The organism is Kamptonema sp. UHCC 0994 (genome assembly GCF_029167235.1).
GTDB lineage: Bacteria > Cyanobacteriota > Cyanobacteriia > Cyanobacteriales > Microcoleaceae > Kamptonema.
Window position 1 is genome coordinate 1 of the sequence record NZ_JARFTR010000222.1, and the last position, 43,528, is coordinate 43,528.

Annotated in this window: 31 protein-coding genes; 14 read left to right on the forward strand and 17 right to left on the reverse strand. The window is 45.0% G+C overall.

Going from position 1 to position 43,528, the window contains the following annotated elements:
• Positions 1-146 precede the first annotated feature (146 nt).
• Positions 147-1,169, reverse strand: coding sequence for a YihY/virulence factor BrkB family protein (locus PY364_RS19875; protein WP_275525126.1), 1,023 nt, complete (start codon positions 1,167-1,169; stop codon positions 147-149).
• 60 nt (positions 1,170-1,229) lie between these two features.
• Here PY364_RS19875 and PY364_RS19880 point away from each other — a divergent pair, with 60 nt between their 5' ends.
• Positions 1,230-1,805: a hypothetical protein gene (locus PY364_RS19880; protein ID WP_275525128.1), complete on the forward strand. Its 576-nt coding sequence runs from the start codon at positions 1,230-1,232 to the stop codon at positions 1,803-1,805.
• Between the two features lie 83 nt (positions 1,806-1,888).
• On the opposite strand, the gene PY364_RS19885 is transcribed toward PY364_RS19880, so the two are convergent.
• The 4 genes from PY364_RS19885 to PY364_RS19900 form a co-directional block, all read right to left on the reverse strand.
• Complete coding sequence (locus PY364_RS19885) at positions 1,889-6,064, reverse strand: choice-of-anchor Q domain-containing protein (RefSeq protein ID WP_275525130.1); 4,176 nt, start codon at positions 6,062-6,064, stop codon at positions 1,889-1,891.
• Positions 6,065-6,426: 362 nt separating this feature from the next.
• Positions 6,427-6,564, reverse strand: coding sequence for a hypothetical protein (locus PY364_RS19890; protein WP_275525132.1), 138 nt, complete (start codon positions 6,562-6,564; stop codon positions 6,427-6,429).
• 24 nt (positions 6,565-6,588) lie between these two features.
• On the reverse strand, positions 6,589-7,536 hold the full coding sequence (locus tag PY364_RS19895; RefSeq protein WP_275525134.1) for an Rpn family recombination-promoting nuclease/putative transposase: 948 nt from the start codon (positions 7,534-7,536) through the stop codon (positions 6,589-6,591).
• A gap of 25 nt (positions 7,537-7,561) precedes the next feature.
• Positions 7,562-9,889, reverse strand: a complete 2,328-nt coding sequence (locus PY364_RS19900) for a TIGR03032 family protein (protein WP_275525136.1) — start codon at positions 9,887-9,889, stop codon at positions 7,562-7,564.
• 25 nt (positions 9,890-9,914) lie between these two features.
• Here PY364_RS19900 and rdgB point away from each other — a divergent pair, with 25 nt between their 5' ends.
• Positions 9,915-10,502, forward strand: a complete 588-nt coding sequence (gene rdgB / locus PY364_RS19905) for an RdgB/HAM1 family non-canonical purine NTP pyrophosphatase (RefSeq protein ID WP_275525170.1) — start codon at positions 9,915-9,917, stop codon at positions 10,500-10,502.
• A gap of 109 nt (positions 10,503-10,611) precedes the next feature.
• On the opposite strand, the gene PY364_RS19910 is transcribed toward rdgB, so the two are convergent.
• On the reverse strand, positions 10,612-10,950 hold the full coding sequence (locus PY364_RS19910) for a P-II family nitrogen regulator (protein ID WP_007354934.1): 339 nt from the start codon (positions 10,948-10,950) through the stop codon (positions 10,612-10,614).
• A 477-nt stretch (positions 10,951-11,427) separates the two neighbouring features.
• Here PY364_RS19910 and PY364_RS19915 point away from each other — a divergent pair, with 477 nt between their 5' ends.
• On the forward strand, positions 11,428-12,723 hold the full coding sequence (locus PY364_RS19915; protein ID WP_275525138.1) for an MFS transporter: 1,296 nt from the start codon (positions 11,428-11,430) through the stop codon (positions 12,721-12,723).
• A 394-nt stretch (positions 12,724-13,117) separates the two neighbouring features.
• Positions 13,118-14,434, forward strand: coding sequence for a hemolysin family protein (locus PY364_RS19920; protein ID WP_275525140.1), 1,317 nt, complete (start codon positions 13,118-13,120; stop codon positions 14,432-14,434).
• 105 nt (positions 14,435-14,539) lie between these two features.
• Here PY364_RS19920 and PY364_RS19925 read toward each other — a convergent pair whose 3' ends face one another.
• Both PY364_RS19925 and hisD read right to left on the reverse strand, forming a co-directional pair.
• The gene (locus PY364_RS19925) at positions 14,540-14,965 is read right to left on the reverse strand and encodes a universal stress protein (RefSeq protein WP_275525142.1); all 426 of its coding nucleotides are present in this window, start codon (positions 14,963-14,965) and stop codon (positions 14,540-14,542) included.
• On the reverse strand, positions 14,965-16,278 hold the full coding sequence (gene hisD / locus PY364_RS19930) for a histidinol dehydrogenase (protein ID WP_275525144.1): 1,314 nt from the start codon (positions 16,276-16,278) through the stop codon (positions 14,965-14,967). Before hisD ends, PY364_RS19925 begins: the two co-directional genes overlap by 1 nt.
• A gap of 302 nt (positions 16,279-16,580) precedes the next feature.
• Between hisD and rpsT the strand changes: the two genes are divergently transcribed.
• From rpsT to PY364_RS19955, 5 genes are all read left to right on the forward strand, one after another.
• A complete protein-coding gene (gene rpsT, locus PY364_RS19935) occupies positions 16,581-16,880 on the forward strand; it encodes a 30S ribosomal protein S20 (protein ID WP_275525146.1) in 300 nt (99 codons plus the stop codon).
• A gap of 96 nt (positions 16,881-16,976) precedes the next feature.
• Positions 16,977-17,762 carry a TatD family hydrolase gene (locus PY364_RS19940; protein WP_275525148.1) on the forward strand — a complete coding sequence of 262 codons (786 nt, stop codon included), beginning with the start codon at positions 16,977-16,979 and terminating at the stop codon, positions 17,760-17,762.
• A gap of 551 nt (positions 17,763-18,313) precedes the next feature.
• A complete protein-coding gene (rpoB, locus tag PY364_RS19945; protein WP_275525150.1) occupies positions 18,314-21,703 on the forward strand; it encodes a DNA-directed RNA polymerase subunit beta in 3,390 nt (1,129 codons plus the stop codon).
• Between the two features lie 172 nt (positions 21,704-21,875).
• Complete coding sequence (locus PY364_RS19950; RefSeq protein WP_275525151.1) at positions 21,876-23,747, forward strand: DNA-directed RNA polymerase subunit gamma; 1,872 nt, start codon at positions 21,876-21,878, stop codon at positions 23,745-23,747.
• 185 nt (positions 23,748-23,932) lie between these two features.
• Complete coding sequence (locus PY364_RS19955; RefSeq protein ID WP_275525152.1) at positions 23,933-28,039, forward strand: DNA-directed RNA polymerase subunit beta'; 4,107 nt, start codon at positions 23,933-23,935, stop codon at positions 28,037-28,039.
• A 57-nt stretch (positions 28,040-28,096) separates the two neighbouring features.
• On the opposite strand, the gene PY364_RS19960 is transcribed toward PY364_RS19955, so the two are convergent.
• The gene (locus PY364_RS19960; RefSeq protein ID WP_275525154.1) at positions 28,097-29,326 is read right to left on the reverse strand and encodes an HhoA/HhoB/HtrA family serine endopeptidase; all 1,230 of its coding nucleotides are present in this window, start codon (positions 29,324-29,326) and stop codon (positions 28,097-28,099) included.
• Positions 29,327-29,356: 30 nt separating this feature from the next.
• Between PY364_RS19960 and PY364_RS19965 the strand changes: the two genes are divergently transcribed.
• Positions 29,357-29,710, forward strand: coding sequence for a metal-sensing transcriptional repressor (locus tag PY364_RS19965; RefSeq protein ID WP_275525156.1), 354 nt, complete (start codon positions 29,357-29,359; stop codon positions 29,708-29,710).
• 24 nt (positions 29,711-29,734) lie between these two features.
• Here the strand turns inward: PY364_RS19965 and PY364_RS19970 are convergent, their stop codons facing one another.
• On the reverse strand, positions 29,735-29,944 hold the full coding sequence (locus PY364_RS19970; protein ID WP_275525157.1) for a hypothetical protein: 210 nt from the start codon (positions 29,942-29,944) through the stop codon (positions 29,735-29,737).
• 322 nt (positions 29,945-30,266) lie between these two features.
• Between PY364_RS19970 and PY364_RS19975 the strand changes: the two genes are divergently transcribed.
• Together PY364_RS19975 and PY364_RS19980 are read left to right on the forward strand one after the other, a co-directional pair.
• The gene (locus PY364_RS19975; protein ID WP_275525158.1) at positions 30,267-30,911 is read left to right on the forward strand and encodes a pentapeptide repeat-containing protein; all 645 of its coding nucleotides are present in this window, start codon (positions 30,267-30,269) and stop codon (positions 30,909-30,911) included.
• 164 nt (positions 30,912-31,075) lie between these two features.
• Positions 31,076-31,846 carry a pentapeptide repeat-containing protein gene (locus PY364_RS19980; RefSeq protein WP_275525160.1) on the forward strand — a complete coding sequence of 257 codons (771 nt, stop codon included), beginning with the start codon at positions 31,076-31,078 and terminating at the stop codon, positions 31,844-31,846.
• A 61-nt stretch (positions 31,847-31,907) separates the two neighbouring features.
• Here PY364_RS19980 and PY364_RS19985 read toward each other — a convergent pair whose 3' ends face one another.
• The 7 genes from PY364_RS19985 to speB all read right to left on the reverse strand — a co-directional run bounded on the left by PY364_RS19985 (position 31,908) and on the right by speB (position 40,400).
• Complete coding sequence (locus PY364_RS19985; RefSeq protein WP_275525161.1) at positions 31,908-34,892, reverse strand: GAF domain-containing protein; 2,985 nt, start codon at positions 34,890-34,892, stop codon at positions 31,908-31,910.
• A 467-nt stretch (positions 34,893-35,359) separates the two neighbouring features.
• Complete coding sequence (locus PY364_RS19990; RefSeq protein WP_275525162.1) at positions 35,360-35,827, reverse strand: NADAR family protein; 468 nt, start codon at positions 35,825-35,827, stop codon at positions 35,360-35,362.
• A 221-nt stretch (positions 35,828-36,048) separates the two neighbouring features.
• Positions 36,049-37,146, reverse strand: a complete 1,098-nt coding sequence (locus PY364_RS19995; RefSeq protein ID WP_275525163.1) for a geranylgeranyl reductase family protein — start codon at positions 37,144-37,146, stop codon at positions 36,049-36,051.
• A gap of 88 nt (positions 37,147-37,234) precedes the next feature.
• Positions 37,235-37,783 (reverse strand): ribosome recycling factor, encoded by a 549-nt coding sequence (gene frr, locus PY364_RS20000; protein WP_275525164.1) that lies wholly within the window; start codon positions 37,781-37,783, stop codon positions 37,235-37,237.
• Complete coding sequence (gene pyrH, locus PY364_RS20005; protein WP_275525165.1) at positions 37,770-38,498, reverse strand: UMP kinase; 729 nt, start codon at positions 38,496-38,498, stop codon at positions 37,770-37,772. The genes frr and pyrH overlap by 14 nt, the downstream gene beginning before the upstream one ends.
• 291 nt (positions 38,499-38,789) lie before the next feature.
• Positions 38,790-39,350 (reverse strand): thioredoxin family protein, encoded by a 561-nt coding sequence (locus PY364_RS20010; RefSeq protein WP_275525166.1) that lies wholly within the window; start codon positions 39,348-39,350, stop codon positions 38,790-38,792.
• A gap of 135 nt (positions 39,351-39,485) precedes the next feature.
• Positions 39,486-40,400: an agmatinase gene (gene speB, locus PY364_RS20015; protein WP_275525167.1), complete on the reverse strand. Its 915-nt coding sequence runs from the start codon at positions 40,398-40,400 to the stop codon at positions 39,486-39,488.
• Positions 40,401-40,883: 483 nt separating this feature from the next.
• Between speB and PY364_RS20020 the strand changes: the two genes are divergently transcribed.
• Positions 40,884-42,269, forward strand: coding sequence for an ABC transporter substrate-binding protein (locus PY364_RS20020; protein WP_275525168.1), 1,386 nt, complete (start codon positions 40,884-40,886; stop codon positions 42,267-42,269).
• Positions 42,270-42,605: 336 nt separating this feature from the next.
• The gene (locus PY364_RS20025) at positions 42,606-43,502 is read left to right on the forward strand and encodes a sugar ABC transporter permease (RefSeq protein WP_275525169.1); all 897 of its coding nucleotides are present in this window, start codon (positions 42,606-42,608) and stop codon (positions 43,500-43,502) included.
• Positions 43,503-43,528: the final 26 nt, after the last annotated feature.

The following is a 43,528-nucleotide window of genomic DNA, read 5'->3' on the forward strand; positions in this document are numbered from 1 at the left end:
GGGGGAGCGGGGGAGGATTTTCCCCAATTAGCAATTAGCAATTAGCAATTAGCAATTAGCAATTAGCAATTAGCAATTAGCAATTAGCAATTAGCAATTAGCAATTAGCAATTACCAATTAGCAATTAGCAATTAGCAATTAGCAATTAGCAATTACCCTTCATAGCCTTTCCCACAGTTACATTCAACTGAGCACCTAAAAGCATGACCAAAGAACTGAAATTAAGCCATAATAGCAAAATAATAAAAGTTCCAATTGTGCCGTAAGTCCAGTTATAATTGGCAAAATGGGAAACATAGAATCGCAACAAACCAGAGATTCCAGCCCAAAAAATAGCAGCTAAAATTGCTCCCGGTAAAATCGGGGTTCCTCGGTGGTGGCGACTTGGCCCATAGCGATAGATAAAGGCAAAGGCAGATGATACAATTCCTAAAGTAATTGGCCAGCGCCATAACTTCCAAATAGCTAACAAGTGCGACTCTAGGGGACAACTTTGAATTGGTAATAATTGACAATTGTAGACATCTTGTAATTCGCAATTTGATACGGCTTCCAGTAAACAACTTTGACGAGCTACAACTTGTACAATTAGATCGCTGACAAATACTACTCCGCAAGCGAGAATCAATAGCATAATTGTGCCGATACTCAACGCAATAGAAACAAGTTTTGCTTTCCAAAAAGGTCGAGTTTGAGCAGTAGGAATTTGATGGATTTGATCGAGGGCGGCCATCGCTGCACTCAAAACTCCAGAAAATGCCCAAAGTGCGCCAATAAAACTGACAGAAAATATCTCTTGGTTGCGAGTTTGGAGAATTTCTTGGATTAAGCTACGAATTAAAGTGCGAACCTGATTTGGCACTATCTCCCCTAACAGTTGCGCCATTTGATAAAGTGTTGACTGTAAGGATTCAAATAAAGCAATTGCTGCGATCGAAGCCAAAAGTGCAGGGAATAGAGCTAACATGGCATTATAGGCCATTTCAGCGGACAATCCTGGTAGGCGCTGCTGTCCGGCGCGATCGCCAACTTCCTTGATAATTGTCCAGTTTAGATGGCCAAAGAAGTTGAAAAAACGGCGCGATCGCCTAATTATGCGTCTCAGAAGCATCCAAAGCACCTGAAACATGGCTAAAATAAGGTGGCGCAAATTACGAAAAATGTTCATTATGGCTGATGTCTGATGGCACGGCAATTAGCAATTAGTAATTAGTAATTAAAAATCGATATGGCTCAGGATATCAGGCAGTGGTTAAATGAAATTAAGGCTCTGCAACAGCAGTTAGCAGAGGTTGTGCGCGATCGCGAAGCAGCTTTAGAGAGTGCGGCCCAATGGCGACAACTCTACAACACAGAAGCACAGCAGCGACGGGCGGAAGCTAAGCTAAATCAGCAAACGATCGCAGCTTTGCAAGCACAAATTCAGAAACTTCAAAGTTTCTCCTCCAGCATAGCGGATGAAAATAAGGCTGGAACTACACTCAGCCAAGAGATTGAACAATTGCAAAGCCTGGAAGAAGTGAAAGCTAAACTCATAGAAGTGCTTTTGGAACGCGATCGCGCCCGTGATGAAATCAATAACTTAGCATCCGCCCTCAAAGCAGAACAAGTTCACCACGCCGAAACTCGCAAAAGTTTAACTTCTGCCCTGGGAGATGCGGTTGATTTACTCGCCAAGGGGCAAAATGCCCGTCATGTAGAAGTCGATTTCGTCTCAGATCCAAACGATCCAAATTACTCAGTATCCGGCGAAATTCCTACTTCCAAAAATTCCTTAATTCAGCTACCACCTCTAAAATCTTAGGAAAGAAGGAAGAATGAAGAAGGATTTACTTATATTCAGATCGCTGAATAAAACAGATAGCGATCGCACTTTATATCCGCTTCCTAAATCAGCAGAAAACTAGCCGATGTAATCGCATTCTTACTCATACCAATTGTAACAGCTAACTGCTCCCCTGTCAAGAGATTTTTGATGATTGTTCCCCGATCATCCTCACTAAAATCTAACTGACTAAAACTCAAACCACCAGCTAATCCTATCAAATCTTGGCCGATGGTAAAATCACCGATAGTATCAAATCCGTGACCAGCTTTTAAGACAAAGATATCATTACCGCTACCGCCAATCAAGCTATCATTCCCCAAATCTCCATAAAGGATATCATCACCCTTTCCACCCGTGAGAGTATCATTATCTTCCCCTCCGTAAATAGTATCATTACCTTCACATCCAGCTAACACATCTGATTGTTCGTTACCACTGATTAGATCGTTACCTTCACCGCCACAGATGGTATCATTTTCCTGGTTTCCAAATAGGTAGTCATTGCCTTCACTACCCAAGATTGTATCGCTACCTTTGCCTCCATATAAAGTATCATTTTCTTTACCACCGTCGATGAAGTCATCATTTCTATTACCAAAAATGATGTCATTGCCTTCCCGGCCATTGAGAGAGTCCTTGCCTTTTCCTCCAAAGATTAAATCATCGCCCAAATCGCCGAGTATAATATCATTATTTTCATCTCCTAATAAAATGTCATTGCCGTTACCACCACTGATGAAGTCATTGCCATAATTGCCATTGAAAATGTCTTGGCTGTCACCACCATATAGGTTATCATCTCCAGATTTGCCATCAAATATATTGCCAGAGTTGCTACCAAAAAACTCATCATTTTGGGATGTACCTATTTGAAAGTTTGATACACCAAGTATGCGGTTTTCAACTGAGTTTGGTTGGTTTAAGTTGGGATATGAAATGTCGTCACAGATGCAGCTATCGTCTGGGATGTTGTTAGTTATTGGTGTGGGAGTTGGTGTTACCGATGGAGTTGGTGTCGGAGTTACCGATGGTATTGGTGTCGGAATTGGTGTTACCGATGGAGTTACCGATGGTATTGGTGTCGGAGTTGGAGTTACAGATGGAATTGGTGTCGGAGTTGCTGATGGAATTGGTGTCGGAGTTGCTGATGGAATTGGTGTCGGAGTTGCTGTAGGAATTGGTGTGGGAGTTGCTGATGGTATTGGTGTGGGAATTGGTGTAGGAGTTGGTGTCGGAGTTACTGATGGTATTGGTGTGGGAATTGGTGTGGGAATTGGTGTCGGAGTTACTGATGGTATTGGTGTGGGAGTTGCTGTAGGAATTGGTGTGGGAGTTACTGATGGTATTGGTGTGGGAATTGGTGTGGGAATTGGTGTAGGAGTTACCGATGGTGTCGGAGTTACTGATGGAGTCGGTGTTGGCGTTGGTGTTGCTACATCGTTATCAGTAATATTCGCTGTTACTGGGGTAATAGTAATCGCGTTGTAGTTAGTATCGGTGCTAGTTGCTGCGTAACTAATCGTGCTAGTATGATTCCCTTCAAGTAGGTTATCATCTACGGCTGTAACTGTGACTGTTTGCGCTACATTCCAATTAGCGGAAGTGAAAGTTAAACTATTGACACTACTGGTACTTTGACTGTCAGAATTAATGGCAATTGTGACATCATTTGTGGGTTGACTGTTTAATACGACTGTGTAACTATCAGTTGCGCCGCCTTCGGTGATATCTGTACTATTCCCAGATTGAGAAATGGTGACACCGGCTACATCGTTATCAGTAATATCAATATTTTGAGTAGTCGTGCTGCCTAATACAATACCAGAACTCGGATTACTAATAGTTAATGTGGCGGTTTCTGTTCCTTCTACTAAAGCATCATCGACAATAGTAAAGGTGGTAGTGCCTGTAGTTTGTCCGCTAGGAATGGTAATGTTAGTATTAGCGAGATTGTAATCTCCGGCGGTGATGTTAGTTCCTGAAATGCCTAAATCAACGGTTTGATTGCTAGAAACTGCACTAGAAGCTGTGGCGGTGACGGTAATTATTGTTGTTCCTACTTCAGTTCCCGAATTGCTACTAACTGATAAGTTGACAGTTGGTGCATCAACTGTTGTTGTAACTGCGGTGGCTGTGTTATTAGTTTCATCACTTTCTGTAATTGTATTATTTGGATCGACAACTGCTGTACCACTGGTAAGAGTTCCTGCACTATTCGGGGTGACATCTAAAGTCAGAGTGGCATTACTACTGGCACTGATGCTACCGCCTGTAAATTTAGCAATTCCACCTGTGGTTCCCGCGTAGGTGAAACCGTTAGAAAGGGTGGGAGTTCCTACTATAGAAAGTCCTGTGGGTAAGGTAAATTCTGCATCTACCCCTGTGGCATCAGCATTGCCAGTATTGTTAACAGTAAGAGTGTAGGTGAGGGGATTTCCTAATATTACTGGATCGGGGGAATCTGATAAGGTAATATTTAGGTCTAAGCTGTCATCATTTTGAATATTACCCGTAGCTGTATCTGTGGAAATAGTTGTTCCTGATGATGGATTAGAAAGTGTAACTGTAAAGTCTTCGTCCGGTTCAACAGTGTTATCACCTGAAACGGGAATAGTGATAGTTTGAGTAGTATCTCCGGCATTAAAGGTGACAGTACCAGAGGGGAAAGTGCCACCGAAGTCTGTCGCATCACTGGGGTTGGCTCCACTAGCAGTTACGGTATAATTTGCTGTGCTGGTAATGCTAGTATTGAGTGTTCTAGTAACAGTAAAAGTAAAGTTAGTAGTACCAGTGTTACCTTCAGGTTGGGTGCTGTTGGCTGTGCTAATGGCAAGGTCACTGAATTGTTGTAATTCATAGGCTCCGATGTCGGTAGCGGAACCAAGTGTACGGGGGAAACCTGTACCGCGTTGGTCTGTGGTGAGACTATTAGGATTAGTGCCTGCGTCGATGGCGGGACTACCAACAATTAAGGCGTGAGTTTGGGTGGGGCCGCCATTATTAGTTAAAGCGGCTAATTGGGGATTGACAGGGGTAGCAAACGTGCCGACGATGTTGCCGTTTGTGCCGTTGACGAAATTGGTGCTACCTTGATCGATACCAATTAGGTTATTGCCTTGATCGGTGAAAGAATTGCTAGAAACATCTGGATTAATAGTTCCCGACCCCGCATTGTTGGGTGTGTCAAAGTTCCCCGCCACAATGGTGTTTTGGACGTTGACAGTGCCATTCTTTCCAAAAATCCCGCCCCCATCGCCTGTGCCGTCATTGTCACTGTCCGCCGTGTTGTTGGTAATTGTGCTGCTGGTCAGGTTGATTGTGCCATTGTAGTTGTAGATTCCGCCGCTGTTGCCAGAAGTTGAATTGCCGCTGAGGGTGCTATTACTCAGGGTAGCTGTGCCGTTGACGTTGACGATCCCGCCAGCGACACTAGCCGAATTGCCGCTGAGGGTGCTGTTACTCAGGGTAGCTGTGCCGAAGAAGTTGACGATCCCGCCACCGCCTCTAGCCGAATTGCCGCTGAGGGTGCTATTGGTCAGGGTAGCTGTACTGGCGTTGAAGATCCCACCGCCGTTGAATTTAGCCAAATTGCCGCTGATGGTACTATTAGTGACGGTGAAATTGGCACCGATTTTGTTATAGATTCCGCCGCCGTTGCTATCAGAAGATGAATTACCACTGACGGTGCTGTTAGTTATGGTGGCTGTGCCGTTGTTGTTGATCCCACCGCCGTTGAATTTAACCGAATTGCCGCTGATGATGCTATTAGTTATGCTGGCTGTGCCTTTGTTGTGGATTCCGCTGCCAAAATTCGCTGAATTGCCGCTAACGGTGCTGTTGCTCAAATTCAGGGTGCTGCCATTTCCCACATTAATCCCGCCACCAGTGCCACTGGTGCTGCCATTAGCAATAGTGATGCTGTCAATATTTACTGTTGTCCCCGCACCGGAAATATTAAATACCTGCACGGCATTGTCACCGCTAACGGTTAAATTACTTGCGCCTTGCCCGTTGATACTGACTGAATCGGTGATACTTAGACTGCTGGCAAGAGCGATCGTACCGCTGATGCCGGTCAGGTCGATCGCATCTGCACCAGTAGTGTTATTGGCAGCTAAAATTGCCTCTCGCAAGCTGATTTTGCTGTCAGCGCCAGGACTAGCAATTAGGTTCGCAATACTGGTAGTATCTCCATCTGTTGTGTCGTTGGTGGTTGTGACGCTAACTGCGGCCATAGTTACCTCTCAGAGATTCAGGTTGTAATCTATGCGTTAATTTATTGCACTATAAAAAAATTTATAACTTGCTACTTTCTGGTGGCGCTAGTCAAAATGCGAAAGATTTGTTTCGCAAAATAGCTACAGGACTTATGTAACTGATACATATATTAGGGAAAATTAGAAGTTTAAACCCTTGATAGTCGTTGTCAAAACTCGTCTGACACACTCTACAATTTGATTTAAGTACAACAGTTTGGCAGGTTTTGTTTAAGCTAAATCAGCACTTACCCACGCTCGATCAAAAACCCGGTTTCTGCGTCAATATTTCTCGAAAAAAGCTATAAATTTGGTAAGAAACCGGGTTTTTTTCGTAAGTCCTATAAATTTTGTCCGAGTCCCGTTAACTCATTTAAGACTTCAGCAACGCGATTAAACACTTCCACCCAATCTCGCGGTTGCGATTGCCGAAATAATCGCATGGTAGGATACCAAGGAGTATCATTTCTTTCTAACATCCACCGCCAATCAGGACTGTTTACTCAAACACAACCTTGCAGCCAACTTAACAAATCTTCAACACTTCCCAAGTCAAAAATTGCCTCTGCCAAATTCTCTAATTGATCGCCGCGTAACTGCCGGATGCTAGTTTGAATCTCCGGCGAAATTTCACCAATCCGCCGTGCAATTACACGCAATATTAATTCTAATTGCCCTTCAATTCTCCCTTCAATTCTCCCTTCAATTCTCCCTTCAAGTCTGCCTTGAGTTATGCCCAATTCTATCCCTTTAATAATCGCACCACGCTGATCTTCAACAAACATCTCCCTCTTTTCCAATTCTTCCAATTCCTTCAAGCTTAAATTCGCTTTATTGGCAATCTCAAAGGCTGTTTGCATTGCGGGAATTGATGCCAATACCTCTGGTACTTCCTCCAATTGGGGAGAATTTTTGAGAAAATATGCCCAGCTTTGGCTTAAATTCTCAATCTCTTCCAACTCTTTCGTAAACTTAGGTAATTCCACAAAAACTAACTCTATTTCTCTCTCTACATATTCAAACTTTTCTTCGATTTCCTGGAAAACAAAATGAGTCAAAAATTTCTCAGTATTTTCAAACAAAATAAAATCTGTAATTGTCAAAGCAATCAAAGGATTTAACTTTGAGTATCCCTCCCTGGGTTTGAGTTGAGTTGCATAGGTTTTCGCGGCATTATACACCACTCGCTTAGTAAAAGCTGCAACATTAAGTACCTGCATTTCAATAATTACAGTTTTATTGCCTGTAATTTTAGCCTTAACATCCAGATAAGTATCTTTTAACCCAGTCACACTCGGCGCGGCATAAGGATCGATAATTTCCAAATCTTCAATCGTTGACTCGCCATCATACAGCATCGCATTAAGAAAGCTGATCAAAACTTCTTTGCTCTGAGGAGAAGCAAAGATTTTTTTGAATCCAAAATCGGTTTTAGCACTGATAAATTGCATAGTAGGATTTGATTGAGAGGATATTTTATATTTCAGATATTATACCATTTTGAAGAAATGCTTCAGCAACGCGATTAAACACTTCCACCCAATCTCGCGGTTGCGATTGCCGAAATAATCGCATGGTAGGATACCAAGGAGTATCATTTCTTTCTAACATCCACCGCCAATCAGGACTATAGCATAGTAAAGTCCAAACTGGCTTACCTAATGCACCAGCTAAGTGAGCAACGGAAGTATCCACAGTAATTACTAAATCTAATTGCGCGATCGCTCTTGCCGTATCTCCATAATCTCTCAGATAATAGCTTAAATCGCAGACATTAAATTCTTGCAATTTTGCTACATCTGTCGGTTTAGTGACTTTTTGCAAGCTAAAGAAATCAATATTTCTCATATTCAAAATAGGTGCGAAATCATCTAATTGACAAGAACGATTGCGATCGTTTTTATGAGTATGACTCCCACACCAAACAATCCCTAATTTTAATTTATTATACTGAGATGAATGCAGGATTGGGAAAACAACGTTTTGCTCCCTTGCTTCTAAATAGGGAATTTGAGCAGGGATTGTATCTAAAGTTGTACCCAGAATATGAGGTAAGCTCATTAATGGAGCATAAACATCAAACTCTGATGTCGCAATATCTCCCGGCGGAATCATCTTGTCAATGTGAGGAATGGTAGCAAATAAAGGCATTAAATCGGGAATGCAAACTAAAATAATGCGACAGTTCCTTTCAGCTACTAGGGGAATATAGCGAATAAATTGAATTGCATCTCCCGAACCTTGTTCGGTATGAATCAGAATAGTTTTGCCGCTTAAATCGCTACCATCCCACAAAGGTTGAGGACAAATAAATGGTGTAAAGTTATTCGTTTGCCATCTCCACTCACTTTCGGCAAAGCCTTGGGTATATTCTCCCATTTGTAATAATGCCATGCCTAAGTTAAAATGTGCATCAGGAAATTGGTAGCGAATAGCAATTGCTTTTTGATAATATTCTATCGCTTGATTTAATCTATGTTCGTGCTGGGAAATTATACCCAGATTATTGTAAGCTTCTGCATGATTAGGATCTCTAGCAATGACTTGTTCTAATTCAATAATTGCCTCTTCCCATTGTTCTTGTTCTAAATAAACCACTCCTAAGTTATACCGTGCCATCAAATAATCTGGCTTAAGTTCTAGGCATTTCTGATATTGCTGCATTGCAGCTTCCAGGTTGCCTTGATTGTAGGCATCATTGCCCAAATTCAGTAAATATTCAGTATCTTCTGGTTGTAGAATCTTCTCAGTTAATTCTACTTCTTGAAGTGCTGCATCGGGTAAAATATAAGTTGTACCTAAAAGTTGCTCGTCCCAGTTAATGACTTCGGGAAATAGAAAGCCAGGAATAATCCCAATAGCAAATATTTCTTGTACGCCATCTTCAAATCTTAAAAAAGCAATAATTTCACCAGTGTTAATATTAACTACCCACACGCCACAATTGCGTTCCGTGAGACTTTTGGTAATTGGTAATCCACTAAAAACGGCGGTTTCTCTAATTTGTGAAAGTCCAATAAATGCTAAATTTTCCCAGAAAGCTAAACCGCGAGTGAAACCTGGAACTTGAGCAACTGCGGTTAATTTTCCTGAAGTTAAGTCAACTTTAGCTAAGCTACCATTGCCTGATTCTAATACCCAAAGTTCCTCCCGATACCAGCGAGGAGAATGAGGCATAGATAAACCGCGACAGATGATTTCATTACTGGGAATATCAATGAGAATCCCCCCATTGGTTTTGTTTTTTCGCCACCCGGCGGCTTCGTTTGTTTCGCCTAATGCTGTAATATATTGTGGTTGATTATTGCGGATGCTTAAACCGTTAAGATGACAGCGATCGCTTAAATCGTAAGCATTAATAAAATTGGGCCGCCATCGGGGTACAAAACTGTGAGTTTTATCTAAGGTACACAAACAGGAAAAACGGGTATTAATAAACCAAAGTTCATCATTTGTATAAGCCATTTCGTGAATGTCAATATCTCCAGTAATATGAGTGCGGCGCGGGAGATAACAAGCATCATGTTTGCCAAGGGGTTCTAGCTTTGGCGCGACGGCTGGGACGTTGCGAAGTTCGATAATTTGGTAAGCTGTACCAAGGGCTAATTTTTCGCGATCTACTGCTAAACCCATTGGGCGATCGAAGGTTCTAAAATGGGTATTTATGCTATTATTGTCAGCACGTAGAACTATTAACTTGCCTGCTTGGTAAGTGGAAACAACTAGAGAAATACCCAGTTGAGTTAAAATATTGGGGAAATTAGTTGTATGAACGCTGGTTAAGGGGATATCTTGGGTATTCATATGACCAATGAACAATTACCTACAGATGATTAATAAAAAATTGTTACTTGTCGCCACCAGTAATCCTGGGAAAGTCAAAGAAATGTTAGAATATCTCGCAGACTTTGGCTGGGAATTGCAACTTAAACCAGATGAATTGGAAATAGAAGAAACAGGCGATACCTTCATCGCCAATGCTTGCCTCAAAGCCTCCGAAGTTGCAAAAGCTACAGGGAAATGGGCGATCGCAGATGATTCAGGCTTGACAGTAGACGCACTTAATGGTAGACCTGGGATATATTCGGCTCGCTATGGCAAAACAGACAGCGATCGCATCGAGCGATTATTAACAGAATTAGGAAACGAACAGAACCGAAAAGCTCAATTCGTATGTGCGATCGCGGTCGCCAGTCCCCACGGCGCGATCGCGATCGAAGTTGAAGGAAAATGCGATGGTGAAATCTTGTATAATCCCAAAGGTAGCAGCGGATTCGGATACGATCCTATTTTCTACGTACCAACCCAACAGAAAACCTTTGCAGAAATGACCCCCGAAGAGAAGCGATCGCACTCCCATCGAGGTCAAGCATTCCAGATCCTTTTACCGCAACTCGATAGAATTGCGATCGTTTAGCAAGGAAGAAGGAGAGGGGGAGGATGGGGAGGATGGGGGAGATGAGGAGAATTACGGACTAAGGGGAGAGGGTCAATTTCCGTCTTCCCGCCCCCCCGCCCCCCCTCTGTTAGATAGCTTCCTGGTTCTTTTCCCCAGTCCGAATGCGGATAATTTGCTCAACGGGAGAGATAAAAATCTTGCCGTCGCCGATCTCGCCAGTGCGGGAGGCAGCGATAATTTTATCAACCACCATATCAACCTGATCGTTTTCCACAACAATCTCAACCTTGAGTTTTTGCAGGAACTCAACCGTATACTCAGAACCCCGATAGCGTTCAGTTTGGCCCTTCTGACGGCCAAAACCTCTAACTTCAGAAACGGTCATTCCCACAATGCCAGCATTGACGAGCGCGATTTTCACTTCGTCAAGTTTAAACGGCCGAATAATAGCTTCTACTTTTTTCAAGTTCTTCACTCCTAACTCTTAATTTCCTAGTTTATGGCTTAGTGAGCACGACACCTCTTGATATCACCGCCACCAGAGATGATTTTGTAACATATAATACCTTATGTCTAGTTTGCCGTGAAAAATGGGTTTACTTTTTCCAGTAACTAGGTGGACAGAAATAAACGCTATAACTTTTAGGGTGGGCGCAAGCCTAAACCATCTATAGCCATGTGAATCACATCGCTTTTTAAGGGGGCGATCGCCCACCCTACATTTAATTGTGTCCATCTGCTTAACGACCTATTTGCGAAAGCAGCCACAATAGCGCCTACCTTCAGGCTAGAGTAAGAAAGTGGCAGCCTACCCTATTTGCCCTGACAAAAAAATAGAGGAAAAAGGACAAACCAGCTTTCCCGCCCTCCCTGTCTACAGTGTCAGACTTGCGTATATTTCTTTTAACCATAACTGCCGCAGGCGGTCAGCTAAACTATCGCTATGCACCCAGCCAGCCCTCCCCCTGATAGCACGGGTTTTAACGCCCTGCTGAAAAACCGTCCCTTCCTTGCTTTGTGGATTGGCCAGCTTTTTGCACAAGTAGCGGATAAGGTTTTCTATGTATTGCTAATTATCTTGCTAGAAGCCGGCGACTATCGCCCCTGGTATAGCATGGAACATTCTGATAATTCCATGCGATCGGCGATCATGGTAGCCTTCACAGTACCAGCGATTTTATTTGGCTCAGCAGCGGGAATTTTCGTTGACAGATTCTCTAAAAAGCAAATGTTGCTAGGCTGCAACCTGATTCGAGCCTTTCTAATCATGGCACTGCCTTTTTTGCCGAAAGCCTTTATCATCCTGTTGGTGATTACTTTTCTAGTTTCCACTGTCACCCAATTTTTCGCCCCAGCCGAACAGGCCGCTATCCCCCTAGTAGTGCCGAAAAAAGGATTAATGACCGCCAATAACCTCTTCGCCTCATCCACAATGGGAGGTATAATTGTCGGCATGACCATTGGCGAACCTCTACTAAGTTTTTCAAAAGATACCGTAGGTGAAAGTGCTCAAGAGTTCTTGCTGGGAGGAGTTTACCTAGTTTCTGCGGTTTTGATTTATCTGATGCAGGTAAAAGAAACTGAAGCATCGCCTCACGCAGTGTTAATTCATCCCCTGCATGACTTAAAAGAAGGCTTACGATATCTCAAGCAAAACCGCCTTGTTAGCAACGCAATGGTACAGTTGACGATTTTGTATTCTGTATTTGCCTCCTTACAAGTGTTAGCAATTTCTCTCTCTGGCAAAATTGGTCTCAAAGAAACTCAATTTGGCTTTGTGCTGGCGGCGGCGGGAGTGGGTATGGTCTTCGGTGCAGGTTTGTTAGGGCATTTTTCAGACCGCTTGCACAATAAGCCTCTGCCTTTGATTGGTTTTTTGATGATGGGTTTTGTTTTAGGGATGTTTGCCTTTACCAGGTATTTATGGCTGGGATTGAGTCTGAGTGGTTTGTTTGGCTTGGGCGCTTCTTTGATTAACGGCCCGATGCAAGCCTTAATTCAAGAAAAGACCCCGGAATCTATGCGAGGTAAGGTTTTTGGCTTTCAGAATAATGCGATTAATATTGCTTTAAGCCTTCCTCTAGCTATTACTGGCCCACTGACGGATGCCGTTGGTAAAGCTGTGGGTTCGGAGGATTTGGGTTTGCGCGTCGTGCTTTTGAGCCTGGGGCTTTTGGTTGCCCTTATGGGTGCGGCAGCTTGGCACAATACTCGTGATGTTTTGCAGGATAGCGTGTGAGCAAAGAAACAAAGAAATAAGCCGTATTTTCTATCACTTATTCCGCAATCCCTAGGTAGCGCAAACAGGTAGAACGGAAAAGTTAAATTTTAAAACGCTCTTTTAGGGCGTTTTTTTGGTTTTCGATCGCAAGCCCTAAGAGAATTTCCAAAGATTGCCAACTGTCACAGTGACAGTTGAACCGGGTAGGCTACGGACGTATTTTTGGGTGGGAAGGTTAAAGCCGTCCTAGCGGACAAGAAAAATACTAGAATCACTAGATGGTTAAGATAGATGGATAAATAAATGAGTTCGCTTACCCAGAAAAAGCTGAAAATAAACAGTCTCAAAGACGTTTTACTGGAAGTGTACTAGAAAAACCTATATTAAATGGCTAAAGGTATTGATATTAAGCATGAGTATTGACATTCTGATTGTTCTGCTACTGATTGCCCTCAATGGACTGTTTGTGATGTCAGAGATGGCCATCGTCTCGGTACGGAAGGTGCGACTGCAACAGATGGCTAACTCTGGCTCGAAAAAAGCCCGCGTGGCGCTGGATTTGGCTAATGCCCCGAATCAGTTTTTGCCGACTGTTCAAATTGGGATCACGCTACTCGCGATCGTCTCTGGTGCCTTCGGCGAAACTACTTTCTCTAAGAGGGTAGAGCCGATTTTCCATCAGATACCCTTTCTTGCGCCCTACAGCCAGCCAATTTCGACTGCGATCGCAATTTTGCTGATCACCTATCTAACGCTGATTATTGGCGAATTAGTGCCAAAGCGACTGGCTTTGAACAACCCAGAACCGATCGCCGCATTAGTTGCTATTCCCATGCGAATGCTTTCAAAGATTGGTTCTCCTGTGGTTAGCTTGTTAAGCTACTCAACTGATTTGGTACTGCGGCTGTTGGGGATTACGCCGTCTACGGAACCACAAGTTACGGAAGAAGAGATTAAGGTTTTAATCGAGCAAGGTACTGAAGCAGGAACCTTTGAAGAAGCAGAACAAGATATGGTTCAAAGGGTATTTCGTTTAGGCGATCGCAGAGTTAGCGCCCTAATGACCCCTAGACCAGATATTATTTGGCTAGATTTAGAGGATACAGGGGAAGAAAATCGCCAGAAAATGCTCGATAGCGCCCATTCCCGCTTTCCCGTTTGTCAAGGCGGCCTCGACAATGTTATCGGTTTAATTCACGTTACTGATTTATTGTCCCGCAGTTTAGCAGGTCAAGCTCTTGATTTGACAGCACAATTAAGACGACCCCTTTTTGTACCAGAAAGTACGCGGGGCTTAAAAGTTTTAGAGCTTTTCAAGCAATTTAGCAATCACATTGCCTTAGTTGTTGATGAATACGGTGTCATTCAAGGATTGGTTACACTCAACGATATTTTAGTCGAACTCGTCGGTGACATTCCCTCTGTCGAAGATGAAGATGAACCCCAAGCTGTACAACGAGAAGATGGTTCTTGGCTTTTGGATGGAATGTTACCAGTAGAAGAGTTTTTTGAGCTTTTTAATATTGAAGAATTATCTCCAGATCAGAGAGGTAGCTATCATACAATGGGTGGTTTTGTAATCACAAATTTGGGTCGCATCCCTTCTGCTGCGGAGCATTTTGAATGGAATGGATTGCGCCTTGAAGTTGTAGATATGGACGGCAACCGAGTTGACAAAGTGTTAGTAATGCCTATGCCGTTAACTTCAGATGAACCGCAAACTGAATAATTATTTTTAATTGGTAATTGGTAATTGGTAATTGGTAATTGGTAATTGGTAATTGGTAATTGCTACCTTCCCCATCTCCCCTGCTCCCCCTCTCCCCCATCTCCCTCAAATCCCCTTAACTACCAGCACCGAACAAGTAGCATCCGCCACCACCTGAGAACTGACCGAACCCTCCAAAATTCGCTTCAAACCCGTTAACCCCCTACTCCCAATCACAATTAAATCAGCCTTATAAATATTAGCCAAACGCACAATTTCTTCCGCCACATCTCCTGCTACAATCTCTACCTCACTCTTGCAAGGTAACTTCTCCCGATAAGATTGCAGCAGCTTTTCAATGTGTCGATAGGGTAGTTCCTCAGAATTAAAATGAGGCTTGTCAGCAATCAATTCAAACTCAGACCCCGCAGAAGAAACCACATGAGAGAGAATAACTTTTGTCTCTGGTTCTAGCCGAAATTGGTGTACAGCTACCATTACCTGCTCTATAGATTGCGAACCGTCAAGAGCCACCAAAATATTCTTAAACACTAAAATTCCTCATCCCCGATATTTTCAGTCCGCAGCCGCACCGAGTCAGCGTGAGAAGGCAAACCCTCTGCTTTCGCTAAAGCATTTATAGTTTTAGCTACTTTTTGCAGCGCCGTCGGCGAGTATTGAATCAAGCTGGAGTGTTTCATAAACGTTTCCACTCCCAGTGGTGAGGCGTAGCGGGCGGCCCCCGAAGTGGGTAGCGTGTGATTTGGCCCCGCTAAATAGTCTCCCACAGCTTCCGGCGTGGAGCAACCTAAGAAAATTGCTCCTGCGTGGCGGATTTGCTCAAGCAGAGCCCAAGGATCGGCAACTTCCAGCTCTAAGTGTTCGGGAGCGAACTCGTTAGATAGTTCTGCCGCAGCTTTCAGGGAGTCCACTACTACTACTAAACCGTAATTTGCGATCGCCTTTTCAGTTAAAGTCCGGCGCGGGTGTTCCGCCAACTGTCGATCTACTTCTGTCACCACCTTTCTCGCCAATACCGAGTCTGTGGTTAGTAAAATCGCCGCCGCCATTGAATCGTGTTCAGCTTGGGCCAACATATCTGCTGCCACATACACGGGATTTGCAGAACCGTCGGCGATAATCAACACTTCTGACGGCCCCGCCAAAGTGTCAATACCTACAGTCCCGTAGACCAGCTTCTTCGCCAGAGTTACATAAATATTGCCGGGGCCAGTGATTAAGTCTACCTTGGGGATACTGTCTGTACCGTAGGCCAAAGCTGCGATCGCTTGCGCTCCTCCCACCCGATAAATTTCCTCAATTCCGGCTTCCTGGGCCGCCACTAGCACCGCAGGATTGATCTTTTTCTCCGGCCCTGGGGGAGTACACATCACAATGCGCGGTACCTTAGCCACCTTAGCTGGCACAGCATTCATCAGCACCGTACTAGGATAAGCCGCCTGTCCCCCAGGAACGTAAAGCCCAGCCCGGTCTACAGGTGTGTAGCGCTTACCCAAAACTACCTCGTCTTCCCCAAACTGCACCCATGATTTAGGGATGCGCTGTCGGTGAAAAGCTTCGATCTGTTGGCAAGCCAAGCGGATTGCATCTAATAATTCTTTGGATACTTGCTGGTAGGCCGCGTCCAATTCGGAGCCGCTTACCCGTAAGTCTTCGACATTCAGGGAAAGATGGTCGAATTCAGCCGTGTAGTGCAGCAGAGCCCTGTCGCCTTTACGCTTTACGGCTTGCAGCACTTCCCGCACCGTTGCCTCTTTATGAACAACCAAGTCGTCGTGGGTGCGATCGCAGATTCGTCGCAGTTCAGCTTGTGCTTCAACCCACTGAGTTATGATTCGCAGCATGGAGATTAGGAATGCCTACCGTAGGAATTGCCCGCCAAAAGAGCGGGGGAGCAGGGGGAGGGGGAGGGCGGAGCGGAGGCGGAGCCGGGGGAGAGGGAGCGGGGAGATTTTTTCACCCCTGCTCCTGTGCTCAAGAGCGCCCCTGCTCAAGAGCGCCCCTGCTCCTCTACTAACCCTTAATCCTTGTTATAGCTTAACCTAGATTTTTTGGGGAATCGCGATTTTATGAGAATAGATGTTATATTAGTTTGTCCGGTACTTTGTATTTTTAATTCAATACCAGCCAGAAATCACTGCCGACTATGCCCAATATTAAGTCCGCCATCAAACGAGTCGAAATCGCCGAGCGCAACCGACTTCAAAACAAAGCCTACAAGTCTGCTGTCAAAACTCTGATGAAGAAATATTTGGCAGCCGTTGACACCTACGCCGCCGCTCCCACTCCCGAATCAATGGAGCAAGTACAGCAGCGGATGTCAGAGGCTTTTAGCAAAATTGACAAAGCTGTAAAGCGCGGCGTGCTACACCGCAATAATGGCGATCGCAAAAAATCTCGCTTGGCTAAGGCTCTCAAACGCAAGCAGCCCCCAGTTGCTAGTTAAAAATTAAAAATTAAAAATTAAAAAATGATAAGCTTCATTTTTGGTTTTGCATTTTTAATTTTTAATTGATAATTCTGACATACTCCTAAAAAAATAGTGCAGCTAATTGACACTCACGTTCACATTAACTTTGAGGCGTTTAAAGACGACTTAGATGCTGTACGAGAGCGTTGGCGAGAAGCTGGAGTCGTCCATCTGGTTCATTCCTGCGTAGAGCCGGAAGAATTTGCGGGAATTCAGGCGATCGCCAACCGCTTTAAGGAGGTATCCTTTGCCGTAGGTCTCCACCCCCTAGATGCGGACAAGTGGACGGAATCGACAGGAGAACAGATTTTAGAGTTGGCTAGTTCAGACTCTAGAGTAGTGGCGATCGGCGAAACCGGGTTGGACTTTTACAAAGCAGATAATGTCCAGCAACAGGTGAAAGCCTTTACATCTCAACTCGCGATCGCCCAAAAGCTAAACAAACCCGTCATCATCCACTGTCGTGACGCAGCAGCGCCAATGGCAGAAATGTTGCGAGAATTTTGGCAAACTTCTGGGCCAGTTCGAGGCGTGATGCACTGCTGGGGAGGAACCCCAGAAGAAACCGAATGGTTCTTAGACCTCGGTTTCTACATCAGCTTCAGCGGAACTGTCACCTTTAAAAAAGCTGTCCAAATTCAAGAATCAGCTTGCAGAGTCAACAGCGATCGCCTTCTGATCGAGACAGACTGCCCATTTCTCGCCCCCGCCCCCAATCGCGGCAAACGCAACGAACCAGCCTACGTGCGCCACGTAGCCGAGGAAGTTGCTAGATTAAGAGGAGTGCCCTTAGAAACTCTCTGCCAGCAAACGACCCAAAATGCCTGCGATCTATTTGACCTTTCAGAGCATAAATAGTGCGAAAATATAAGGTCGGGGATTAAAAATCAGCCCTTGAGCAAAACTGGCATTAATCCATAAATTGTCGATTACGCCACTTACCCCAAAAACAAAAGGTCTACAGCCTGCTAGTATCGCAATTGCGTCCTATAATTTAAAGAGAGGAAACCGCGATCGGAATGAATTGGCACTGTATCTTCAAAAATATCAAAAATCGCGAGTTCCGCTTGCGGAATTTAATCACACCAATGTCATCAATTTTAGTAGTCAATTGTGGAGACGCTTTCCCCAAGACTGGCAGGGCAATAGAACGCATCAGAGCATATTCTCTCTTAGAATCCCTGTACAGTACGTCGGTTGTCGGTCTTGGTGGGGTATTGTGTTCCTTGCGAACTGCTACCAGACAATCTGCATATAAATATTCCCTAACAAAGCAATAAGCGAAAAACAACCATTAGAAATCAATTAAAAATTAAAAATTAAAAATTAAATTCCCTCATTTTTAATTTTGCATTTTTAATTTTTAATTCTTGTAGACAAGGCCAGAGCCACACAGTTTGAGGAAACCCATGACAAATCTGATTTACACACCACAACCCAGCTTTACCTTGCCTGACCTAATCGAAATTCAGCGGGCATCATTTCGCTGGTTTCTAGAATCCGGCCTGATCGAAGAACTAGACAGCTTTTCCCCAATCAGCGACTACACCGGCAAACTAGAACTTCACTTCATGGGCAAAGACTTCAAACTCAAGCGGCCCAAATATGACGTAGACGAAGCCAAACGCCGGGATAGCACCTACGCCGTCCAGATGTACGTACCCACCCGCCTAATCAACAAAGAAACAGGCGAAATCAAAGAAATGGAAGTCTTCATCGGCGACTTACCCTTGATGACAGAGCGCGGTACATTTATCATTAACGGCGCAGAGCGAGTCATAGTCAACCAAATCGTGCGATCGCCCGGAGTCTACTACAAATCCGAAACCGACAAAAACGGCCGCCGCAGCTACAACGCCTCCCTCATCCCCAACCGAGGCGCGTGGTTGAAATTTGAGACCGATAAAAACGACTTAGTATGGGTGCGAATCGACAAAACCCGCAAACTCTCAGCCCAAGTCTTGCTCAAGGCTCTAGGACTGAGTGACGGTGAAATCCTCGACTCTTTGCGCCACCCCGAATACTTCCAGAAAACCATCGAAAAAGAAGGTCAGTTCGGGGAAGAAGAAGCCCTAATGGAACTCTATCGCAAGCTGCGACCGGGGGAACCTCCCACCGTCACGGGGGGAGAACAGTTGCTAAACTCCCGCTTCTTTGACCCCAAACGCTACGACCTCGGAAAAGTAGGGCGCTACAAACTGAATAAAAAATTGCGCCTCTCCGTTCCCGACACCATGCGCGTGCTCACTCCCCAAGATATTCTCTCTTGCGTGGATTATCTGATTAACTTGGAATTTGATATCGGTCAGACAGACGATATCGACCACTTAGGCAATCGACGGGTGCGATCGGTAGGCGAACTATTGCAAAACCAAGTCCGGGTTGGTCTTAACCGTTTAGAACGGATTATTCGGGAACGGATGACAGTTAGCGATGCCGAATCTCTGACTCCAGCTTCCCTGGTGAATCCCAAACCATTAGTAGCAGCAATTAAGGAATTTTTCGGGAGTTCCCAGCTATCGCAGTTCATGGATCAGACTAATCCCCTGGCAGAACTGACCCACAAACGCCGTCTTTCAGCCTTGGGCCCCGGCGGTTTGACCAGGGAAAGGGCGGGTTTTGCCGTCCGGGATATTCACCCTTCCCACTACGGCCGGATTTGCCCGATTGAAACGCCGGAAGGCCCCAATGCGGGTTTGATTGGTTCCTTGGCAACTCACGCGCGGGTGAATCCCTACGGATTTTTGGAAACGCCGTTTTATCCCGTAGAGAAAGGGCGAGTGTTGCGCGATCGCGCCCCTGCTTACATGACTGCGGATGAAGAAGATGACCTCCGCGTTGCCCCTGGTGACATTCGTACTGATGCTGAAGGCAACATTCAAGGGGATTCCGTACCCGTCCGCTATCGCCAGGAGTTCACGACTACAACTCCCATGCAGGTAGACTATGTGGCCGTGTCTCCCGTGCAGATTGTCTCTGTGGCAACTTCCCTGATTCCTTTCCTCGAACACGATGACGCGAACCGGGCGCTGATGGGTTCTAATATGCAGCGGCAAGCAGTACCTTTGTTATTACCAGAACGCCCCTTAGTGGGTACTGGTTTAGAAGCTCAGGCGGCACGAGATTCGGGGATGGTGGTAGTTTCTAAGTTTGATGGGGAAGTTGTATATATTGATGCAACCAGGATTATTGTTAAAACGATTAAGCCTGGTGCTGCTGAGGAAGAGTTGCATTTTAGCATTCGCGACTACAGCGATTTGCGGCAGAAAAATCCCTATGCTTTTAAGGTAAAATATGCCGGTTTTATTGAGTACGAACTTCAGAAATACCAGCGTTCCAACCAGGATACTTGTCTGAATCAGCGGCCGCTGATTTATGAAGGGGATTTTGTCGTGGCGGGGCAGGTATTGGCAGATGGCTCTTCTACGGAGGGAGCAGAGTTGGCTCTGGGTCACAATATCTTAGTAGTTTATATGCCTTGGGAAGGCTACAACTATGAAGATGCAATGTTGATTTCTGAGCGGTTAGTTTATGAGGATGTTTATACTTCTATTCACATTGAGAAGTATGAAATTGAAGCTCGGCAAACTAAATTGGGGCCTGAAGAAATTACCCGCGAAATTCCGAATGTAGGGGAAGATTCCCTGCGTCAATTAGACGAACAAGGCATTATCCGTAAGGGGGCCTGGGTAGAAGCTAGCGATATTTTGGTGGGGAAAGTTACGCCCAAGGGAGAAAGCGACCAACCGCCAGAGGAGAAATTACTGCGGGCAATTTTCGGGGAGAAGGCCCGCGATGTCCGAGATAATTCTCTGCGAGTTCCCAACGGGGAGAAGGGGCGCGTCGTGGACGTGCGGGTGTTTACGCGCGAACAGGGCGATGAATTGCCACCGGGGGCGAATATGGTGGTGCGGGTGTACGTGGCCCAGAAACGCAAGATCCAAGTGGGAGATAAGATGGCGGGGCGACACGGGAATAAAGGTATCGTCTCGCGGATTTTGCCGAAGGAAGATATGCCTTATTTGCCCGATGGCCGGCCTGTAGATATTGTCCTCAATCCTTTGGGCGTACCGTCGCGGATGAACGTAGGCCAGATTTTTGAATGCCTGTTGGGATGGGCGGGAGAGAATTTGGGCTTGCGGTTTAAGATCGTACCTTTTGATGAAATGCACGGGGCTGAGAAGTCGCGGGAAAGCGTACACGGGAAGTTACTAGAAGCGCGGGAGAAGACGGGTAAGGATTGGATTTTTGATGAAAATCATCCAGGGAAGTCTACAGTTTATGACGGACGAACTGGGGAGGCTTTCGATCGCCCGATTACTGTGGGAGTGGCTTATATGCTGAAGCTGGTTCACTTAGTTGATGATAAGATTCACGCGCGATCAACAGGGCCCTATTCTTTGGTGACTCAACAACCTTTGGGTGGTAAAGCACAGCAGGGAGGTCAACGGTTTGGAGAGATGGAAGTATGGGCTCTGGAGGCCTTTGGGGCGGCTTATACTTTGCAGGAACTTTTAACTGTGAAGTCCGATGATATGCAGGGGCGCAATGAGGCGCTGAATGCGATCGTTAAGGGTAAGGCGATACCACGTCCTGGTACGCCGGAATCCTTTAAGGTGCTAATGCGCGAGTTGCAGTCTTTGTGTTTGGACATTGCCGTTCACAAGGTAGAGACTGCGGAAGATGGGTCTTCGCGAGATGCAGAGGTCGATTTGATGGCTGATGCTCTTGGGAGGCGATCGCCTTCTCGGCCTACTTACGAATCGATTTCTAGAGATGAAATTGAAGACGAAATGTAGAATAGTTAACAGTTAACAGTTAACTGTTAACTGTTAACTGTTAGGTTTCGTAGTAGTAGCAACTTTAGTTGCTTGTCTTTCTAGAATTGAGCGACTAAAGTTACTAAGAGTTTGATAGATGACAGCATTGTGAGTTTTTTTTAGTAATAACTCACAAATTTAAGGAGTAAATATGGCTAAATTAGAACAAAGATTTGACTACGTTAAAATTGGGTTAGCTTCTCCAGAACGGATACGACAATGGGGAGAAAGAACATTACCAAATGGTCAAATTGTTGGAGAAATTATAAAACCAGAGACAATAAATTACAGAACATTAAAACCCGAAATGGACGGCCTATTCTGCGAGCGGATATTCGGGCCTGCAAAGGATTGGGAATGTCATTGCGGTAAATATAAAAGAGTCAGACATAGAGGCATTGTCTGTGAAAGATGCGGTGTCGAAGTCACTGAATCCCGCGTCCGCCGTCACCGCATGGGCTTTATTAAATTAGCAGCTCCAGTTGCCCATGTTTGGTATCTGAAAGGGATTCCTAGTTACATGGCAATTCTATTAGATATGCCCTTGCGGGATGTCGAACAAATTGTCTATTTCAACGCTTATGTTGTTCTCAACGCCGGTAATGCAGATAATCTTACCTACAAACAACTGCTGGCTGAAGATGCTTGGCTGGAAATCGAAGACCAACTCTACAGCGAAGACTCTGAATTGTCCGGCGTAGAAGTTGGCATCGGTGCAGAAGCATTGCAAACTTTACTGCAAAACATCAACTTAGAATCAGAAGCAGAACAGTTGCGAGAAGATATTGCCGGCGCAAAGGGTCAGAAACGGGCAAAACTAATTAAGCGCTTGCGAGTGATTGACAACTTCATTGCTACTGGCTCAAAACCAGAGTGGATGGTGTTATCTGTAGTTCCCGTCATTCCCCCCGATTTGCGGCCGATGGTGCAACTAGACGGGGGCCGATTTGCGACTAGCGACCTTAATGACCTCTATCGTCGCGTAATTAATCGCAACAATCGCCTCGCCAGACTCCAAGAAATTCTCGCCCCAGAAATCATCATCCGCAACGAAAAGCGGATGCTGCAAGAGGCTGTGGACGCGCTGATTGATAATGGCCGCCGGGGACGCACAGTAGTGGGAGCAAATAATCGCCCGCTGAAATCCCTTTCAGACATCATTGAAGGTAAACAGGGGCGCTTCCGGCAGAACTTGCTAGGTAAACGGGTGGACTACTCTGGTCGTTCCGTAATCGTAGTCGGGCCAAAGCTGAAAATTCATCAATGCGGTTTGCCAAGGGAAATGGCGATCGAACTTTTCCAGCCTTTCGTCATCCACCGCTTAATCCGGCAAGGATTAGTCAACAATATCAAAGCAGCGAAAAAGTTGATCCAACGCAGCGATCCTTCAGTGTGGGATGTGCTCGAAGAAGTGATCGAAGGCCATCCAGTGCTGCTTAACCGGGCTCCGACGCTTCACCGCTTAGGAATTCAAGCTTTTGAACCAATTTTGGTAGAAGGCAGAGCGATACAATTACACCCCTTAGTCTGTCCCGCCTTCAACGCTGACTTTGATGGCGACCAAATGGCCGTTCACGTACCTTTATCCCTGGAATCCCAGGCAGAGGCAAGGCTGCTGATGCTGGCATCTAATAATATCTTGTCACCAGCGACAGGACGGCCGATTGTAACGCCTTCTCAGGATATGGTGCTGGGGTGCTACTACTTGACAGCGGAAAATCCCCAGGCCCAAAAAGGGGCAGGTCGTTATTTCGCTAATTTTAACGATGCAGTTATTGCCTACGAACAGGGAATAATTCATCTCCATTCTTACGTCTGGGTACGCTTTGACGGAGAAGTGGAAAATGTAGAGGCGGAGGGCGATCCGAAGGTGGAAACTTTGGCCAACGGTAGTGTGAGTAAGGAGTACAAGTTCCGCCGAGTGCGGGAGGATAAAGATGGGGTGATGCTTTCTCAATACATCCGCACGACGGCGGGGAGAATTATTTACCACCAAACAATTCAATCGGCAATTAATAGTTAACGGCTAATGGCTAATGGCTAATGGCTAATGGCTAATGGTAAGAAAAAGTTGTGAGTTAAAGATTTAATTTCATAGCTGATATGTACCAAATTAGCAATTAGCAATTAGCAATTAGCAATTAGCAATTAGCAATTAGCAATTAGCAATTAGCAATTAGCAATTAGCAATTAATAACAGGAAAGATAATGGCAGACAACAAAGTGATTTTTCGCAACCGTGTTGTGGATAAGGGTCAGCTCAAGAAATTGATTTCTTGGTCATTCACTCACTGCGGAACAGCGCGGACGGCAACTCTGGCAGACCGACTCAAGGATTTGGGTTTCCGGTACGCGACTAGAGCGGGGGTTTCTATTAGTGTGGATGACTTGGTGGTACCACCGTCGAAGCGATCGCTAATTGAAGCAGCCGAAGAAGAAATTCGCACAGCGGAAACTCGCTATACAAGGGGAGAAATTACGGAAGTAGAGCGGTTCCAGAAAGTAATTGATACTTGGAATAGCACTTCTGAAGACCTCAAGGATGAAGTTGTCAAGAATTTCCGGGCTTCCGATCCCCTGAATTCTGTTTATATGATGGCTTTCTCTGGGGCGCGGGGCAACATCTCCCAGGTGCGGCAATTAGTAGGAATGCGGGGTTTGATGGCAGACCCGCAAGGGGAAATCATCGACTTGCCGATTAAGACTAATTTCCGGGAAGGTTTAACTGTCACGGAGTATATTATTTCCTCCTACGGCGCACGGAAAGGATTGGTGGATACGGCATTGCGGACGGCGGATTCGGGTTATTTAACGCGCCGACTGGTGGATGTTTCCCAAGATGTGATTGTCAGAGAATTTGACTGCGGGACAACGCGATCGCTGCGAGTCCGTCCCATGTCTGACGGTCAGAAAATATTGATTCCCCTCAGAGACAGGCTATTTGGACGGGTACTGGCCGCCGATGCGATCGACCCAAAAACAGGAAAACCTGTCAAAGCTGGAGAATTATCGGCAGTTCGCAACCAAGCCTGTGATGAAGAGTTAGCGGTAGCTATAGATAAAAGTGGATTATCTGAGGTGATGGTGCGATCGCCCCTGACTTGCGAATCAACGCGGTCAGTTTGTCAGCATTGTTATGGTTGGTCGTTAGCCCACGCTGGGATGGTGGATTTGGGAGAAGCGATCGGGATTATTGCCGCGCAGTCGATTGGAGAACCGGGAACCCAGTTAACCATGCGGACGTTCCACACAGGCGGTGTATTTACTGGGGAAGTCGCCAAACAAGAAAGAGCCGAATTTGCTGGGACTGTCAGCTTTCAGGATTTGCGCGTCCGTCCTTTCCGTACCCGACACGGGGAAGACGCATTTGTGGCAGAAAATAATGGCTTGTTAGTGCTGACTGGGGAAGCGGGCAGCGGTCAAGGTAAAAAAGCGACTAAAGCTACTAAAGTGGCGATCGCCGTCGTCCAAGGTTCGACCCTAATGGTCAAAGATGGGGCAACGGTAAAACCAGGAGACTTCTTAGCGGAAGTACCTCTAGGCGGTCGGGCGGCCCGAAAAACTACGGAAAAAGTGACTAAAGACGTAGCGACGGATTTAGCTGGCGAAGTCAAATTCGATGGCGTAGTCCCAGAAGAAAAAACCGACCGCCAAGGAAACACCACCCGCATTGCCTCTAGGGGTGGTTTGATTTGGATTTTATCGGGTTCGGCCTATAACTTACCGCCATCTGCCGAACCAGCGGTCAAAAATGGCGATCGCATTAAATCTGGCGGCGTACTCGCTCAAACTAAGCTAGTTTCAGAACATGGCGGCTTGGTGCGGATAGCTGACCAACGGGAAATCGAAATTATCACCGCTTCGGTACTTCTAGACCGGGCAAAAGTACGGGTAGAAAGTGCCGGAGGCCGCGACCACTATACGATTGAAACCATCGGCGATGAAGAAAATGCCGCAGGTTCTAAAGTACAGCGGTTTTCGCTCTTAGCTACTCCCGGCTCTAAGGTACAAAATGGGGAAGTTGTCGCTGAGTTAATGGACGATACTTACCGTACCGCCACTGGTGGAATTATCAAATATGCCGGTGTGGAAGTACACAAGCGCGGTAAGGCAAAGCTGGGCTATGAAGTAGTCAAAGGCGGCACTTTACTCTGGGTTCCCGAAGAGTGCCACGAGGTAAATAAAGATATTTCCCTGCTGTTAGTAGAAGACGGTCAATACGTTGAAGCTGGAGCAGAAGTAGTCAAAGATATTTTCTGCCAAACTAACGGCGTAGTCGAGGTGATGCAGAAAAATGACATCCTCCGTGAAATTGTGATTAAACCAGGGGAACTGCACTTAATTGATGGCCCCGTTGGAACTCTGGCCGAAGGGAAGATTGTCAATCCCGGCACTGAAGTCATTCCGGGCTTAATTGCCCAAGAACTGAGGTATGCCGAGTATGTGGAAACTACTGAAGGGCCCGCATTATTATTGCGGCCAGTAGTAGAGTTTCCCGTTCCCGATCGTCCTAGCGTACCTTCTCAAACTGCGATCAGCGAATCTATTGCCCTCCGCGCCGTACAACGCCTGCCTTATAAAGATGGGGAACGGGTAAAATCCGTAGATGGGCTGGAGTTATTGCGGACGCAGTTAGTGCTGGAAATTGGTAACGATGCCCCCTACTTAGCAGCGGATATTGAACTGTTGCCCGATGAAGAAGAACCGGGGTCAATGCGTTTGCAACTGGTGATTCTGGAATCTCTGGCAATTCGGCGAGATGCGATCGCTGATCCTACTCAAGGCAGCACCAATACGGGGCTACTCGTCAAAGATGGTGATGTGATCGCACCGGGGGCCGTTGTAGCGCGGACGGAGATTCTCTGTAAAGAAACTGGGGAAATTCGCGGTATTCGCGGACGGAGTAACGAGCCTGTACGTCGGATTTTAATCGTCCGCGATGCCGATTTGATGTCGATTGAGGTTTCTGGGACTCTGGCAATACAACCGGGTTCTCTGGTAGTAGCTGGTGCGGAAATTGCACCGTCGGTGTTTATCGAAGAATCTGGACAGGTGATTTCTGTTGAGGCAATAGCGAGTGGGAACGAAGATGCAGCATCGGCCGTGTCTGTGCCCAAGCACCGTTTAACTATGCGAATTGCTAGACCTTATCGGGTTTCCAATGGTGCTGTACTCCACGTCCAAGACGGGGATTTAGTACAACGGGGCGATAACTTAGTGATTCTGGTCTTTGAACGGGCGAAGACGGGGGATATCATCCAGGGTTTGCCTCGGATTGAAGAGTTACTGGAAGCCCGGAAGCCGAAGGAAGCCTGTATTTTGGCTAAGCGGGCTGGTGTTGCTCAGGTCGATATGGATGAAGACGGGGCAGGTATGAAGGTAATTGAGGATGATGGTCGGATTGAAGATTATCCGATGTTACCTGGTCAGAATGTGGTGGTGTCTGAGGGGCAACGGGTGGAGGCTGCCGATCCTTTGACTGATGGCCCTGCGAATCCCCATGAGATTGTGGATATTTTCTTCTCGGCTCTCAAGGAGCGCGGAGCTTCTACTTGGGATGCTGCTTTGTTGAGTTTCCAGCAGGTGCAGGCGTTTTTGGTGAATGGGGTGCAGGAGGTTTATCAATCTCAGGGGATTGATATTTCTGATAAGCACATTGAGGTGATTGTGCGCCAGATGACGAATAAGGTGCGGATTGATGATGGCGGCGATACTACTATGTTGCCAGGGGAGTTGGTGGAGTTACGGCAGGTGGAACAGGTGAATGAGGCGATGAGTATTACTGGCGGTGCGCCGGCGGATTATACTCCCGTGTTGCTGGGGATTACTAAGGCTTCGCTGAATACTGATTCGTTTATCTCTGCTGCTTCCTTCCAGGAGACTACGCGGGTGCTGACTGAGGCGGCGATTGAGGGTAAATCTGACTGGCTGCGGGGCCTGAAGGAGAATGTGATTATTGGGCGGTTGATTCCGGCGGGGACTGGATTTAATGCTTATGAGGATTCTCTGAATGCCGATCTGGCTTACGATGCTGGGGTATTTGATGAGGTGTCTGAGGGGGTTGAGGATGTGGTTCTAGACGATCGCATTGCTCGTCGCGCTTATACTTCTGACCGCAGTTTCGATGTTAAAACTGCTGCGGAGGATGATGTTGATGTTGATATTGATGTTGACATTGATGAGGATGATGATGATTTTGAGGAGGAGGCGATCGTTATTGATGATGAATTAGAAGAGGGTGCTGAGGATGCGATCTCTTCAATCATGGAGGATGATGACATGATTGGCTATGATTTTGATGAGGATGAAGATTAAATGGTTAACGGTTAACGGTTAACAGTTAACAGTTAACCGTTAACCATTAACTATTAACTATTTAAGTTGTGCCGTTGTGACGTAAATTTCTTTTGTTAGGTCAAGGCGGCGCACTTTTAGTTTGAGAGTTTGACCAACTTTGCTATTTTCTACGATGTTTTGTATCTGAGCGGCGCTAGTCACAGATTCGTTATCAATTCCGACTATGACATCGCCACTGCGAATTCCCGCTTTCAGAGCGGGGGTATCTGGCATAACTCGCATGACAAGTACGCCATTGATTTCTAACACTCTAAAGGGAGCGTTAGGGTCAGTGTTATTTTCTCTGGCGATTTCTGGGGTCAGCGTGACCATTTGGATGCCTAGAAAGGGGTGGCTGACTTCTTCTCCTTTGGCTAACTGGACAATAATTGTTTTTGCTTTATTAATGGGGATAGCAAAGCCGATTCCCATCGCATCAGGGCGAATGGCTGTGTTGATGCCGATTACTTCTCCAGACTCATTGAGGAGGGGGCCACCGGAGTTGCCGGGGTTGATGGCTGCGTCGGTTTGAATGAAGTCGAGCCGTTTGTCGGGGATACCGACGGCTGCGGATGAGCGTTTGAGGGTGCTGATGATGCCGAGGGTTACGGTGTTGTCAAATCCGAGGGGGTTGCCTACGGCGATCGCCCAGTCTCCTACTTGTACAGCGTCGGAGTCTCCTAAGCTAGCAATGGGTAAGTTGCTGCTGGGGGTGGTGATTTTAACGGCGGCTAAGTCTGTGATTTCGTCAGTGCCTAGTACCTTCCCTGTATAGGTGGTACCGTCGTTTAAGGTGACTGTTACTTTATCTGCGCGATCGACTACGTGGGCGTTTGTCAGTACGATTCCACTTCGATCGATGATGAAGCCGGAACCTTGACCGCGTAAGCGCTCTGAGCGGGGAATTTGGGAGCGTAAGTCGTCTCCAAAAAAGCGCCCGAATAAGGGATCGTCGTAAAATCGGTCGAGGGAACGAGTGACTGTACGCTCGGTGTCAATCCTGACTACGGCTGGCCCTACTCGCTTTACGGCTGCGGCGACGAAACTCCCATGAGTTTCTGGCTGTGGGGAACTTTGGAGTGCAACTTGCGTTGCAGGTAATATTTGCTGGCTAGAGCTAGGTAGATCGGGGAGAGTTGCAGCGATCGCTAGTTCTGGTGGTAAGCTGAAGCTAATCGTGGCGATCGCGACGGAAAATGCCACTACCAACAGACGGGTAATAATTTGGGCGCAAAGCGGCGGCTGTGAAAACTTTAAAAATCCCATAGCTTAAATTTCACTTATTGACAAACTAGCATGGTTTTATCTAATCGAGACACAGACCAACACTCGGAAGCAGAAAAACACCATCATCATCACAGTCATTCTGCTCATCCTCACGTTCACAATGAAGAATCTCTCCGTCGGATAGTGAATAGGCTTTCTCGGATTGAGGGACACATTCGGGGTGTTAAGACAATGGTACAGGAAAGTCGTCCCTGTCCTGAAGTGCTAATACAGATTGCTGCTGTTCGAGGGGCCTTAGATCGAGTGGCGCGGATTATTCTGGACGAGCATTTAACTGAGTGTATTGGTAGAGCCGCTAAGGAGGGTAATATTGAAACTGAGATTGAAGAACTTAAAGCGGCTTTGGATCGATTTTTACCTTAATTCTATTAGCAATCAGTCTGAGATTTAATCTACAACTTTAATAGAACCCTGACGCAGACTTTCAAACATCCTATTGATAGAGTTTTGTTCTTCAGAACTCAGAAAATCTTTCGCCAATAGCATTGACATCAATCGTCGCTGGTCGGTACGAGTAATTTTACGAGTAGAAAATATTTGTAACACTATTTGCTCGATACTGAGTTGGGGAAAGCTGATTTGAGCTATCATCATCATTTGGGGAACTCAACACTATCAGTATCGGTTATACAGCATATTCCATATATATGTGGTACACACAATTTCATCGATCTAAGTAGTTAGTTGACTAAGAGTTCTGCTACTGTACTTCATTCACCTGGAATATGCTGTATATATCCTTCGAGGTGCGATCGCCAACTCTTAAATTATGTGATAATACTTACTCTCATAAGTGATATTAGTCACAACATACTTAAGTAAAATCCGAAGCGGACTCTATCATAATCTTTACTTTTCATCCGGTCAAGCCACCTAAGTCACAGTATTTTGCATTCAAGTAAGATATAGAGAAGCCATAATGAACGTTGACGAACTGCTGAGGCTATACGCAACAGGAGAAAGAAATTTCAGTGGGGTATACCTACCAGAGGTGTACCTTTACGAAGCAGAGCTAATTGGAGCTAACTTATGTGAATCAGATATTACCGGAGCCAATCTGAGCAAAGCCAAACTCAACAGAGCCAACCTCAGCAAAGCCAATCTTAGTAAGACCAATCTCAGCGGTACAGATTTGGGGGGAGCTGACCTAACAGACGCGGTTTTGGTTGAAGCTAACCTGTGTCGAGCTGACCTAATCGGCACTAATCTAAGTAAAGCAGACTTGAGTAAAGCCTTCCTCACACAGGCAAATCTCATCGGGGCCAATATTTCTAGAGCGATTCTATGCCAGACAGACTTGCACGGAGTAAACCTCTACGGGGTAAATCTGCGTCGAGCAATTCTTACCGAAGCCGACCTAATCGGAGCTAACTTAACTAAAGTAGACCTAAGTGGAGCCGACTTAATGGGAGCTAGCCTAATTAGAGCAGACCTAACTGAAGCCATTTTAAGTGCCGCAGACTTGACTGGTGCCAACCTACTAGGGGCAAACCTAACTGGAGTCAACCTCAGTGGAGTATATCTTAAGGGCGCAACCATGCCCGACGGCACAATTCACGACTAATTTCGCTTCTATTTTGGCAGCTTGCGAACAACTGGTGGTAAGGTAAGGAGTAATGAGTTTTTAAACAACCATTACTCCTTAGTAATTTTAGTTTTAAATTTATTGCAAATAAGCGATACTAAGAGTATTTTAGATTTTATATTTTGGATTTTAGAGGCTAAAAAATGAAACTCAGAATCCTCGCAACTGCAACGCTGCTGACCGCGATTTTCCCAGCCATTGCTGCATCCGCCGAGAATATTGAACATACACAACAGCTACTAGCAACCCGACAGTGCGCCCAGTGCGAACTCAGCGGTGCAGGTCTAGTTTTAGCCAACCTGACTGGAGCCGATCTCAGAGGTGCTAACTTGAGCGGTGCCAATCTCAGCCGCGCCAACCTCAGTGGTGCCGATCTTACAGGTGCAAACCTCAGCGGTACTAGCCTCTATGGTGTCAACTTGAGCGGCGCAAATCTCACAGGTGCAAACCTCAGTGGTGCTGATTTAAGAAATGCCTATCTTGGCAATGCCAATTTGGCCAGCATTAACCTAAGTAATGCAGTATTGCTGGGAGTTAGAGGATTACCAACCAACATTGGAGAAGCAGAGGACTTCTACAGATTAGGGGTCGCAGAAGCTAAAGCCGGAAACTACAGAAATGCCATAGACTATTACAATCAAGCACTCAGCCTTAAACCTGATTTGGCAGTAGTTTATTTTGCACGAAGTATGTCTCGCGCTGACTTAGGAGACTTCCCAGGCGCTACGGAGGATGCTCAGCGAGCTAGTCAACTTTTTGCCTCTCAAGGAAATGCCAGAGGTCAGGAAGTTTCAAAACAGTTAGTGCAAGCAATTGTAGCTCGCCAAAAGCCAACGGAACCTCAAACTGGTGGCGGAGGATGGATGAATGCAATAGGAGCGTTAGGTTCTGTCTTGCTGAAAGTCTTATTTTAAAACGGTTAACGGTTAACGGTTAACGGTTAACGGTTAACGGTTAACGGTTAACCGTTAACTGTTAATGTACTGGAATCTCAATCCTGAACTCAGTACCTTGACCTAGTTGAGAAATACACTTAAGTACACCCTTGTGTTTTTCTACTACAATTTGGTAGCTAATTGATAGACCTAATCCTGTCCCTTGACCGACAGGCTTAGTAGTGAAAAAGGGATTAAATATCTGAGAAACTAAATCTTGCGGAATTCCTTGACCATTATCGATAATGGATATCGCCGCAGTTTCAGGATCTATCAATTCAGTCCGAATCCGAATGAAAGCTGGTGTTTCATTAGGGGTGAAAAATATTAAGCTTTGAGTTGCACTTTCCAGATTTTCTACTTTCTTCTGCCTCACGCCCCGATCTCTAGTATCCATTTCTAGGGCATCAATAGCATTGCTAATGATATTCATAAATACCTGATTTAACAGGCCAGCATAACACTCAACTAGCGGCAGATTTCCATATTCTTTGAAAAGCTCAATAGCAGGGCGGTCTGGTTTGGCTTTAAGGCGGTGCTGCAAAATTACCAGTGTACTTTCTAGACCTTCATGGATGTCAACTGGTTTTTTATCTGCTTGATCCAAGCGTGAGAAATTGCGTAAAGATAGAACTAGCTGGCGGATTCGTTCGGCTCCCATTTTCATTGAATCTAGAATTTTTGGTAAATCTTTTGCCAGAAAGTCTAAATCAATAGCTTCGGTATATTCGTTAATTTCGTCCTTGGGTTCAGGGTAATGCTGCTCGTATAGTTCTAACAAACCGAGCAAGTCTTTGGTGTATTCGGTAACGTGAGAAATGTTGCCATAAATAAAATTGACAGGGTTATTAATTTCGTGGGCGACACCTGCAACTAATTGTCCTAGTCCAGACATTTTCTCCGTTTGAATTAGTTGAGCTTGAGTTTGACGTAGTTCGCCGAGAGTTTTTCCTAACTGTTGAGCCTTAGCTTGTTCTGCAATTGTCGCAGCTTGGCTGGATTCATAAAGTTCTGCTTGGTGAATTGCGATCGCAGCTTGATGAGCTAACTGTTGCAGCAAATCGCTTTCTGAACTCTGCCAAATTCTCGGCCCAGAACACTCGTGAGCAATCAGTAATCCCCATAGTAAAACATCCGTTCCAATTGGTACAATTAAACTCGCTCTCACCTCAAGACTCTGCAAAAACTCCCGGTGACAAGGCGCTAAATCATCCTGATAAATATCATTAATTGCCTGCACCCGTCCTTGTCGATAAAGACAAGCTGATTCCTCTGGAAAGCAGTTTTCCGGGGCTTTGACACCTAAAATTGAGCCCCGCCCACCGCGTTTTACATCTGCAATAGAGGCAATACTTTCTACTACAACCTCGCCTTCTCGACCTCCAATAAACTGATAAATTACAACGCGATCGGTATTCAGTAAAGTTCGCACTTCTCGGACAATAGTTTGCAGAATGGTTTTTAAATCTAAGGTGCTGCGAAGTTGGTCTGTAACTCGTCTCAGTACCTTTGCCAACTCCAAAGACTGCTGTAACTGTGAAGTCCGTTCTTGAACTTGGCGCTCCAAATTAATATTAAGATTTTGCACCTCTTTGTAAAGAGTGTACTGCTGAATTGCCATCGAAAAGTGATTGCCTATAGCTTTTGCTTGCTCAATCTCACGGCTATTCCACTCACGGGATTGACCTTTTTTTAGTTCTCGCCATAATTCAAAAGACTGTCTAGGAAGTCTTTGTTTGATATTGCTCTCAAAGCGGCCTGCCCATAATCTTTCAGTTTCAATTTCATTACGAAAAATAGTCAAATAACCTAGTAATTGTTGGCGATATTGAAGCGGAACCACCAGCAAACCCCGAATTTGAGTAGATTGAAAAGCTGGAACCAAGACTCTAAACAAAGGCTCTTTATATAAATCGCCAACGATCAGAATTGGGAATTGGAAATTGATAATTGGAAACTGGGAATTAGTAATTGTTAATTGTGAAATCTCGTTTGCCTGTTTGAAACCAGCTTCAGCCCACTGTTGCCACAAAGGATGCTGTTCAATGGGGATTTCTTTTTCCCATTCTGGCATATTTGGCTGTTCGCCACAGGTAAATAGCTCAAAGGAAGCAAGAAGGTCATCCTCTGGAAAATTTATAACTTCAGAATTTGTACCTTTTAGCGATATATTTTTGTCCTTGATTTTTTGGCTTTTACCCTTAATATAGATTCTCCCACCAGCACCTTCAAGATCCCTAACGGTGGCTTCTAAAGCAGCTTTCAATCGAATTGTAGGTTGACCATGCAAGAGGGTTGCGACTTGGTTAACTTTAGCTTCCCGAAATGCTTGTTCGCGGGTTTGGGCGAGGAGATTGGAGTGAGAGATAGCGATGGAAATTTGGTCTACAACTAACTGAATTAGCTGTAAATCTGTTTCTGAAATGCGATTAGATTCGGAATGGTGAGAAACTAATAGTCCCCAAAGTTCAGATTGAGATTTTGAATTTTGGGTGCGCGAGGGGGAAATTCCTAAATTGTCTATTATTTCTCGCTCAGTTATCTCACACAAAATCGGTACTACTACAGAAGATTGTACTCCCATTGCCCTCAGATAAGTGGCGTGGCAAGTATCTACTGACCGATACCTAATCTCTTCCCTTGTTAGGGGTTTTCCTGTGTCCCCAGAATCCAGAGGACTCAAACCCATTAACCCGGAATTAACATCAACTATTGTACGCTGCCGTAGATTGACATACATCTCGCGGGCTTCTTGGGGAATATCATCGGCTGGAAAATTTAGACCTCTCAGAGATGGGAGGCGATTGTTATTAATAGACTCGGCAACTACTTCGCCACTACCATCGGTATTAAACCGATAAATCATTGCTCTATCTATTGCCAAAAAACCGCGCACTTCCTCTACTGCACAGGTTAATATCTCTGGTAACTCCAGAGATTGGCGAATGCGTTTCGTGATCCGGCGCAGTAAAACTTCTCTGTCTAGTCTCTGCTTTAATTCTTGTGTATTTTCTACCAGATTCATCTTTCTTCTCGCCTGGAGATTCCGGTTATAACTGTAATGATGGCAACGCTTGCGCTGGCGACGCATCTACAGGTAGGTCTTTAACTCTTGTCACTAAAATTTCCTGCCCTAGGCAGGTCAACTAGCCTCTTTTAAGCGCTCTACTATATCCGGTGTTAGGATTAGCGGTGGTAGTTGATAATTTAACACTGTTTGTTAATGAGCTGCTAGCTTATGTTTGATCCCTGCACTAAGAAAGGCATTTTCTCAAGCTAACCCTTCATTTCTATCATCTTATAAATTTTGATAGTTCTAGAACTTTTATCAAAAAAAAATTAATTTTTATAAAAAAGCAACAATTATTTACACAAATTTATAAAATGCTAATTATCGTAACCTTTAACAGAGTCAGGAAGTTCTTAATTGCTCAAACTATTGATTTTGTTATATTTTCCTTCTGCCTTCTGCCTTCTTCTATAAATTTAGGGTTAGGGTAGTGTACCATTTGCATGGCGTTGTGAGATTTCAAAGCGAACACTCATCAGAATTTTGCCCAAATGATTTTGACCAGTATTGTCACAACCACAGCCCCAGTAGTAATCTGTAGGCGAATCCTCAACAATTAGGCGATCGCCTGTAGACAGAAGGATAGCTTGGATATCTGCATGGGTAATAAATTTCGTTAAAACCGCCTCTCGCATGATTTCAGTTTTCACTTCTTCCCAATCGGGGCGAAGCTGTCGCCTGGGATCGCGCCCTAACTTGGCTGCTTCCTGTGGCGTTTCTGAGGCTTGAATCAGATAAATTAATTGTTCATCTACACTACCAACAAATTTTTGTGCTTGATAGTAGTGTTCCACTGTCAACCAATCTTGACCTTTTAAGTAAATACTGTGGGGTGAAAAGTTAGAAAAGCAGCCATAGGGTTCTTCTACCTTATAAAAGTAAATTGTCATCAGCGTCGAACATGGGGATTTTAGATTTGTAGGGGCGGTGTCCCCGTGTCCGCCCTAAATTTTTAAGTAGAAGGAAGAAGGAAGAAGGAAGAAGGAAGAAGGAAGAAGGAAGAAGGATTTAGTTATCTAGGAGATCGGGAAGAAGGCTTATACAGCAAGCTTTTTAGCCATCCCGATCTTATATTTAATTAAGTGGATTTACTTGGTTTTAATTTGGGGGTCTAGAATGGCATCAGGCGTTTGATCGCGCGGTTAGCGATATCGGCATAGCGCAATTCTCCGCACAGAATTTTACTCATAACTTGGGTAGCCACTGGGAGCTTGACACCGGCTTTATAGGCAACTCCAGTAAACTGATAGAATGCACCAGCTAAACGGTTAGCCCAAACCATATCACTTCCCCATTCTTCGCTAATAACTTGAGTATATTTTTCCAAGGCATCACCAGCGCCGCTTAAAGCTTGGTCAATGGCGATCGCAGCTTTCACTCCGCTAAAAATTGAAGGGCGAATCCCTTCACCAGAGAGGGGATCTGCCACAACTGCGGTTTCTCCTACTAGCAGTGCATTTTGAGAGTGAAGCTTGCGATCGCCATCCCACAAACACAAGGGATATTCATAAACCTGACTATTTTTAACATCTACGCCACACTGAGTTGCGTAATCAGCTAAAATATTTTTCAGATTTTTAGGAGCATCCCCCTTCAGTGCCGCTATGCTAATTGAATAACCGCCGGCCTTCGGAAAGTTCCAAATATAACCTTTCTTAATTGTCCCAAAATCAAATTTTAGAGTATCTCCTGTTGTCGTCGATGCTGTTTCTAAAATTGCACTCAAATGGCGTTTAGGTTCTTTAAATCCCAGCCATTTAGCCATCGGCCCGCTAACTCCATCGGCAGCAATTAAATAACGCCCAGTTACAGGTTCGCCATTAGTTTTAACTTCCCAAGCAGAGTTTTTAAACTCAATGCCTTTAACTTCCGTAGAAGGTCGAAATTCAGCGCCAAGATTCTGAGCTTGCTTAATTAAAAAGTCATCAAATTCATCGCGTCTTACCATCCACATTGACGTATCTATATCAACTTCAACTGGATCTTCATTCTTCCAGGTGTAGCGAATTTTATTGACTTTTAGCGAAATAGCGGGGGTAAAATCACAGTCAAACCACTGAGCGATCGCAGGAGAAATTCCACCACCACAAGGTTTAAATCGCGGCCAAGATTCTTTTTCCAGCACCAAAACAGAACGTCCGCGCTTGGCCAAGTGATAGGCTGCTGTACTTCCTGCTGGGCCGGCACCTACAATAATGCAATCAAACATTTTGTTAGTTGTTAGTTGTTAGTGGTTAGTTGTTAGTTGTTAACCGTTAACAGTTAACAGTTAACCGTTAACAGTTAACCGTTAACAACTAAACCGTCTTGATATCTTTTTCTTTGGCTGCAAGCACTTCATCAATTTTGGCAATGTACTTGTCAGTCAATTTTTGCATTTTGTCTTGCAAGTCCCGCGCTTCATCTTTAGAGAGTTCGCTGCTTTTTTCCTGCTTGCGAATCGCCTCTACAGCATCGCGGCGGATATTGCGGATGGAAACTTTGCCTTCTTCAGAAAACTTAGCGGCAAGTCTTACCAACTCAAGGCGGCGATCGCTCGTTAGTTGCGGAATATTCAAGCGGATCGTAGCGCCGTCGTTGCTAGGAGTAAGTCCCACATCAGACAGAGAAATCGCTTTCTCGATCAAGTTAATAGTTTTGCGATCGAAGGCTTGAATATTGATCGTACTAGCATCGGGTGTACTGATGCTAGCAAGAGATTTGATCGGAGTTGGAGATCCATAATAATCTACCATCACGCGATCGAGGAGGGAGGCGTTGGCGCGTCCCGTCCTAATAGTGTTAAAAGACCGTTGAGTTGACTCAACTGCCTTCTGCATATGATCTTCAGCTTCAGCTAACTTCACAAGAACCTCCCACAAGAGTTCCAATAGATTCTCCCATCACGGCGCGGTAGATATTTCCGCGTACCGAGAGGTCAAATACAATAATAGGAATGTTATTTTCTTTACAAAGCGCGATCGCCGTACTATCCATCACCCGCAAGTCATGAGTCAAAACATGACCGTAGGTAAGAGTTTTGTAGCGGCGTGCGCCTGGGTTGAGATGGGGATCTGAATCGTAGATACCATCAACTTTAGTGGCTTTAAAAATTACCTCCGCATCAATCTCAGCCGCCCGTAAAGCTGCTGTGGTGTCGGTGGTAAAAAAAGGATTGCCAGAACCTGCGCCGAAAATTACTGCGCGTTTTTTTTCTAGGTGACGGATGGCCCGCCGTCGGATATAAGGTTCAGCTACTTCCTGCATGGCGATCGCAGTTTGTACTCTAGTTGGCACTCCCGCTTGTTCGAGGGCATCTTGTAAAGTGATGGCATTCATCACCGTTGCAATCATGCCCACATAATCTGCTGTTGCCCGATCCATACCTGCTGCCGCCGCCTTCACGCCGCGAAAAATATTCCCGCCGCCGACAACGATCGCTACCTGAATGCCGTGAGACACGACTTCGGCTACTTCCTGAGCGATATCCTGAACAACTATAGGGTCTATGCCGTAGCCTAGAGTCCCCATTAAGGCTTCACCACTCACTTTCAGCAAAACCCGCCGATATAGTATCCCCATGCCGTGACTTTTTTGTTAACTCAAATTCCCTCCACCATAAGATAGCAGTAGAGTGACACTTTGAACATCAACGGAGCAGGGGGGAGGGGGAGCAGGGGAGCAGGGGAGAAGGGGAGAAGGGGAGAAGGGGAGAAGGGGAAGCAACCAAATACTCAGGACTTACGCAAGAACAACGTATTTCCGTCATTACGAGCCAAGCGAAGTAATCGCAACCCTTTATTTTTAGCTGATACTGCGTGAGTCTTACTACTAACCACTAACTACTAACTACTAACTACTAACCACTAACTACTAACCATTACGCCATTTAACGGAGCAGCCGATCGCTTCGGTAGAGGCAGGCGTTACAGGTTCACCATTCAGCAGTTGGGCGATCGCATCTCGTAAATATTGTACCTGCACCCCTGCTGGATCGTTGGCATTGTCGTCAATCAAACCCTTGTAACGCAGTTTCCCATCTTGGTCTAACAAAAAAACCTGCGGCGTTGTCTGAGCTCCGAAGCTTTGACCAACATCCTGAGTAACGTCTCGGATGTAGGGAAAATTCAATTCATTGGTGGCCGCAAATGTTTTCATATTCTCGAAACTGTCGTCGGGATATTGAACTGCATCATTAGCATTAATCCCAATTAAAGTAACTGCTCGATCTTGAAAATCTATCTGGATTTGTTTAAGGCGATTTAAATACAAATGCACGTAAGGACAGTGATTGCACATAAATATTACACCGATCACTCGAAACTTTTCCAGATATCGAGCTAAATGGTGAACTTCATCATCAACTCCCGGCAATTCAAAATCAGGAGCATAGCCGTCAATAGGAGTACCTGTTGTTTCCACTAATAAACTCATTTTCCCTCTTTCCTCTTTTCCTGTATTCAATATTAATCAGTTACCAACAGAGCCGAAAGCCGCAAAGACAAACTCATTTTAGAATATGAAGAAGAAGAATATAATTTCACCCTGCTTTTTCTTCTTCCCCCTTCCTTACCAGCCTTTAGCCAAAGCTTGATATCCGATTAGTTTATAAGTCAATTTGGCAGCAGTAAATTCTGATACTACGGAATCTACAACTGGTGCTAATTCCATAATATCGCAGCCGATGACTTCATAAGATTCACAGAGGCGGCGCAAAAATCCGGTGAGAGAATACCAGTTTAGTCCTCCCGGTTCTGGCGTGCCTACTCCTGGTATTAAAGTGGGATCGATGCCATCTAGATCAATTGTTAGGAACACCCGCCGAGTTTTGATGCTAGAAAATGCGCGTTCCATCCAATCTGGATCTGTGGCTATTTCCCTTGCCCGAATTACGTTTAAATGTTTCTCCTTAATCAAATCTGCTTCCTCCTTACAAATGGCGCGAATGCCAATTTGCAGTGTCGGCAAACCCATATCAACTATGCGCCGCATAACGCAGGCATGATTGTAAATAGAGCCTTCGTACTCGTGGCGGAGATCGCCATGAGCGTCAATTTGAATTACAGTGAAAGGTTCATCAGGATATGATAGGCGATAGGCTTCCACTACACCCGAAGTGATGCTGTGTTCGCCTCCCAAAGCAATAACAAATTTGTTTTCGGAGATTAGCTGCTGTATGGTTTTTTGAGTTACTTGCAGCATTTCTAATGGTGATACTCGTTGCCCGTTGCGGGTATCTGCGATCGGGGAGTTAGTATATATACCTACATCATAGCAGATTTCTCTGTCTAGCTCCTCATCATAGCACTCAAGTTGGTGGGAGGCTTCCAGAAGTGCAGCCGGCCCATTTTCGCAGCCCCGTCGATAGGTAGTTGTGGCTTCGTAAGGGATGGGTAAAATCACGACGTGGGCTTTGTCGTAGTCTGGTACGATTTCAGAACCTAGAAATGGCACAACTGAAGTGGAAGCGATCGTGGTCGGCATGGTGGAAATTCAGATAAATCAAGGTAGTAGCCATATCAAATCGTTACATACTATGGACTCATACAGCAAAGCCATGTATGGGGAAATGTCGATCCGACTGCTGCTAAGGAGTTAGTTTAGCTCCTTAGCAGCTTAGCAGTGCCGACCCTACAGGAATTTATTCTCACCGATTTGGCGACTGCGATCGCAGCGCCCACCCTACAAAAATTTGTTCTAACTGCTATATCTAATCCGATAGATAGATGTTTAAATGTAATCTTGCTTTTTTACATTTGAATTTATTAAGTAAATTAAACCTTTATTAAACTTTTATTGCAAATACTAATTATCTTCACCCAAAAATCGAAAATCGAGCTAAGAGATAAATAAAGCGATCGCAATGGAAAGCTTAGAAAATTCTGCGATCGTAAAGTCTATTCCTCAAGACAGAAGACCTATTGTCAAAATAGGCATTACTTCTCAGTCTTAATTCCCCAATCGAAAATGGTAAATAGTAAACCTTTAGCTCAATTTCTCAGAAGCATAACGCCAAAACTCAAAATAAGAAAAATTTTCTTTGTACATTTATCCCTTGTGTGGCGAAGGACAGGACTTTACTTGCTGGCATTATTTACTAGCATCATCTTAGGCATCTTATTTTTCTTTATTCAACCTGCACTTACCCAGCAACCAATAGTTCTGACCATGCTCATGCAAGGTCAAGACCTCCTTAATTGGAGGCCTTTTGTCGAAGAATTTGAACAGAAAAATCCAGACATTCGGATTAACTTAGTAGAAGGGCCATTTGATAGTAACCTCATAGAAAATCTTTACACCTCTGCCTTCCTGTTAGGAGACTCTCCCTACGATATTATCAATATGGATATTGTCTGGGTTCCCAAGTTTGCAGCAGCAGGTTGGATAATGGATCTTAGTAATAAAATTTCCTCAGAACAACTATCAAAATTTATCCCAGGTAACGTCGAAGGCGGGCGCTACAAAGGTAAACTCTATCGTATTCCCCACGCTTCTGATGCGGGAATGCTTTACTACCGCAAAGATATTTTAGAGCAAGCTGGAGTCGAACCGCCCGAAACTTTTGAACAAATGGTAAATATCTCTCAAAACTTGCAAAAACAGGGAAAAGCCACTTGGGGTTATCTCTGGCAAGGCAAACAATATGAAGGAGTATCGGCCATGTTTGTAGAAGTATTAGAAGGTTTTGGCGGCTTCTGGGCAAACCCTCAAACCTTTGAAATTGGACTAGATAAACCAGAAGCAATCAAGGCAGTTGAATTTCTTAAAAGCACAATTACTAGCGGCATTTCACCTCCGGGAGTTACGACTTACGGGGAAGAAGAAACCCGCCTTTTGTTTCAATCTGGTAAAACAATTTTTTTAAGGAATTGGCCCTATGTCTGGAAACTTGCAAATGTCGAAGGCTCGAAGATTAAAGGTAAAATTGCGATTAAGCCAATGCTACACGCGGCTGGTAAAAAAGGCGGTTCCTGCTTAGGAGGATGGGGTTGGGGAATTGCCAAAACTTCTCGGCATCCAGAGGAAGCTTGGCGAGCAATTCAATACCTAACCAGTGAGGAAACGCAGAGAAAGTTTATTTTACAAACCGGGTTTGTTCCTAGTTATAAATCGCTTTTTACTGACAGACAAGTTGTTGCTCTGTATCCCCATTACCCACAATTACTAAAAGTAGTGGAACAGGCAGCTTTGCGTCCTCCTTTGGCTCAATATGCTCAAGCTTCGGATATTTTACAGCGTTATCTGAGTGCGGCTTTTACTGGAAGGATGACTTCAGAAAAAGCAATGAAAGCAGCAGCAAGTGAAACCCGGAATTTGCTTGGAAGGTTTAAACCTTCTCAAGCTAATGGTTAATGGCTAATGGCTACTCAATAGGTACGTAGTTGCGCTTCAGTGCTCTTTGAGGGCTAAAGCCCAACTACATATCTCAGTGAACAATTATCAATCCTTAAATAGATGACAATAGACACGATACAGCGACGGGAACAATAGGTACGTAGTTGCGCTTCAGCGCTCTTTGAGGGCTAAAGCCCAACTACATACCTCATTGAACAATTATCAATCCTTAAATAGATGACAATAGACACGATACAGCGACGGGAACAATAGGTACGTAGTTGCGCTTCAGTGCTCTTTGAGGGCTAAAGCCCAACTACATACCTCAGTGAACAATTATCAATCCTTAAATAGATGACAATAGACACGATACGGCGACGGGAACAAAAGACGGGTTGGATATTAGTAACGCCAGCATTAATTTTGCTGATGATAGTATTTGCTTACCCTATTTTACGGGCTTTTTGGTTAAGTTTATTTGCCCAAAACCTCGGCACTGAATTGAAACTGGTTTTTTCTGGTTTTGATAATTATACAAGAATGGTTAGTGACGGCCGCTTTTGGCAGAGTTTATGGAATACAGCAGTATTTACAACTTCCTCCGTTTTGCTAGAATTAATTTTAGGAATGGGTATTGCTCTTGTCCTAAATCAACCCTTTAAAGGTCGAGGTATAGTACGAACAATGTCTCTGTTACCTTGGGCTTTACCAACTGCTTTAATGGGAGTAGCTTGGGCGTGGATTTTCAATGACCAATATGGCATAATCAATGACATTTTAATCCGTTTAGGAGTAATTAAAACAGGGATTAATTGGCTGGGAGATCCAACTCTGGCAATGATAGCAGTTGTGTTAGCAGATGTTTGGAAAACTACTCCCTTTATCGCTTTGCTTTTGCTAGCAGGTTTACAGTCTATTTCCCCAGATTTATATGAAGCTCATGCAATTGATGGTGCGACTCGGTGGCAGAGTTTCCGCCAGATTACTTTACCGCTACTGATGCCGCAAATCGTGATAGCATTGTTGTTTAGGTTTGCCCAATCTTTCGGTATTTTTGACTTGATTCAAGTGATGACGGGAGGAGGGCCAGCAGGAGCAACCGAGACTATTTCTATCTATATTTATAGTACAGTAATGCGCTACCTAGATTTTGGCTATGGAGCGGCGTTAGTGGTTTGTACTTTCTTGTTCCTAGTAGCAGCAGTTGCTATTGCTGCCTATTTATTATCGAGAGCGCGAGCAAATAGGTAACGCCGCCCTCTGGGCGGTATTTTTAC

Excerpts from the sequence above, each read along its gene's own strand:
- rpoB (WP_275525150.1), top strand. The coding sequence starts at position 18,314 with ATGACAAATCTGATTTACACACCACAACCCAGCTTTACCTTGCCTGAC.
- pyrH (WP_275525165.1), bottom strand. The coding sequence starts at position 38,498 with ATGGGGATACTATATCGGCGGGTTTTGCTGAAAGTGAGTGGTGAAGCC.
- PY364_RS19900 (WP_275525136.1), bottom strand. The coding sequence starts at position 9,889 with ATGAATACCCAAGATATCCCCTTAACCAGCGTTCATACAACTAATTTC.
- PY364_RS20020 (WP_275525168.1), top strand. The coding sequence starts at position 40,884 with ATGGTAAATAGTAAACCTTTAGCTCAATTTCTCAGAAGCATAACGCCA.
- PY364_RS19980 (WP_275525160.1), top strand. The coding sequence starts at position 31,076 with ATGAAACTCAGAATCCTCGCAACTGCAACGCTGCTGACCGCGATTTTC.
- PY364_RS19895 (WP_275525134.1), bottom strand. The coding sequence starts at position 7,536 with ATGCAATTTATCAGTGCTAAAACCGATTTTGGATTCAAAAAAATCTTT.
- PY364_RS19875 (WP_275525126.1), bottom strand. The coding sequence starts at position 1,169 with ATGAACATTTTTCGTAATTTGCGCCACCTTATTTTAGCCATGTTTCAG.
- PY364_RS19960 (WP_275525154.1), bottom strand. The coding sequence starts at position 29,326 with ATGGGATTTTTAAAGTTTTCACAGCCGCCGCTTTGCGCCCAAATTATT.
- PY364_RS19965 (WP_275525156.1), top strand. The coding sequence starts at position 29,357 with ATGGTTTTATCTAATCGAGACACAGACCAACACTCGGAAGCAGAAAAA.
- PY364_RS19920 (WP_275525140.1), top strand. The coding sequence starts at position 13,118 with ATGAGTATTGACATTCTGATTGTTCTGCTACTGATTGCCCTCAATGGA.
- speB (WP_275525167.1), bottom strand. The coding sequence starts at position 40,400 with ATGCCGACCACGATCGCTTCCACTTCAGTTGTGCCATTTCTAGGTTCT.
- PY364_RS19970 (WP_275525157.1), bottom strand. The coding sequence starts at position 29,944 with ATGATGATGATAGCTCAAATCAGCTTTCCCCAACTCAGTATCGAGCAA.
- PY364_RS19885 (WP_275525130.1), bottom strand. The coding sequence starts at position 6,064 with ATGGCCGCAGTTAGCGTCACAACCACCAACGACACAACAGATGGAGAT.
- rdgB (WP_275525170.1), top strand. The coding sequence starts at position 9,915 with ATGATTAATAAAAAATTGTTACTTGTCGCCACCAGTAATCCTGGGAAA.
- PY364_RS19880 (WP_275525128.1), top strand. The coding sequence starts at position 1,230 with ATGGCTCAGGATATCAGGCAGTGGTTAAATGAAATTAAGGCTCTGCAA.
- PY364_RS19975 (WP_275525158.1), top strand. The coding sequence starts at position 30,267 with ATGAACGTTGACGAACTGCTGAGGCTATACGCAACAGGAGAAAGAAAT.
- PY364_RS19950 (WP_275525151.1), top strand. The coding sequence starts at position 21,876 with ATGGCTAAATTAGAACAAAGATTTGACTACGTTAAAATTGGGTTAGCT.
- PY364_RS20025 (WP_275525169.1), top strand. The coding sequence starts at position 42,606 with ATGACAATAGACACGATACGGCGACGGGAACAAAAGACGGGTTGGATA.
- PY364_RS19915 (WP_275525138.1), top strand. The coding sequence starts at position 11,428 with ATGCACCCAGCCAGCCCTCCCCCTGATAGCACGGGTTTTAACGCCCTG.
- hisD (WP_275525144.1), bottom strand. The coding sequence starts at position 16,278 with ATGCTGCGAATCATAACTCAGTGGGTTGAAGCACAAGCTGAACTGCGA.
- PY364_RS19985 (WP_275525161.1), bottom strand. The coding sequence starts at position 34,892 with ATGAATCTGGTAGAAAATACACAAGAATTAAAGCAGAGACTAGACAGA.
- PY364_RS19955 (WP_275525152.1), top strand. The coding sequence starts at position 23,933 with ATGGCAGACAACAAAGTGATTTTTCGCAACCGTGTTGTGGATAAGGGT.
- PY364_RS19990 (WP_275525162.1), bottom strand. The coding sequence starts at position 35,827 with ATGACAATTTACTTTTATAAGGTAGAAGAACCCTATGGCTGCTTTTCT.
- rpsT (WP_275525146.1), top strand. The coding sequence starts at position 16,581 with ATGCCCAATATTAAGTCCGCCATCAAACGAGTCGAAATCGCCGAGCGC.
- PY364_RS19890 (WP_275525132.1), bottom strand. The coding sequence starts at position 6,564 with ATGTTAGAAAGAAATGATACTCCTTGGTATCCTACCATGCGATTATTT.
- PY364_RS20010 (WP_275525166.1), bottom strand. The coding sequence starts at position 39,350 with ATGAGTTTATTAGTGGAAACAACAGGTACTCCTATTGACGGCTATGCT.
- PY364_RS19995 (WP_275525163.1), bottom strand. The coding sequence starts at position 37,146 with ATGTTTGATTGCATTATTGTAGGTGCCGGCCCAGCAGGAAGTACAGCA.